Origin of the sequence: Nostoc sp. NMS2 (assembly GCF_017115105.1) — a bacterium.
In the GTDB taxonomy this organism is placed as follows: Bacteria; Cyanobacteriota; Cyanobacteriia; order Cyanobacteriales; family Nostocaceae; genus Nostoc.
This window is the reverse complement of sequence record NZ_JABXKH010000043.1, coordinates 1-57671: the sequence shown is the minus strand read 5'-3', so window position 1 is coordinate 57671 and position 57671 is coordinate 1. Positions and strand designations below refer to the sequence as shown.

Annotated in this window: 60 protein-coding genes and 1 pseudogene (1 of these 61 running past the window's edge); 29 read left to right on the top strand and 32 right to left on the bottom strand. The window is 41.2% G+C overall.

Annotated elements, in window-relative coordinates; all coding sequences use genetic code 11:
* Positions 1-1178, top strand: the 3' portion of a protein-coding gene (locus tag HWQ36_RS06820) for a catalase (RefSeq protein WP_292699526.1). The gene continues 316 nt to the left of window position 1, outside the view; the window shows 1178 of its 1494 coding nt (coding positions 317-1494); its start codon lies beyond the left edge, outside the window; it ends in the stop codon at positions 1176-1178.
* A gap of 868 nt (positions 1179-2046) precedes the next feature.
* Here the strand turns inward: HWQ36_RS06820 and HWQ36_RS06815 are convergent.
* The gene (locus HWQ36_RS06815; RefSeq protein ID WP_292699522.1) at positions 2047-2475 is read right to left on the bottom strand and encodes a hypothetical protein; all 429 of its coding nucleotides are present in this window, start codon (positions 2473-2475) and stop codon (positions 2047-2049) included.
* 365 nt (positions 2476-2840) lie between these two features.
* Between HWQ36_RS06815 and psbQ the strand changes: the two genes are divergently transcribed.
* From psbQ to hemJ, 4 genes are all read left to right on the top strand, one after another.
* Positions 2841-3296, top strand: a complete 456-nt coding sequence (psbQ, locus tag HWQ36_RS06810) for a photosystem II protein PsbQ (protein ID WP_292699554.1) — start codon at positions 2841-2843, stop codon at positions 3294-3296.
* Between the two features lie 134 nt (positions 3297-3430).
* A complete protein-coding gene (locus HWQ36_RS06805; RefSeq protein ID WP_292699519.1) occupies positions 3431-4525 on the top strand; it encodes an FAD-dependent oxidoreductase in 1095 nt (364 codons plus the stop codon).
* Positions 4526-4729: 204 nt separating this feature from the next.
* The gene (locus tag HWQ36_RS06800) at positions 4730-5581 is read left to right on the top strand and encodes an alpha/beta fold hydrolase (protein WP_292699515.1); all 852 of its coding nucleotides are present in this window, start codon (positions 4730-4732) and stop codon (positions 5579-5581) included.
* Positions 5582-5975: 394 nt separating this feature from the next.
* Positions 5976-6557 carry a protoporphyrinogen oxidase HemJ gene (hemJ, locus tag HWQ36_RS06795; RefSeq protein ID WP_292699512.1) on the top strand — a complete coding sequence of 194 codons (582 nt, stop codon included), beginning with the start codon at positions 5976-5978 and terminating at the stop codon, positions 6555-6557.
* Between the two features lie 34 nt (positions 6558-6591).
* On the opposite strand, the gene HWQ36_RS06790 is transcribed toward hemJ, so the two are convergent.
* A complete protein-coding gene (locus tag HWQ36_RS06790) occupies positions 6592-7500 on the bottom strand; it encodes a peptidoglycan-binding protein (protein WP_292699510.1) in 909 nt (302 codons plus the stop codon).
* Positions 7501-8034: 534 nt separating this feature from the next.
* Here HWQ36_RS06790 and HWQ36_RS06785 point away from each other — a divergent pair.
* The 3 genes from HWQ36_RS06785 to HWQ36_RS06775 all read left to right on the top strand — a co-directional run bounded on the left by HWQ36_RS06785 (position 8035) and on the right by HWQ36_RS06775 (position 8738).
* Positions 8035-8250 (top strand): leucine-rich repeat domain-containing protein, encoded by a 216-nt coding sequence (locus HWQ36_RS06785; protein ID WP_292699507.1) that lies wholly within the window; start codon positions 8035-8037, stop codon positions 8248-8250.
* A 16-nt stretch (positions 8251-8266) separates the two neighbouring features.
* Positions 8267-8455, top strand: a complete 189-nt coding sequence (locus HWQ36_RS06780) for a hypothetical protein (RefSeq protein ID WP_292699504.1) — start codon at positions 8267-8269, stop codon at positions 8453-8455.
* Positions 8456-8570: 115 nt separating this feature from the next.
* Complete coding sequence (locus HWQ36_RS06775; RefSeq protein ID WP_292699501.1) at positions 8571-8738, top strand: hypothetical protein; 168 nt, start codon at positions 8571-8573, stop codon at positions 8736-8738.
* 49 nt (positions 8739-8787) lie between these two features.
* Here the strand turns inward: HWQ36_RS06775 and HWQ36_RS06770 are convergent, their stop codons facing one another.
* The 6 genes from HWQ36_RS06770 to HWQ36_RS06745 all read right to left on the bottom strand — a co-directional run bounded on the left by HWQ36_RS06770 (position 8788) and on the right by HWQ36_RS06745 (position 14270).
* Positions 8788-9216: a type II toxin-antitoxin system VapC family toxin gene (locus HWQ36_RS06770; RefSeq protein ID WP_292699499.1), complete on the bottom strand. Its 429-nt coding sequence runs from the start codon at positions 9214-9216 to the stop codon at positions 8788-8790.
* On the bottom strand, positions 9213-9431 hold the full coding sequence (locus HWQ36_RS06765) for a transferase hexapeptide repeat containing protein (RefSeq protein ID WP_292699496.1): 219 nt from the start codon (positions 9429-9431) through the stop codon (positions 9213-9215). The genes HWQ36_RS06770 and HWQ36_RS06765 overlap by 4 nt, the downstream gene beginning before the upstream one ends.
* Before the next feature lie 74 nt (positions 9432-9505).
* The gene (locus HWQ36_RS06760; RefSeq protein WP_292699551.1) at positions 9506-11224 is read right to left on the bottom strand and encodes an NAD+ synthase; all 1719 of its coding nucleotides are present in this window, start codon (positions 11222-11224) and stop codon (positions 9506-9508) included.
* Between the two features lie 266 nt (positions 11225-11490).
* A complete protein-coding gene (locus HWQ36_RS06755) occupies positions 11491-12237 on the bottom strand; it encodes an NUDIX domain-containing protein (RefSeq protein WP_012411955.1) in 747 nt (248 codons plus the stop codon).
* A complete protein-coding gene (locus HWQ36_RS06750; RefSeq protein ID WP_292699489.1) occupies positions 12198-12797 on the bottom strand; it encodes a nicotinate-nucleotide adenylyltransferase in 600 nt (199 codons plus the stop codon). Before HWQ36_RS06750 ends, HWQ36_RS06755 begins: the two co-directional genes overlap by 40 nt.
* 57 nt (positions 12798-12854) lie before the next feature.
* The gene (locus HWQ36_RS06745; protein ID WP_292699488.1) at positions 12855-14270 is read right to left on the bottom strand and encodes a nicotinate phosphoribosyltransferase; all 1416 of its coding nucleotides are present in this window, start codon (positions 14268-14270) and stop codon (positions 12855-12857) included.
* 450 nt (positions 14271-14720) lie between these two features.
* Between HWQ36_RS06745 and HWQ36_RS06740 the strand changes: the two genes are divergently transcribed.
* From HWQ36_RS06740 to HWQ36_RS06715, 6 genes are all read left to right on the top strand, one after another.
* Positions 14721-14870 (top strand): hypothetical protein, encoded by a 150-nt coding sequence (locus tag HWQ36_RS06740; protein WP_292699486.1) that lies wholly within the window; start codon positions 14721-14723, stop codon positions 14868-14870.
* Between the two features lie 437 nt (positions 14871-15307).
* On the top strand, positions 15308-16054 hold the full coding sequence (locus HWQ36_RS06735) for an AraC family transcriptional regulator (RefSeq protein ID WP_292699483.1): 747 nt from the start codon (positions 15308-15310) through the stop codon (positions 16052-16054).
* A 102-nt stretch (positions 16055-16156) separates the two neighbouring features.
* Positions 16157-17485 (top strand): hypothetical protein, encoded by a 1329-nt coding sequence (locus HWQ36_RS06730; protein ID WP_292699480.1) that lies wholly within the window; start codon positions 16157-16159, stop codon positions 17483-17485.
* Positions 17486-17637: 152 nt separating this feature from the next.
* A complete protein-coding gene (locus HWQ36_RS06725; protein WP_292699478.1) occupies positions 17638-18189 on the top strand; it encodes a DUF6036 family nucleotidyltransferase in 552 nt (183 codons plus the stop codon).
* Positions 18186-18494 (top strand): hypothetical protein, encoded by a 309-nt coding sequence (locus tag HWQ36_RS06720; protein ID WP_292699475.1) that lies wholly within the window; start codon positions 18186-18188, stop codon positions 18492-18494. The genes HWQ36_RS06725 and HWQ36_RS06720 overlap by 4 nt, the downstream gene beginning before the upstream one ends.
* A 10-nt stretch (positions 18495-18504) precedes the next feature.
* Entirely contained in the window at positions 18505-18609 is a 105-nt protein-coding gene (locus tag HWQ36_RS06715; RefSeq protein WP_292699548.1) for a helix-turn-helix domain-containing protein, read from the top strand.
* 246 nt (positions 18610-18855) lie between these two features.
* On the opposite strand, the gene HWQ36_RS06710 is transcribed toward HWQ36_RS06715, so the two are convergent.
* The 3 genes from HWQ36_RS06710 to HWQ36_RS06700 form a co-directional block, all read right to left on the bottom strand.
* Positions 18856-20640, bottom strand: a complete 1785-nt coding sequence (locus HWQ36_RS06710; protein ID WP_292699472.1) for a tetratricopeptide repeat protein — start codon at positions 20638-20640, stop codon at positions 18856-18858.
* Positions 20630-21922, bottom strand: a complete 1293-nt coding sequence (locus HWQ36_RS06705) for an ATP-binding protein (protein WP_292699469.1) — start codon at positions 21920-21922, stop codon at positions 20630-20632. The genes HWQ36_RS06710 and HWQ36_RS06705 overlap by 11 nt, the downstream gene beginning before the upstream one ends.
* 500 nt (positions 21923-22422) lie before the next feature.
* A complete protein-coding gene (locus HWQ36_RS06700; protein ID WP_292699467.1) occupies positions 22423-22635 on the bottom strand; it encodes a hypothetical protein in 213 nt (70 codons plus the stop codon).
* A 176-nt stretch (positions 22636-22811) separates the two neighbouring features.
* Between HWQ36_RS06700 and HWQ36_RS06695 the strand changes: the two genes are divergently transcribed.
* Together HWQ36_RS06695 and HWQ36_RS06690 are read left to right on the top strand one after the other, a co-directional pair.
* Positions 22812-23180: a hypothetical protein gene (locus HWQ36_RS06695; RefSeq protein WP_292699465.1), complete on the top strand. Its 369-nt coding sequence runs from the start codon at positions 22812-22814 to the stop codon at positions 23178-23180.
* Positions 23181-23522: 342 nt separating this feature from the next.
* On the top strand, positions 23523-24065 hold the full coding sequence (locus tag HWQ36_RS06690) for a transposase (protein WP_292699463.1): 543 nt from the start codon (positions 23523-23525) through the stop codon (positions 24063-24065).
* A gap of 228 nt (positions 24066-24293) precedes the next feature.
* Here HWQ36_RS06690 and HWQ36_RS06685 read toward each other — a convergent pair whose 3' ends face one another.
* The gene (locus HWQ36_RS06685; protein ID WP_292699462.1) at positions 24294-25304 is read right to left on the bottom strand and encodes a caspase family protein; all 1011 of its coding nucleotides are present in this window, start codon (positions 25302-25304) and stop codon (positions 24294-24296) included.
* Between the two features lies 1 nt (position 25305).
* Complete coding sequence (locus tag HWQ36_RS06680) at positions 25306-25701, bottom strand: hypothetical protein (RefSeq protein WP_292699460.1); 396 nt, start codon at positions 25699-25701, stop codon at positions 25306-25308.
* 317 nt (positions 25702-26018) lie between these two features.
* Between HWQ36_RS06680 and HWQ36_RS06675 the strand changes: the two are divergent.
* Together HWQ36_RS06675 and HWQ36_RS06670 are read left to right on the top strand one after the other, a co-directional pair.
* Positions 26019-26255: pseudogene (locus HWQ36_RS06675) on the top strand (DUF3656 domain-containing protein); the annotation flags it as partial.
* A 147-nt stretch (positions 26256-26402) separates the two neighbouring features.
* A complete protein-coding gene (locus HWQ36_RS06670) occupies positions 26403-26930 on the top strand; it encodes a hypothetical protein (protein WP_292699456.1) in 528 nt (175 codons plus the stop codon).
* 134 nt (positions 26931-27064) lie between these two features.
* On the opposite strand, the gene HWQ36_RS06665 is transcribed toward HWQ36_RS06670, so the two are convergent.
* Positions 27065-28222 (bottom strand): extracellular solute-binding protein, encoded by a 1158-nt coding sequence (locus HWQ36_RS06665; RefSeq protein WP_292699453.1) that lies wholly within the window; start codon positions 28220-28222, stop codon positions 27065-27067.
* Between the two features lie 342 nt (positions 28223-28564).
* Here HWQ36_RS06665 and HWQ36_RS06660 point away from each other — a divergent pair, with 342 nt between their 5' ends.
* Positions 28565-28933 (top strand): hypothetical protein, encoded by a 369-nt coding sequence (locus HWQ36_RS06660; RefSeq protein ID WP_292699450.1) that lies wholly within the window; start codon positions 28565-28567, stop codon positions 28931-28933.
* A gap of 321 nt (positions 28934-29254) precedes the next feature.
* Positions 29255-29377 carry a hypothetical protein gene (locus tag HWQ36_RS06655; protein WP_292699448.1) on the top strand — a complete coding sequence of 41 codons (123 nt, stop codon included), beginning with the start codon at positions 29255-29257 and terminating at the stop codon, positions 29375-29377.
* Here the strand turns inward: HWQ36_RS06655 and cobT are convergent.
* The 3 genes from cobT to HWQ36_RS06640 form a co-directional block, all read right to left on the bottom strand.
* Positions 29374-30597, bottom strand: a complete 1224-nt coding sequence (cobT, locus tag HWQ36_RS06650; RefSeq protein ID WP_292699445.1) for a nicotinate mononucleotide-dependent phosphoribosyltransferase CobT — start codon at positions 30595-30597, stop codon at positions 29374-29376. The genes HWQ36_RS06655 and cobT overlap by 4 nt on opposite strands.
* Positions 30598-30705: 108 nt before the next feature.
* Positions 30706-31446: a DUF2232 domain-containing protein gene (locus HWQ36_RS06645; protein WP_292699441.1), complete on the bottom strand. Its 741-nt coding sequence runs from the start codon at positions 31444-31446 to the stop codon at positions 30706-30708.
* A gap of 6 nt (positions 31447-31452) precedes the next feature.
* Positions 31453-32154, bottom strand: coding sequence for a Crp/Fnr family transcriptional regulator (locus HWQ36_RS06640; protein ID WP_292699438.1), 702 nt, complete (start codon positions 32152-32154; stop codon positions 31453-31455).
* Between the two features lie 669 nt (positions 32155-32823).
* Here HWQ36_RS06640 and HWQ36_RS06635 point away from each other — a divergent pair.
* Positions 32824-36924, top strand: coding sequence for a hypothetical protein (locus HWQ36_RS06635; RefSeq protein WP_292699436.1), 4101 nt, complete (start codon positions 32824-32826; stop codon positions 36922-36924).
* 442 nt (positions 36925-37366) lie between these two features.
* Entirely contained in the window at positions 37367-38020 is a 654-nt protein-coding gene (locus HWQ36_RS06630) for a sugar transferase (RefSeq protein ID WP_292699433.1), read from the top strand.
* 46 nt (positions 38021-38066) lie between these two features.
* On the opposite strand, the gene HWQ36_RS06625 is transcribed toward HWQ36_RS06630, so the two are convergent.
* From HWQ36_RS06625 to HWQ36_RS06585, 9 genes are all read right to left on the bottom strand, one after another.
* A complete protein-coding gene (locus HWQ36_RS06625; protein WP_163928901.1) occupies positions 38067-38903 on the bottom strand; it encodes a carbohydrate ABC transporter permease in 837 nt (278 codons plus the stop codon).
* A 75-nt stretch (positions 38904-38978) separates the two neighbouring features.
* Positions 38979-39626: a hypothetical protein gene (locus HWQ36_RS06620; protein ID WP_292699427.1), complete on the bottom strand. Its 648-nt coding sequence runs from the start codon at positions 39624-39626 to the stop codon at positions 38979-38981.
* Positions 39623-39964: a hypothetical protein gene (locus HWQ36_RS06615; protein ID WP_292699425.1), complete on the bottom strand. Its 342-nt coding sequence runs from the start codon at positions 39962-39964 to the stop codon at positions 39623-39625. The genes HWQ36_RS06620 and HWQ36_RS06615 overlap by 4 nt, the downstream gene beginning before the upstream one ends.
* A 317-nt stretch (positions 39965-40281) precedes the next feature.
* Positions 40282-41292 (bottom strand): catalase family protein, encoded by a 1011-nt coding sequence (locus HWQ36_RS06610; protein WP_292699423.1) that lies wholly within the window; start codon positions 41290-41292, stop codon positions 40282-40284.
* Between the two features lie 38 nt (positions 41293-41330).
* Positions 41331-41906 (bottom strand): 5-formyltetrahydrofolate cyclo-ligase, encoded by a 576-nt coding sequence (locus HWQ36_RS06605; protein ID WP_292699420.1) that lies wholly within the window; start codon positions 41904-41906, stop codon positions 41331-41333.
* A 73-nt stretch (positions 41907-41979) separates the two neighbouring features.
* Positions 41980-42924, bottom strand: a complete 945-nt coding sequence (locus HWQ36_RS06600) for a GDP-L-fucose synthase (RefSeq protein WP_292699417.1) — start codon at positions 42922-42924, stop codon at positions 41980-41982.
* Between the two features lie 23 nt (positions 42925-42947).
* Positions 42948-44027, bottom strand: coding sequence for a GDP-mannose 4,6-dehydratase (gmd, locus tag HWQ36_RS06595; RefSeq protein WP_292699414.1), 1080 nt, complete (start codon positions 44025-44027; stop codon positions 42948-42950).
* Between the two features lie 362 nt (positions 44028-44389).
* Positions 44390-45148 (bottom strand): sugar transferase, encoded by a 759-nt coding sequence (locus HWQ36_RS06590; RefSeq protein WP_292699546.1) that lies wholly within the window; start codon positions 45146-45148, stop codon positions 44390-44392.
* Between the two features lie 98 nt (positions 45149-45246).
* Complete coding sequence (locus HWQ36_RS06585) at positions 45247-46401, bottom strand: glycosyltransferase (protein WP_292699411.1); 1155 nt, start codon at positions 46399-46401, stop codon at positions 45247-45249.
* A 315-nt stretch (positions 46402-46716) separates the two neighbouring features.
* On the opposite strand from HWQ36_RS06585, the gene HWQ36_RS06580 reads away from it, so the two are divergent.
* Entirely contained in the window at positions 46717-47655 is a 939-nt protein-coding gene (locus HWQ36_RS06580) for an NAD-dependent epimerase/dehydratase family protein (RefSeq protein WP_292699408.1), read from the top strand.
* A 209-nt stretch (positions 47656-47864) separates the two neighbouring features.
* Here HWQ36_RS06580 and HWQ36_RS06575 read toward each other — a convergent pair whose 3' ends face one another.
* Together HWQ36_RS06575 and HWQ36_RS06570 are read right to left on the bottom strand one after the other, a co-directional pair.
* Positions 47865-48590 carry a Uma2 family endonuclease gene (locus HWQ36_RS06575; protein WP_292699405.1) on the bottom strand — a complete coding sequence of 242 codons (726 nt, stop codon included), beginning with the start codon at positions 48588-48590 and terminating at the stop codon, positions 47865-47867.
* Positions 48591-48865: 275 nt separating this feature from the next.
* Complete coding sequence (locus HWQ36_RS06570) at positions 48866-51040, bottom strand: DEAD/DEAH box helicase (RefSeq protein WP_292699403.1); 2175 nt, start codon at positions 51038-51040, stop codon at positions 48866-48868.
* Between the two features lie 605 nt (positions 51041-51645).
* Between HWQ36_RS06570 and HWQ36_RS06565 the strand changes: the two genes are divergently transcribed.
* The 3 genes from HWQ36_RS06565 to HWQ36_RS06555 all read left to right on the top strand — a co-directional run bounded on the left by HWQ36_RS06565 (position 51646) and on the right by HWQ36_RS06555 (position 53335).
* Positions 51646-52083 (top strand): DoxX family protein, encoded by a 438-nt coding sequence (locus tag HWQ36_RS06565; protein WP_292699402.1) that lies wholly within the window; start codon positions 51646-51648, stop codon positions 52081-52083.
* Between the two features lie 23 nt (positions 52084-52106).
* Positions 52107-52673, top strand: coding sequence for a DUF2808 domain-containing protein (locus HWQ36_RS06560; RefSeq protein WP_292699400.1), 567 nt, complete (start codon positions 52107-52109; stop codon positions 52671-52673).
* A 71-nt stretch (positions 52674-52744) separates the two neighbouring features.
* Complete coding sequence (locus HWQ36_RS06555) at positions 52745-53335, top strand: Uma2 family endonuclease (RefSeq protein ID WP_292699398.1); 591 nt, start codon at positions 52745-52747, stop codon at positions 53333-53335.
* Positions 53336-53339: 4 nt separating this feature from the next.
* Here HWQ36_RS06555 and HWQ36_RS06550 read toward each other — a convergent pair whose 3' ends face one another.
* Positions 53340-53918 carry a Uma2 family endonuclease gene (locus tag HWQ36_RS06550; protein ID WP_292699396.1) on the bottom strand — a complete coding sequence of 193 codons (579 nt, stop codon included), beginning with the start codon at positions 53916-53918 and terminating at the stop codon, positions 53340-53342.
* A 117-nt stretch (positions 53919-54035) separates the two neighbouring features.
* On the opposite strand from HWQ36_RS06550, the gene HWQ36_RS06545 reads away from it, so the two are divergent.
* Together HWQ36_RS06545 and HWQ36_RS06540 are read left to right on the top strand one after the other, a co-directional pair.
* Positions 54036-55028, top strand: coding sequence for a DUF6745 domain-containing protein (locus tag HWQ36_RS06545; protein ID WP_292699394.1), 993 nt, complete (start codon positions 54036-54038; stop codon positions 55026-55028).
* 50 nt (positions 55029-55078) lie between these two features.
* Positions 55079-55318 carry a hypothetical protein gene (locus tag HWQ36_RS06540; RefSeq protein ID WP_292699392.1) on the top strand — a complete coding sequence of 80 codons (240 nt, stop codon included), beginning with the start codon at positions 55079-55081 and terminating at the stop codon, positions 55316-55318.
* 180 nt (positions 55319-55498) lie between these two features.
* On the opposite strand, the gene HWQ36_RS06535 is transcribed toward HWQ36_RS06540, so the two are convergent.
* The 3 genes from HWQ36_RS06535 to HWQ36_RS06525 all read right to left on the bottom strand — a co-directional run bounded on the left by HWQ36_RS06535 (position 55499) and on the right by HWQ36_RS06525 (position 57088).
* Positions 55499-55840 (bottom strand): XisI protein, encoded by a 342-nt coding sequence (locus HWQ36_RS06535; protein ID WP_292699390.1) that lies wholly within the window; start codon positions 55838-55840, stop codon positions 55499-55501.
* The gene (locus HWQ36_RS06530) at positions 55828-56244 is read right to left on the bottom strand and encodes a XisH family protein (protein ID WP_292699388.1); all 417 of its coding nucleotides are present in this window, start codon (positions 56242-56244) and stop codon (positions 55828-55830) included. Before HWQ36_RS06530 ends, HWQ36_RS06535 begins: the two co-directional genes overlap by 13 nt.
* Before the next feature lie 265 nt (positions 56245-56509).
* A complete protein-coding gene (locus HWQ36_RS06525; RefSeq protein ID WP_292699387.1) occupies positions 56510-57088 on the bottom strand; it encodes a Uma2 family endonuclease in 579 nt (192 codons plus the stop codon).
* A 157-nt stretch (positions 57089-57245) separates the two neighbouring features.
* On the opposite strand from HWQ36_RS06525, the gene HWQ36_RS06520 reads away from it, so the two are divergent.
* On the top strand, positions 57246-57491 hold the full coding sequence (locus HWQ36_RS06520) for a hypothetical protein (protein WP_292699385.1): 246 nt from the start codon (positions 57246-57248) through the stop codon (positions 57489-57491).
* Positions 57492-57671: the final 180 nt, after the last annotated feature.

The window sequence follows — 57671 nt, the reverse complement described above, 5'->3', positions numbered from 1 at the left end:
AACGTGACCCTAGAGGCTTTGCCATCAAGTTTTATACCGAAGAGGGGAACTGGGATATTGTCGGCAACAATACCCCTGTTTTCTTCATCCGCGACCCACTCAAGTTTCCTGATTTCATCCATACCCAAAAGCGCAATCCTCAAACCAATTGCAAAGACCAGAATGCGAAGTGGGATTTTTGGTCACTCAGTCCAGAATCGCTTCACCAGGTGACGATTCTGTTTTCAGATCGGGGAATTCCGAAAGACTATCGACACATGGATGGTTTTGGTAGCCACACCTTCAGTTTAATTAATGCTGAAGGCGATCGCGTTTGGTGTAAATTTCACTTTAAGAATCTGCAAGAGCATCAAACCTTGACAGAGGAAGAATCAGCCAAAATTAAGGGCGAAGATCCCGATCATGCGACTCACGATCTGTTTGAAGAGATCGCTAAAAAAGATTATCCCAAATGGCGGATGTGTATTCAAGTGATGACAGAAGAGCAAGCAGCAAAACATCCAGATAACCCCTTTGACTTGACGAAAGTTTGGAAACATTCAGAATATCCTTTAATTGAAGTCGGGATATTAGAGCTAAATCGGAACCCTGAGAATTATTTTGCCGAAGTAGAGCAAGCCGCCTTTAGCCCTAGTGCAGTGGTTCCTGGCGTTAGTTTCTCTCCAGACAAAATGCTTCAAGCTCGCCTCTTTTCTTACCCAGATGCTCAACGGTATCGCTTGGGTGGTAACTATCAGCAACTGCCTGTTAACCAGCCCAAATGTCCAGTGATGCATTATCAGCGAGATGGCTTTATGGCATCGGGGAACAACGGCGGTAGCGTTCCTAACTATGAACCGAATAGTGCTGAGGGTACGCCTAAAGAAAATCCAGCTTATGCAGAACCACCTAGTCATTTGGGCGATGTCACAGTCGATCGTTACAGTCATCGTGAAGGAAACGATGATTATACCCAAGCTGGCGATCTGTATCGGTTACTAACTCCTGAACAGCAAGAGCGTCTTGCTCATAATATCGTCGGTAGTCTCTCTCAAGCAAGGCAGGACATCCAAATGCGTCAACTTTGCCACTTCTTCCGGGCAGATGTTTCTTATGGTCGTCGTGTAGCTGAAGGATTGGGCATTTCAATCGATCCCTCAATGCTGGGTGCTACTGCTCAACCTGTAGGTAGCTGGTAGCCTTGTAGTTTCGCAGGGTTTGTTATGACGTAGGCTAACGCACCGAAAACCTGGATGGTGGGTTACGTATTTAAGCTAGATTTAGATCCCCGACTTCTTCAAGAAGTCGGGGATTTGATATGAGTTTGCATCCGCTTTAGAGGATGTTTTAAAAGTGGTCGGCTATAAATTTAAGCACTTCTAGATCCCCCCTAGCCCTTCAAAAGGGGGAAGAATCAAAGTCCCCCAATTTATCGGGGAGCAACTGCGGTCTTGGGGAGCCAGTGCGGTCTTGGGGTCTCCCCCGCCGCAGGATGCGCGAAGCGCTGTAGTGGAGCATCTGGCGTGGTTTCCCCCATGAGCAGGTGGCATGGATTTAGGGGGATCTAAAACGTTTTGCTACCGACCAAAGAACTTTTAAAACATCCTGTTAAATCAGGAAACGTGACATGATAATATTTAGTGTCCCGTACATTTTTGCTAAAATTTTAAAAAGAGATTTCCTAAAATAATCTTTTTCTCAGTTGAGTAAGTATTATCTATTTACTCTGCTACAAAGCAAATTCATTTGATTAGCTTACAAAAACAGGGGAGCTAGAATTTCAAAGTCCCTCTCCCAGATATGGGAGAGGGATTTAGGGTGAGGGCAAAAACTACGGTTCTCAACTTAGATGAGGTTTATTTACTATTTTATCTAACAGAATTCAGGAGTCAGGAGTCAGAATTAATTCTGAATTCTGTACTACTGGCGGATGAATAATCTGAAGTAGTGAGGCTCGTTAACGGAGTTCAAAGACTCGTTAACGGAGCTAAAATACTCGTTGACGGAGTTTAGAAGCTCATTAAGTAGAGAAATAAAAATATTTTGAGAGGTTTTCTCCTGTCCCCTTTAATCACTTGGTTTATTAAAAACTTCTAAAATCTGTCTACAAATTTGTTTGAGCTTATCCTCGATTTCACCAGAAGGCGAAGATGCGCCGACAACACTCCAGTTTTCTACCGTAGAAAGTCGCCACGCTTCGCCGCGATGATCGAATCCAGCTACCTCCACGCCGATCGCCCGGCGGGAATTATTGATGGGATCTTGATAAAATCGGATTTGAATTAAAATACTGCGGCTTCGCCAAGATTTGCTGATACCAGGAAAGTGAAAGCCAATATCTATAGAATCTGGATCGACTAACTCCCTGGTTTCCGGGTCATTTTTCCAGGGTTTAAGATCAGATTTGGCATCAGGAAACTCGAATTTGAACAAATTAACCACCGTAGCAATGTTGCTGGCGAGTTCAAAGTTCGTTGCCTGTTCAGCTGCATTCACTAAAAAACACTCCTATAATTGCGTCGGCATCTTCGGGGATGTGAAGATAGAAAAACCGCCAGAAGGCTTATATATATTGGTGTTTCAGCTTATCAAGACCTTTGAGATTTAGCAACTCTAAATCAGACTTCCCTAACAATTCTCGTTACTAACAAATCTGAAAAATAGCCTCTCGTTGGGACTGTCTAACACCTATTAAGTAATTGTACTTAAAAACTCCTCAAAAGCAGATGAAACTCTGCCCTTTATAAAAAATATCAGGATTGTCTGCAAAATCCTTGGCAGACAAGAACGATAAATTGCGCTAGCGACGATCTAAAATGACACTGTTAATCGGTAAACAAAAAGCAATTAAGTTCATTGTCATGGCGCGTCAACGCTCGATTTTTTCATTTGTTTTAGTATTATTGGCCACATTCCTCATGAGTTGTGGCGGCCCTAGTGTTGCGGTAGTACCTCCAACTTACACAGCAACTCAACTTGAAAGAATTCAGGCTTATGTTCCTGAAATTCAGGCTGTGCGCGATCGCTCAGATGAGTTGAAAACCCTGATCCAAAAAGGTGATTGGATCAATGTGCGTAACTTTATACACGGGCCCATAACAGAAGCAAGGCTGAACTTGACTTATGTCACTCCTAACCTTCTACCCAAAGACCAATCCGCAGCCCGCCAAATAACGCGAGATTTGTTTAACGACCTGGTTAAACTTGATAAAGCGACGAGTGCTAGCAATCCTCTAGTTGCCTTGAGTCAATCTAAAGCTGCTTTCACAGACCTTGACAAATTCCTCGATCTGCTTCCTAAAAAAGAAGAGGGTTAATAATTAGAGACGCGATGAATCGCGTCTGTACAAGAGTTAGGAGTTAGAGACGCGAAAAATCTGTGTCTGTACAGGAGTTAGGAATTTTAAGTTTTTAACTCCTAACTCCTAACTTCTCACTTCAATTACATGTCATGAATGTAGTCATTATCGGTTGTGGTGTAGTTGGGGCTACGATCGCTTATGAACTGAGTCAAGTAAAAGGGCTAAAAATCACAGTTTGCGATCGCCAACCACCAGCACAAGCTTCCACGGGCGCTGCACTTGGCGTTTTGATGGGCGCAATCAGCCATAAAATTAAGGGCAAAGCTTGGCAGATGCGACAAATTAGCATCCAACGCTATGAAACTTTGATTCCTGAATTAGAAGCTTTAACAGGTCGCAAAATCCCTTTTAACCGCCAGGGAATTCTCAGTCTGGGTTTGGAAGAGGAGAATTTAGCAGCATGGGAAAAACTTGTAGAAATTCGCCACTCTCAAGGCTGGCATTTAGAAATATGGGACACGGCTAAACTCCAGAATATCTGTCCTCAAGTGGATTGCGAAAAAATTACTGGCGCTGTCTATTCTCCCCAAGATCGTCAACTCGATCCAACTGCTCTCACATTAGCTTTAGTTGAGGCTGCCCAGCAAAACGGTGTAACTTTCAAATTTGGCGTGACTGTTTTGGATGCCCAAACCTCACCATCTGAATCTTCTCCCCAATTTTGCAATCAGCTTGAGACTACAGAAGGAAAAATAGCCGCAGATTGGTTTGTAATTGCAGCAGGACTAGGTTCAACACCACTGACTGCAAAATTAAATCAGATAATTGACATCCGCCCTGTACTAGGGCAAGCATTGCAAATGCGTGTAGGGCATCCATTAGGCAATCCCGACTTCCAGCCAGCGATAACGGGTAACGATGTCCATATTGTTCCTATAGGCGGCGGAGATTATTGGGTAGGGGCAACAGTGGAATTTCCCAGCAATGGAAATGAGATACCGCCAAACCAAGAACTGCTGGAATCTGTTAAAGAACAAGCGATCGCATTTTGCCCAGAATTAGCCACAGCAAAAATTATCCGCACTTGGTCGGGTTTACGTCCCCGTCCTGAAGGTCGTCCTGCCCCAGTGATTGGTAAGTTGCCAGGGTTTAGTAACATCCTCCTAGCTACCGGACATTATCGCAACGGCGTTTTACTAGCACCCGCTACAGCTTATGCGATTCGTGAGATGATTATTTCTTAGGGAATGGGGAGTGGGGAGATGAAGGGGATGAGGGAGCAGGGGAGGCAGGGGGAGCAGGGGAGGATAAGGGAGATGGGGAGCAGGGAGCAAGGGAGAAGAGTTTTCCCCCTGCCCCCCGCCCCTCTGCCTCTTTTCAATGCCCAATTCCCAATACTTCGACTTCGCTCAGTACAAGTGCCCAATGCCCAATATTAGGAATATAGCGTGTCAATAACAGAACATAAAATCAATGTAGATTCACTGGAATGGTTTTATCGAGAATCTTTACCAATCGGCAGAACTGACTTAGCGCCTGTGTTGTTGCTACATGGCTTGGTTTCACAAAGTTATAGCTGGCGTAACATTATACCTGCTCTAGCGAATCAAGGTACAAGAGCGATCGCACCAGATTGGATTGGTTACGGATTTTCTGCAAAACCAGAAAAACGAGATTTTGCTTATACTCCCGATGCTTTTATCACAGCTTTAGAAGGATTTGTCAAAGCTCTAGAACTTGACCATTTTTCTTTAGTTGTCCAAGGCTTTTTAGGTTCTGTAGGACTACAATATGCTTTGCGTCATCCAGAACAAATTGCCAATTTAGCTATTTTAAATACACCAATATCAACTGCTGCCAAATTACCCTGGAAAATTAAACAAATGGGTTTACCTTTGGTAGGTGAAGTAATGACTCAAGACCCCTTGTTAGTTGACCGAACGCTAGAAGGTGGTAGCCGTTATCGCATAGGAGATAATGAATTAGATATTTACCGAAAACCATTTTTGAAAAGTTCTTCATCTGGGCGGAGTCTGTTATCAAGTATTCGCAATTTACAGCTTGATTCAGCAATGACAGAAATTGAATCTGGTTTTAAAGAATGGCAACAGCCAATTCTAATTCAATGGGGGATGATTGACCCTTGGTTATCTGTAGACATTGCCCAAAATTTTACAGATTCAGCACCAAATACCGAATTAATAAAACTTAATAACGTTGGACATTATCCGCAAGAACATTACCACGAGGTGATTTTGGAAGACCTTTTACCCTTTGTGCGTCGTAAAGATGCTCATTGACAATATACCTTTGGCAAAAATCGATATTATAAAAATGAATGTCAGAATTCAGAATCAATTACTGGAGGATTTCAAATACCACGAAATGAAAGATTAAGTGGCAAAATTCAAATATTCTTTATTATTAAAACTCCATCCTTTCACGATTGGAGTATTCTGAATTCTGTTAGCGGATAGCTGGGGTTTAGCCCGTCCTGACTCCTGAATTCTGTTCCAATACTGCGTAGGTTTTGGTGCATAGTCATTCGAGATCCCCCTTAAAAAGGGGGAAAATTAAGACATTCTTAGCCCCCCTTTTTAAGGGGGGTTGGGGGGATCGACTCAAAACCTACACAGTATTGAATTCTGTTAGATAAAAATGGCTCACAACCACAAGTAAAGGAGATGAGTATTCATGGCTTATTCATGGTTTAAAGCATTCCATATAGTCGGATTTGTAGTTTGGTTCGCCGGTTTGTTCTACCTAGTACGCCTTTTTATCTATCACGTGGAAGCGAACCTTGAACCTGAACCAGCGCGAACGATATTGAAAAATCAATATCAAATTATGGAAAAGCGTCTCTACTATATCATCACGAATCCAGGAATGTACGTGACGATCGCAATGGCTATCGGTTTATTAACCACTGAACCGGATATTTTAAAAGAGGGCTGGTTACATATAAAACTGCTGTTTGTTGCTATTTTAATTGGCTATCATCATTACTGCGCTCGGCTGATGAAGAAGTTAGCAGTAGATGAATGTGGCTGGAATAGTCAGCAATTACGTGCTTTAAATGAAGCACCTACAGTTATGTTAGTAGCGATCGTTCTGCTGGCTGTATTTAAGAATAATCTACCTACAGATATCGCTGCTTGGGCTATTTTTGCCATGATTATTTTGATGGCAGTCACTATTCAACTTTACGCCAAAAAACGCAGGCAAGATAAAGAGAAGCTGACGGCACAGATAGGGCAACCACAAGAGCAAAGTTAGACAAAGTATGGTAGCACATCTGTGCTATCCTACCTCATCCTGGAAACGTTTTTAGTAAATCATCGCCAGCAATCACACTAGTGTAAAAAGTATATTTGCGATTAGCGACATAACGGCGGTCTTGTTTAACAATCGCCATAAACTCTCTATGTCCTTCACGGGTACGTCCCACTAGACAACCTGCGCTGGCAAGGCGAATATCATTCTGGGGAAAATCAAAGCCGTAGTGTTGATTCACATAAAAATCATCACCTGTATCAAGTTTGTCGCCAGTCCGTTTAAAATCTTGGTTGAAATCTCTACAAACAGTGATATCTCCAACTTGCACTAATGCTTCGTGAGGTTCTGCTGTGCCGTGAGTACCAACAGCCCAAGCTTTGTATTGTCCAAATTGAATCCTAGCAGCTCCTTTGGGATTCATCGGATTATAAGTGTAATACTTTCCTGGTTCTGTAGTTGCTTCCCAGTGGTCTACGATTTTAGGAACACCATTTACGACTTCAATCACAATCCGGCGATCGTTAAATTGATTGGGTGTATCACTGTTGAGAGTCCAGTCTCCATTCATCCCCTCTATATAAACAATGTTGTATTCTTTGGGATTGGTAAATACCTGATAACCTTTGGATACCATATATTTGACAATCTTACTAGCGATGTCATTGCCTAGTTTTAAAGGGGGTTTAGGAAGATCGTCTATTTTGGTTTCAATCAGTTCCTTGGCTGTGACTGCTCCTAAAAAGCCACTCTCTCCAGTCTTTGCTAATTCTTGAAATTTTTTGATAGATATCACAGAAACAGGGCCAAATATCCCATCGGCTGGAGATTCTAGCAAACCTAAGCCGATTAACAGTATCTGAATTTGACGAGACAATTCTGCGTCAGATGCGATCGCATCAAATGACCATTTCTCATCTTTTCCTAAGAAATCTTGTAGTTTCATTATGCACCTGCTTTTATTTACTTACTTCTAAGTATAAACATCATTTCAAAAATTGATGTTGTCTGAAACTATACTCTTGACTAGAAGATGATGTCACAATTTTTACTATTAATTTATGATTTAGCATACAAAAATTCACAGAAATGATCCTCAAGAAAAAACTATTTATTGGGAATATATATGAAATTTTTTCCGTAATATTTAGAAGATATACATAAAAATTCTGAGTATAAAGTTGTACTGGAATATGTGAAAAATATTCTTTGGCGGCTATATTGCACATTGCTTCAATGCAATACTTCATACAGGCTACATTAACGCGATGTGCGACTTATTCTTAAAACCCCGCTTCCATTCCTCTCCCCGAAACGGAGAGAGGCTTTGATTATTGCTCCCCTTCCCTTGTAGGGAAGGGGCTGGGGGTTAGGTCTGAGAGAAAGTTGCACACGGCGTTACATTATTAATTAGCTCAATTTCTCTGCTGCGCGTCCAAGCAGCAACTCGTCGTCAGGCATCGCCTCTGTAAAACCCCAAATGACTAACGAAGAACTGCTGCAAATTATTGAACAAGCTGTCAGAGACAAGGTGACAGAATTAGACCTTTCTAGGAAAGGCTTAACAACGTTGCCACCGGAATTTGGCCAACTCACCAACCTGCAATCCCTCGACCTCAGCAGTAATCAACTGAGCAGTCTGCCACCGGAATTTGTCCAACTAACCAACCTGCAATCCCTGGGAAGACGAAATTAAAGAATTAGATGAAGGGATGAGAGAAGTTGGTGCAGCTAATTTGCAGGGATTTCGTGAAGAAATTGACCAATACACCGAGATTCGCAACACGATCGCCGAACTCACCAACCTGCTAAAAGATATGAACACGCTCACCCCTGATATTCACAGCAAATCAGAGTTTGAGTCATTGCTGAATGCGATCGCACAGCGTTTAGATGAGTAAAAATAACCTATTGGTTAAGCTCAGAGGTTGAGTAATGTCTCCGATGGGCTAGACCTACGCCCTTTTAACTCGATAATTTGTGTTCTGAGATGCAAGCTTTAAGTTCAGAAGTAGAATGATGAGGGTTAAAGGTGCAACTTCGCGGGTTAAAAGTGCAATTTCGAGGATAAAAGGTGCAACTGCGAGGATAAAAGGTGCAATTTCGAGGGTTAAAGGTCAAGCGATCGCTCTTTTAACTCGACAACTCGTGTTCCAAGGTGCAATATTTGAGTTCAGAAGTTAAACAGTGAAGGTTGAAAGTAAATCTTTGGCTCTTTAATTCACTTTGGAGTTTACACTGTCCAATCCTGTGTCATCAAGTTTGGAACTTTGCTAAAGTCGCTAGTGTTGCGAGTCAATAATACTAAGCTCCGTGAAAGTGCAATCGAAGCTATTCTTAAATCCATCGTGGCTATGCGAACCCTTTGCGCTCGTAACCCTTCAAATATGGTTACTGCTCCAGCATCGAATGGTAAAATTGGTGCTGCCGAAAACCCCTGAATAATTTCCATTAGCAGAGTATATCCCCGAACGACATCACCAGGTGTTTGGGAACGAGTAATAAAGGTATGAGCGCCAATTACTTGCTCATGGAAACTAACAATAGAAAAAGCAAAATCTGTAGCCTGATGCTGGGCAATATGAGCAGCTAATGTTAAAAACTCTGTTCCTGAGCGTCTTTGAAGAAAACTGATATGGTCAGTGTCCAGTAGATATCTCACAGTTGTTCGCCAGTCTCTTCTGTAAATACGTCAGCGTGGCGTAATGACCGACCATACTCTAAAGCTTCCAAAAATGCTGGTTCATCAGAGATTGAGCCAATAACCGTTTCCAGCCAATTACTATAGGTAGGCGCATCAATGACTCGATGTTTGATATCTGCAACTGTTTGTTCAAGAGTCGCTAAACGTTGTTCAAGATTTGCTTCATCTAACATAATTTTCTTTGAGACTTTAGTCCCAATGATAATGCTTATCCGCACCTGAACAACGCGGATGAGCATCTTGTCCATTACAACAAACTAAGGTTAGGTGTAGCTGTGGTTTTAGCCTGGTAAGCCTTTTTAACACCAACCCAGTTACTAGCAATTGGCATTCGCCAACCGGTTCCAAAGGCGCGATCGGTGATTTTTAAACCGGGGGGTGCTTGTCGTCGTTTAAATTCAGCCCGCGCTACCATTTGGATTACTCTGTCTACAATCACCGCATCGTGACCGGCTGCAACAATTTGCACTGCTGATTGGTGGTTGTGAACCAGGCGTTGTAAAATATCGTCCAAAATTTCGTAAGGCGGTAGAGAGTCTTGATCCACTTGGCCTGGTTTGAGTTCGGCGCTGGGTGCTTTGGTCAAGACGTTTTGCGGGATGATTTCTTGATTGCGATTTAACCAATGACAAAGTGAATACACACGGGTTTTAGGAACATCTGCAATTACCGCTAACCCGCCATTCATATCGCCGTAGAGAGTACAGTAACCAACTGCCATTTCTGACTTGTTACCTGTAGATAAAAGCAGATAGCCAAATTTATTAGCGATCGCCATTAATAAATTACCCCGAATCCGAGATTGGATATTCTCTTCAGCCAGTCCAAATTCAGTACCCGCAAACAAATCGCCTAAAGTTTGATCGAAGCCTTGCATTAACTCCCCAATTGGTAAAAGATTAGTCTTAATCCCCAAATTTTCGGCTAATGCCACAGCATCACTAATGGAATGCTCCGAACTGTAAGGGGAAGGCATGAGAACACCAAGGACATTTTCTTTACCAAGTGCAGCAGTTGCGATCGCAGCTACTATTGCCGAGTCAATCCCGCCACTTAAACCCAACACTACTTTAGAAAAGCGACACTTCCGAGCATAATCTTGCACTCCCAAAACTAAAGCTTGCCAAATCTCCTCATCTTCTGATTGATAGGCAGGTGCTACAGAACCCAATAGTAAATCGCGTTGTACCTCGTCAAATTCAACTACCATTAAATCGGTATCAAAGCCACGGGCGCGACATATAACTTCACCTTGACGATTCAAGGCAAAACTATGACCATCAAAAATTAGATCGTCATTTCCACCAACCTGATTAGCGTAAATAATCGGTTGTTGAAAACGCACTGCACTATGTCTGAGCATTGTTTCTCTAAACTGTTGCTTGCCGACTGTGTAGGGCGAAGCAGACAAATTGACAATCAAATCTACACCCAGAATTGCTAAGTCAGCAATCGGATTGACTGCGTAACTCCGTTTGCCCCAAAAATCCTCATCGTTCCATAAATCTTCGCAAATAGTTACGCCAATATGGATATCATCTAGAGTGAAATAATTAGCTTGCAAGCCTGGCTCAAAATAGCGACGTTCGTCAAATACATCGTAAGTAGGCAAAAGTCGCTTGTAAAAAACTTGCTGTACCTTGCCATTCTCTAACAAAGCCATACTGTTAAATAAAGTTTTACCGCCACTAATATGTGCATTGAGGTTCGGTTCAACAGTTCCTACCAACACAGCTAAATTTGGTGGTAAATCTTGAGCCAAATTTTGTAAAGTGATGTCCATCGCTTCCACAAAACTAGGATTTAGTAATAAATCTCGTGGTGGATAGCCACATAAAGAAAGTTCTGGTGTTAGCAACAAACGCGCACCGCTAGATGCTGCGCGTTGTGCCGCCTCTAGAATTTTTTGGGCATTTAAAAGCAAATCACCAATTGTCGGATTAATTTGAGCGATCGCAATTTTCATATTATTTGTCACTAGTCACTTGTACTGAGCGAAGCCGAAGTATTGGTCATTTGTCATTTGTCAAGAGTCAAAATAAGTTACTCAGGACTTTGGATGCAAAGTAACGTGAGTTCGACAAGTCTTATTTGACCTCTCCCCCAGCCCCTCTCCGACGCGGAGAGGGGAGTAAAAAAAAGCTGAATTAATTTTTCGTTGCTCCTCCCTTTCCGTTTCGGAGAGGGAGGCTGGGAGGGAGAGGTTCATCGAACTTACGTTCAAGTGATTGGTTAAATAAACACCAAAGGTTTATCTTTTAAGGGAGCAAAAGCTTCCGCGTCAAACTTATACAAACTAGCCGGACGACCAGCACCGCGTGATACCTTAATTCCGGTATCGCATAAAAAACCTAACTTGAGTAGACGCGCCCGAAAATTAGAATAATCGGAAAAGTTATCACCTAACACTGTGGCGTATAACTGATATAAATCATTCAAGGTAAACATTTCTGGCAAGACTTCAAAAGCCACCGGGCTATACTCTAATTTATTACGTAACCGCCTGTGTCCATAAGCCAGAATTTCATTATGGTCAAAAGCTAATTGTGGCACTTGTTTTACCGGATACCAAGCGATGCCAGTCATGCGATCGGCAATTAATTCGGCTTCTTCAAATCGCACTAGGGCAAAGTAACTAACTGATAGATAACGCACACCATAACTATCAGTTGCTTCCCGTGGATCGCGATTTGGCCCGCCAAATGTATAGAGTTGTTCTAAATAGAGATTGTTGACCTTAATTTTCTCCGCCATAATGCGATAGGCGGCATCTTCTAAAGACTCTCCGGGACGCACTAAAGTACCGGGAAGACTCCAATGATTTAGAAATGGTTCTTGCTGTCGCATTACGAGTAGAACTAACAGCCGATTTTGTACAGTATCTACAGAAAAAATTACATTATCAACACCAACCTTGAAATCGGCCAAAGGTTGTTGGTTCAACGGAGTTGGTATCTTTTTTTGTGAACGTCCTGGCATTCGTACAAATGCTCTCGATTAATATAGGCAACTACAGGGGCTGTGAGGGCTTCAGAATCTCTATGTTCGCGGTATGCTGTTGAGGAAACATCTAGACCAGTCAGACTAGCGATCGCAATTTTCCCTCCCAGCTTTTGCACTACCTCTGAACTAGATTCATCTATGGCATATCCGGGTCGCGGTACAATCAGTAGTTGCACTTCCTGTAACAAATCTTCAATGCGATACCAACGTGGTAGCTGACTCAGTAAATCTGAACCAATAATCAACGTCAATTCAGCGTCTTCGCCCCAAATAACCTTAGCTTTTTCCACTGTTTCCAGCGTTCTAAAGCTACTTAATTCTTGTTCCAAAGCAATATTGTGCCGTGGCGCGTCTATATCCGCAATCAACAGCCGCAACATTGCCGCCCGATGTTCTAGAGGTGTTTGATGAGACTTAAACGGATTATCCGCGGCCCAAACCGCCACCCAATCATAACGTTCAGACAACCAACTCAGAATTTTTTGATGTCCAGCAGTTGGCGGATCTGCACTAGTACCAAACAAAGCAACTCTCATAATAATTCGTAATTCGTAGTTCGTAATTCGTAATTAAGACAGACTGAAAGAGTACTTTTATCTCTGTGTACTCAGCGCCTCTGCGGTTCGTTTCTTAGTTTCTTCAGTCAGCATCCGTAACCCCTCAGAAATTTCCACTTCTACGGCTACAGGATGATCCAAAAGCCGTGTTTGTTCTGGCAAACTGGCAACTGAAGCGGCGGTACGCTGACGAATTGTTGCTAAAGACTCTAACGGTTGCACTCGTTGACCTTCTTGCACTACCAATTGCAACAAAGGTTCTTCGTCCAAAGGACTTTCACCTAAGAGTCCCAATCTGTCTGCTTTTACCTTACCTCCCGTAAATGAGCGAAAAATCTGCTTGCGTCCTGGATAAGTAACCTTACCACTTGACTGCTTCATCACTGGGATACCATCAATGTCTACAAGTTTATAGACTCCATTTACAGGCGAACCTGTAACTAATCGGGTTCCTAATCCGTAACCATCAATTTCGGCTCCAGAAGCTTTTAATCTGGCAATTTCCCACTCATCCAAGTCGCCACTGGCAAAAATTGGCACACCGGGAAGGAGCGATCGCACCTGTTTTGATAAGGTAACTAAATCTCCTGAGTCTAATCTCACTCCTGTTAATTGCATTTCGCCGGAATTTACTTTTTGAGCCAAGCGCTGGGCAGCAGCAACGGTATCGTAAGTATCAATCAGCAACGGCGCACCCGGAAAATATCGATGAAATGCACTAAAAGCTTGTTCTTCAGTGCCTTCTATTGCTGATAACGCCATCACCAGGGCGTGTGCCATCGTACCACTTGGCTTTTGTCCCAGTTGTAGCGCTGCTAACACATTGGAGGTGGAATCTAACCCACCCGCTAAAGCTGCCCGCGCCGCCCACAAAGACCCTTGGGGACTAAATGCTCGTCTTGTGCCAAATTCTAAAAGTGTTGCTTCTTCCCCCGCTACATCCCGCAACCTTGCTGCTTTTGTGGCAATCAAAGTCTGGTAATTAATCGTATTTAAGAGGTAAGTTTCTACTAATTGCGCTTGCCAAAGGGGTGCTTCTACCCGTAAAAGTGGTTGATTGGCAAATACGGCTGTCCCTTCTGGTACTGCCCAAACATCACCGGTAAACTTTCCCTCTGCTAAAAGTGACCAAAAGCGATCGCTCGCATGAGCGAAAATTCCCGTTGCCTGTAATGCCGCAATTTGCGCGGAACTAAAGCGGATTTTGGCTAAATATTCCAATGCCTGCGTCAGCCCCATTGCAATTAAATAACCAAAACCCTCTGGCAATCTTCTAACAGACAACTCAAAGCTGGCCCGTCGTTGTTCGATGCCTTCGCCTGTGTAACAAGCTGCCATCGTCAATTGGTAAAGATCGGTCAGCAAGCTATAGTCATCCGCAGAAATGTTTAGTTCCTGGTTCTGCTGGCTTTGCTGTTTATATACATAGTCCAAATCTGGCAAAGTTGTCATGCAAGAGATTCCTTACAAGCTGCTTCTTTTATTTATGGTAATATTTACCATAAATAATGTCAACTACCGTTAAGGATATTTCAGGGATTGCTGTATAACAGTAGATTCATAGGTATATTTATACTAGCTTTATAAAATACTTAATATTTTTTAATAGTAAAAGCTAGCAATAATGTTAATCTTCAAGGCAACTAATGAAGGGAAACAATATCCTGTGAAAGAAAGTTTGTTTTGCTTTGCTCTTTTCCCAACTGGGGTTGGAGAAACAACTATGTTATAATTAGAATCGAAGCGAAAAGTTTGATTTTTGACAAGCTAAAGTATTGCGAAGTTATCTGAATAAACATTGCATATATTCTCAATATATTGAGAATTAGAGCCAGTCTTGAATATCAGTATTACAGTATAGGTAGCACAATTAAAGCGACTCGAAAAAGTGAGTTGAATATTATGGCTATTTCCAAAATCATTGCTACCATAACTGAGTATATTTCTGAAGCTGCAATGCGGATTTTTGGCCCTACGGATGATGCTTATCCTGCTAGTGGGGTACAACCTTTTACAGGTGAGCCTTATGATAAGCGTAAAGATGATAATTAGTAGGAGCTGATATAGCTTTTCCTAATCAAATGAGGTACTTCATAGCCCCCCATCGAAGAGCGGGGAGGGGGGTGGGGTTTTTGTACCTCACTCAACTGGGAACCGCTATATAGCATTTGAAAAATATTTATGAACAAAAAGATCCCTGACTTCTTGAAGAAGTCGGGGATCTGATTCTTTTGGTATTGAAGCCACTTGTGTTTAATCGCCATTGCTTTGATGGGAGGACGCGATCGCTAAATCTCAACTTTGAGTTATCGTGAGGTGTAATAATGATGTCTGCAAAACAACCTTTGGTGATTGACTATGTTGATTGGCCGAAGTTTCTGCCAAATCCGCCCCTCTCAACCAGTCTTCAATCGGGTTGGAGTAGCATTTAGCTTGCCCATTACCGCCAGCCATCGATAGATTTGCCTGAAGTATCCAACCCTCAGCACATGGTCATTATTCCACTGGGGCATCAAGCATTTGATTTGGAATTTGTCGCAGAGGGTCATTTGCAGACAGTCTCGTATCGAGAAAAAGACTATGCAAGTGGCTGTATTGATGTCGTTCCTGCTGATTTATCTTATGGAATCCGTTCTATTTCGACTGTTCAAACAATAGAGTGGATTCACTGCTATTTAGAGCCGACATTTCTGGTTCAGATTGCTCATGAGTCGGTGAACCCCGATCGCGTCGAACTTTTGCTGAGACGGAAAAAAGTCGATCCATTGATCGCACAGATTGGTCTAGCCCTCAAGTCAAGTTTAGAAGTGGATGGAGTTGGCAGTAGTTTCTATGCCGATTCAATGGCGACGGCACTGTCGGCGCATCTGCTGCGCCATTACTCCACCCGCAACCATAGTTTTCGAGAATATGAGGATGGGTTGTCTAAACAAAAGTTAAGACAAGCTGTTGAGTATATCCAGGCGCATTTGAGCGAGGATTTATCCTTAAGTGCGATCGCTAATGAACTTGGTATGAGTCGGTATTACTTTTGCCACCTATTCAAGCGATCGACTGGAATATCGCCCCATCAATACTTAATTCAACAACGAGTAGAATGGGCAAAACATTTGCTAAAGCGATCCGAACTAACCATTACAGTGATCGCATTGGAATGTGGCTTTGCAAATCAGAGTCATTTTGCCAAATGTTTTCGCAAACATACGGGGATGAATCCCAAAAAATTTTGCCAGTAATAGCAAGATTTTGCTCAAAATCGCCAGAAAATGTGCGATTTATTTTCAGAAATTCCTTAAAGTAATGCCAATAGTTTATTTTACTTAAAAGAGGTTTTTCTCATGACGACTACTCTTACCGATATGGGTTGGACTGGGACTAGCAGTGGCTTCTGGACTGATGGATCTAACAAGGTCACAGATAAAATCGGTGGCATTGTTGTAAACAAAGGAACCAAAGCTAATACTCTTTCTGGTAAAGACTCTATTACTGGGGCTGGAGGGGTTGATACTAGCAAAGCAGGGTTAACTGCGATCGCTCCTTTATATTTTGGCATCGAAAACTTTGGCGAACTAATTATGGGAGATGGCACAGACTCTATCATTGGGACAGCAACTGATGATGGGGACAAATTAACATCCGAATTTGTATATGGAATATACAACGAACAAGGCAGCAGCATCACCATGTCTGGTAATAAGAATTCTATTACCGGAACAGCAACAGGTGATGCAATCGGATTACCAGTCCCCTTCGGCATATTTGGAATCTACAACCGTAGTGGCACTATCACTATGGGAGATGGCAATCATAACTCTATTACTGGGATAGGGAAAGCAACTGTTGCTATCCCTGACCCTGGGAATGGCGATATTGGTTTTCTAGCTGGAGGTATCTTCAACAGGCAAGGTGGAACCATCGCCGTGGAAAATGGCAATAATAACTCTATCACTGGGATAGGTGGTTATTATAACGGCATCTACAACCGTGGCAGCATCACTATAGGCAATGGCAATAATAACTCTATTAGTGGAAAAGGTATCAGTGATGGAGCTTATGGCATTTACAACCAAAATTTCGCGCTTTTGGGTGCTCCTGTCAGCCCCGCGAGTATCACCATAGGAGATGGCAATAAAAACTCTATCACTGGAACAGCAGAAGGAATTCGTAGCATTGGCATCTTCAACGAATCTGGCTGCACCATCACTATGGGAGATGGCAATAAAAACTCTATCACTGGGACAGCAGAAGGAAGTGGTAGCATTGGCATCTTCAACGAATCTGGCAGCACCATCGCGATGGGAGGTGGCAATGACAGGCTCACAGGGATGGGTTCCATCGGCATCAAAAATTCTGGCACCATTGATATGGGATCTGGTAATGACGAAGCGATCGCTAATGGCGGTTTTGCTGGTAATGGCAGTGTGTTTCTAAGGGCTGGCAATGACTATCTCAAGGGCTTTGGTAGTGGTAATTTTGATGGAGGAGACGGTAAAGACACCCTGGAATTAACGTCAGGAAGTTATACAGTTGGACTATCGGGAACAACGGTGACTTTCACGGATAGTAGTAATATCATCATGACCACTTCTGGGTTTGAGAAACTCATAGCTGGCTGCACAACTTATAACTTCACCAGTTTGTCCAGTGGTCAAACCATCGTCGTCTAAGGGAGTCAAAGTAGTTAGAAGCAATTGTTATATTCTATCCGCACCTGCTCAAATGTTTCGTCCAGGGGGATACCTAAACCAAGCTCAAATTCCTCTATGAGTCCTATATAATTTAGGGGCAACCTCAGAAACGAGGTAATCAGGGCAAAAATATGCGCCCAAACGTTGACCCTCAGAAAATAGAACGACTTATGCAAGCCTTGGGTAGAGAAGCTCAGGGTTCAGGGTGCATTTACTTTACAGGTGGTGCTAGTGCCCTACTGATTGGATGGCGTAGTTCCACGGTTGATGTTGATATTCGTCTAGACCCCGAACCCCCAGGTATTTTTCAAGCAATTGCCAAACTCAAACAGGAATTGGATATCAATATTGAATTGGCTTCCCCACAGGATTTCTTACCTGCTCTTCCAGGGTGGCGTGATAGAAGCGTATTCATTGGCAAACAAGGTAAAATCTCGTTTTATCATTATGACTTCACAGCCCAAGCTCTTTCTAAAATATCCAGAGGATTCGACCGTGACATTAATGATGTTCAAGCCATGTATGAAAAGAGATTATTTTCTTGTATAGAGTTACGTGATTGCTTTGAAGCCATTGCATCCGAATTAATCCGATTCCCTTCCCTCGATTCCGATGTGCTTAGAAGTAGGATCGGGAACTTCATCGAGGGTGTTGAAAGTAAACCTTTTGAGGGTCAGTCATGAATCTCAATCAGTTGCCAGGATCAGAAATAATCTTACCTGGAATAGACGATCTTCGCAATGGTAAGACAGATACAGTTGGATCGTTGTTAGTTGCGATCGCAGCAACCCGCTTAACCGAAGCAGGCTTAGATATACCAAAAGGGCATCTAGCCCCAGAGCCAGAACTAACCTTGTATGCTCGTCTTCTTTTAGAACGGGAAGATGCCTACCCTTATTATAATGCTTTGCTGAGTAGCCTCAATAGCTTTTGTAATGCACTTGAACTTAGTCATAAAAAATTAAACTACGATCGCTCTCTGAGTTAACAAAGATAATATTACAGCGATCGCGCTGGAGTGTGGCTTTGCAAATCAAAGTCATTTTGCCAAATGTTTTCGCAAACATACAGGGATGAATCCCAAAAAATTTTGTAAGAAATAGCAAGATTTTGCTCAAAATCGCCAGAAAATGTGCGATTTAATTTCAGAAATTCCTTAAAGTAATGCCAATAGAAGCAATTTAAAAATTTGCACACCTGGAGCAGGAGAGCGTTTTCATCTGCTCTCAGACGGCAAACTTGCCTACAAAGCTACTTATTCTGATGCACAGGGGATTTTAGAAAAAGTAGAAAAGTGAAATTAAAGGCGATCGCTTGACTTTTAAGACAGCAAAAATTATATTCTTACTCTATGCAGTGCGATCGCACTCTCCATTATTCTGCATTGCTGCGGCAAGTTTTTCTAGATTTTGACGAATAGAGACACTACGGTGATGATTTACACCCCAGACTTGCTCACAAATATCTAAAGCTTGCAAATAAAGCGGTTCTGCTTCATCGTAACGTCCAGTTTCACGATAAATTTCTGCCAAATTATTCAGACTTTCAGCAACATTGGGATGATTTTCTCCCAATAGGTGCTTATCAAGTTCTAAGGCTTTTATACATAAAGATTCTGCTTCATTGTAGCGTCCTTGCTCCCTGTACATATAACCAAGAGCATAGATAGTATCTGCTAAAAGTGGATGCGCCTTTTGCAATAGACGCTGCTTTAGTTCCAAGGATTCTAAAAACAAAGATTCCGCTTGATCGTAGCGTCCTTGAGCGCGGTATATCAATCCTAAATTGTGCAAATCTGTTGCAACGTCGGGATTCTCTTCTCCCAAAAATCGCTTATCTAATTCTATTGCTTGTTGCGATAACGGTTCAGCTTCACTGTAACGTCCTTGATGATAATAAAGTAGCGCTAAATTATTCAGTATAAAAGCGAAAGAAAGATGATTTTCGCCAACCAAACGTTTTTCAAGTTCTAATGATTGCAGATACAGAGGTTCTGCTTCGTCATAACGTCCTTGTTCATCATATAATAATGCCAAATTGTTCAGACTGACGGCAACATCCGCATGGTTTTCTCCCCACAGACGTTTCCTCAGTTCCAAAGCTTGTTGATATAGAAGTTCCGCTTTACTATATTGTCCGGTAGATTTGTAAAGTCCAGCCAAATTATTCAGGCTAGTAGCAAAAGAAGGATGATTGTCTCCTAGCAGGCGTTTCCTCAGTTCTAAAGCTTGTTTATATAAGGGTTCAGCTTCATTGTAGTGTCCTATTGCACGATATATTCCGGCTAAATTGTTGAGACTATTAGCTAAATCTATCTGCAAACCTAATTCATTTTGTAGCTCACTCGCCTGTCGCCAATATTTAATTGCTAATTCCTGTTCTTCTTGATAATTTTGAGATTCACCTCGATCTAATCTGCTGCGGTAAATATCGCCCAATCTTGAGTATAAAGTAGCCAATGTGGGGTCTTTAGTTCCCCGTTCCTGTTCTATTTTCTCGATTAGTTTTTGTAAATCTTGAATAGGCAAGAAAAAGGGGTTATTTTCATTAGTATCTGTGCTGGCTAATTCTGTATCTCGAAAAACAAAGCGTATAGGTTCTAATTCTTTACCAGGAATAGAATTTGTCTTTTGAGATTCAAACCGAAATACACCATTACGCCAACTCCAAAAATCAGGCGCTTTTTTAATCAGGTTAACTAAAATTTGGTTAGTTACCCAAAGCACGATCGCAAAAGGAAATTCGCGCAATCCTTCCCTTGTCCACTGTAAGTAACCAAAAAATTTCTCCTGTTCTGATTGCTCTTTTCCCAATCTAATAAAATAAAGTTGTTCAGCACCCGTAACAGTAATCACCGCCAGGTTTTGCTGACGAAGATATTCTTCTTGTTGTACCAGTTGGTTAAGAGCAGCTTTCAGGCTCGGTTCCTGACGTGCTAAAGTTACTCGATATGGACAGAAAGCTGATTGTAGTTCGGCTTCATATTGAGCAATAATCTCATCACGAAAGCTAGCATCATCGCAAACTGCAATTAGTAAATTTAATCCTCGTTTTTGAGCTTCAATGGAAACAATTAAATCATCATACGCATCTTGATTTTCTCCTTCATCATCTAATAATTCTTCATTTAACATTAATAGCTCCCTGTCTTTTCAAGCTTTCGATAATAATTGGATGAACATCATACCAAGTTTCATCAGTGCGATACTCTAGAACATATAGCCCATGTAGCAAATCTAAAAACTCCGCTTGTTTGGGATCATTGGGCATAAATTGTTCATAAACACTCTGTAAAATATCTATATCAACCTTTCCTAAACGGATAGAAAAATCATTGCGGATTTTATTAATTGCTTGAAGAAGAATTTTATCATCAATGATAACTTCGGCTGAGGGATTTCGCCGGATCGTTCGCAAACATATACGGCAACATTCCTTAGAGATCCGAATTAACTCTCGCAATACGCCACCACTGTAAATCACGATTTTTTCAGCAGTTTCTGCCGCGATTAATTCATTGGGAATCCGCTTTTGTAAAACTTCACCAAGAATCTTTGTTGCTTCCAGGCGAGGTTGGGCATTAAAAAAGCGATTTTTACCTTTATCAAAGATTTTTAAGACAGGCATTGCCACAACCTGATCGTTGGTTTCAGTGGCAATTATGGTGCTGATAAATGTTTCCCGAAGGACTGCGATGGGGATAGTGTAAATAATTTGGAAGTTAGGTTGACAAAGAGCCTTAATGTTATCTCGATAAATTTCGTTAACTCTGCCTAAGTCAAGTTTATCTAAATCATCAATAATTACTAAAACGTTTTGTTTAGTTGCAGCTTGAATTAGAGCAGCTATTTCATTAATTCTGGCAACTAAATCTGACAACTTGCGTTCAAATTCTTGCTTAATTTCATCCCGAACGCTAGCATCAGCTTTTAATTTAGAGCTAATCAACTTTAAGAGGTCAAAACCTATACTAGCTTCTGCTTGCAAATTTAATTCTTCAGTGCGAGTGCGGGTAGCGAACCACTTATAAAGAGCTTCCTTAGTAGATTGCGGAATATCAACTCTGCGTGCTTCTGCCTCTGTCATTAAATTAACTGCGATCGCAAACAGTATATTAATATGATTAACAGCCGACATTTCAATTTTGTCAGCAATAGAAAACAGAACTACAAAATATTTATCTTGAATTTGTCGGCTAAATTCAGCTAACAAAGTAGACTTACCACATCCCCGATGTCCTGTAAAGACAATTTTGCCATCTCCATTAGGACTATCTTCCACTAATTGGTTCAGGTCTGCAATCAAATCATCACCATATTCGACTCTAAATCTTTCCATTTCGTTCCGTTCCATCAACGGAAATAGTTCGAGATTGCTGTATGCTTCTTGAAAGGAGTTTAATAAGTCTTGAGACATCGGATAGTGCCGTAAACGTGCTAACTATTCATATAATGGCTCATGATTTTTGAAGCACAAGTTTAGGTAATGTCTAGGATAGAGTATGCCTACATAACTTGTCAAATTCCATTAATAAATAACTACTAGGTGAGTGGTATGTTATGTCTTAAAAAGAGATGCCCTAATTCCCAAATTTCAACCTATCAATGAGTAACAGAGGTCAATAATCAATAAGACTGAATGATAGATTATACATTCGATAATTTAAACTGAATGATAGATTATACAGATAGTATCCTGAAAGCTACTTAACACATAAATAAAATAAAATTTTCAGTTAGAAAAATAAATTTTTAGTGTGCTTCGTCTCATCCCTCTCTAGCCGATGCGATGGTAGCTGTTGTTACTATTGGTTAGTAGCCTGTCAAAGAATAATTGACAAATACATACTTTGTAGAGACGGCGATTTATCGCGTCTCTCTAACGTGTCAATTTTTTAGACGCGATAAATCGCGTCTCTACATGAGATAAAGCTCCCCGACTTCAAAACCAGCTTTTGCGACTTTAAAACCAGCTTTTGCGACTTTAAAACTAGCTTTTGTGACTTTAAAACTAGCTTTTGCGACTTTAAAACTAGCTTTTGTGACTTTAAAACTAGCTTTTGTGACTTCAAAACCTGCTTTTGTGACTTTAAAACTAGCTTTTGTGACTTCAAAAACTGCTTTTCTCAACAAATTTCAGCAAATATACCCGCATCTATCTAGTTGGCTAATGCCATCCAATGCTTTTATAATTCTGTAACTTCACTGTGGCTGCTGCATCTGCCTATTGCGTATTCTGATGATATATAAATAACTCAGTGTATAAGTCAGGGTTATTTATAAATTAATCCAAACAGGAAAACTATATGACGCAACGGAAACGAAACTCCATGTCACTAACCAAAGCTGAACGACGGATTGAAGGAATGCAGACAATTAACCCTCAGTTAGACTTTAGTAATGGGTTTTCAATTGCTACTTACAACACTAAAGTAATTGAATTACGAGAAAAGTTAGCCGCTTATAATCAAGCACAAACAATAGTAGATAAGACACACAATGCATTAATAGAAGCAGAACGTGAGTTGAATACTTATTCTGAGCAAATGCTGTTGAATGTTGCATCTCGCTATGGCAAAAATAGTGATGAATATGAAATGGCTGGTGGAACACGCAGGTCAGACCGTAAAAAAGCACGTCCAGTGGTAAACCAAACAGTGACATCTGTGAAGTGATTGTTTGGACTCGCCGTTTCATTGGGTGCGTTGACCTTTATGACAACGCACCACCACCACCCTATATTCTACCGCTTAACTTCTGAAGCGTCTCTAGAGACTTTTGACATCCCAAAATCGAATGCTGAGTGCGATCACAAATGGGCTAAAGGTATTGTCAAACCTCAAATTAGACTTAATCGTAGGTTGGGTTAAGGAACGAAACTCAACATCTACTTTAGTTTATTAGATTGCGCTTCACTCATTTCTGAACTTACATCTCAACAGAAATAAATTGACGGTATCCTTTATACCAATACTTTGGTATAAAAAGCGAAATTCAACCATCATAAAATTAACACAATGCAATATCGCCGAGCCACAATCGAAGGTGGCACTTACTTTTTTACACTCGTAACATATAAAAGACAAAGACTATTATGCTTACCTACTAACGTATCTTTATTAAGAAATATTTTTTGGTATGTAATGCAACAACACCCATTCATAATTGATGCCTTTGTTTTATTACCAGATCATCTGCACTGTATTTGGACATTACTACAGGGCGATCGCAATTTTTCTACTCGTTGGCGTTTGATCAAAAGTTATTTTAGTCGCCAGTGCATTACTTTATCACAGGAAAACTTATCTACCTCTAGGCAAAATAAAAAAGAGCGAGGTATTTGGCAGCGTCGTTTTTGGGAACACTTGATTAGAGACGAGGTAGATTTTAAAAATCACCTTGAATATATTCACTACAATCCTGTCAAACATGGTTTAGTGAAAGCTCCAAAAGATTGGGAATATTCCAGTTTTCACCGTTCTGTTCGTCAGGGTATGTATGATATTACGTGGGGGGCTGGGCAAGCAATTGTATTTGACTCTGATATCGCTAAAGAGTAGGTATCACCTAAATTGTAGGTTGGGTTAAACGAAGTGAAACCCAACATCAGCGTTAGGTAGATGGGTAATGTTGGGTTTCGTTCTTCAACCCAACCTACGAATTACTACGAATTACTGATATCGCTAAAGAGTAGGTATCACCTAAATTGTAGGTTGGGTTAAACGAAGTGAAACCCAACATCAGCGTTAGGTAGATGGGTAATGTTGGGTTTTGTTCCTCAACCCAACCTACTTGGGAGTTGGAATTTGAGGAGGTTTACTTATAGGTGTATTTGTGACTGACTTAGATGCTTGTGGAATTGTTTGCTGAGGTAAATCAGGAATTGCAGAACTATTTCGCAACCGAGCAATTTCTTCCAAGGCTTCTATAGCTTCCATATCTTGACCTGATGCAGCAGCTAGTACCCTAATCCAGAGTTGTTTTGCTAAATCAAAGTCTCTCTTACTCTGAGCGCGATAAGCATCATTTTTCAACGTAGCGATATCCGCTAAAGTTGCATATCGTGGCACAAGTATTAAGTGGGATTTATTCACAGGTTCAGCAATCACATAAGGCGTTTGCCTTGTATTCTTATGCTGGCGAACCAGTTCAGGCACACGAAATCTGAGATATTGCTCCAAGCGTTCAACAGTAGCGCATCGACCTTGAATTCCTAACCCTTCTAGTAACGCAGTGGTAAAAGCACCTTGTTGTAAAGCTTCAATTTCATAAGAAAACTCTTGGGGAATACAAGAAAAAAAGCTGATAACTCCTTGTTGCCGTGCTTCTTCTGCGGTCTGTCGCCCAATTCCTTCACCTATTTTTTTACCTTCATTGCGACAAGCATCCAGAATCAAGACAACGTTATCAGCACCGCAGCGACGCAGACGTTCAGTGATAAAGTTAATCGCAATTGCCGTGTTTTCAATATCCTCTGGATCGCCATCACAGGGCATGAGATAATCACGGTCAGCGTATCTTATCCCATGACCACTGAAGAAAAACCAGAAATTATCCCCTGCTCCCATAAAAGGATTGTCAAATAACTGTCGCAAGACTCGCAGCAAGTTAGTGCGAGTTGGGCGAGTCGATTTTCCAGCAAGTTCAGGGGAGTCATCCGAGAAGAAGAATATCCGCTCAAATCCGGCTTCATGGCTCAGAAACTCTTGCATTAACAGTGCATCCCGCTTGGCATAGTTTAGCGGTTGCAGATAATCATACTGGTTAATTCCGATCGCGATCGCCCAATTTTTTGCCATTTCACTCTGGTTCTTGGCGCTTGAACTTCAGCTTAATCGCTCCTTTACTCCCAGCTTTTACACCACTGCCAATTAATTTAACTTCCCCATCTGCACTAATTTCTACCGACAGTTCAATTTCATCTAGCTGCATCTTGGAGTTGACTTTTGCTTGCTGTTCAGCTTGACTAAACAAACTTCCCACGAGTTTGAGAAAGTGAGTCATATTTTGCTCTAATGTTTGAGCGCTAACCTTAACGGCATCTCCTACCCCTTTGCTACCAATACTTTCCCTGATAGTTTCCTCTCCCCAACCGCGTGTATTAGTACTCCCGCTTTTAGCACCGTCAGGAATCGATATTTGCGGCATTTCATCCGTCACAATCCAAATGTGATCGTCTTGGGGTGTTTCTGACATATTACATTAAATATTTACCTTAAATCTTCCCACAAATACAGATACAACGGTAGAGATAGCGATTCCGACTACAAAGAAATCTCACAGAACATCTTAGACACCGCACTCAAATTATCTCAGATTGGATGCGATGTCTACGACGGGCTTTGCCTACGCTTTCTCTAAGTAGTCCAATCAAAAATCTGAATATCTGTAATCCAGTATTAAGTACAATTATTTGATAACTTTCAGTGCGTTTACAACCCCATGAGCAAACCCGCCGATGTCAGCACCAAACGCTTAATCAGCCTTGCACCTGATAACTGGGTAAAATGGGTAACACCAAACCCCTAGATACAGACCGTTTACAAGAACAATTTGGTCGTCTCGGCAACACATCTTTCTGTTTGGGAACGCTAACCAATCACCTCAGCACTTCCCTTATGCTGCCTGTAAGTGAGTTGAACCGGATGCGGCGGGAAATTGTGGTGCAGTTGGAAGAATTGCGAAGTCAACCCAAACGCGGGGAATTACGTTCTAATGTCTCTTTCCAAGACCTACTCCCCTCCTCATCCCCCGGTTGGTGAGCGAAGTCGAACCACATCCCCCTGTTAGCGTAGCGGTAGCGAGTCCGCCAGCGTCATTACGGATTACGTAAAGCCTGCGGCATAGATCCGCTTAGAGCGTAGCGGGGCGAAGCCCATTACGAATTAATATCAGTTATGCATATACCCAAATTGTGCGATCGCCAAACATCATTTTCATTACTACTAACCATTGCCCTTACCACTTTACTAGTCCCGCCCTCGCTAGCGCAAACCAGCCCCATACCGTCACCTTCGAGTGCGCCTTTAGAACTAGACTTATTGACCAAGCCAAAAGACTATGTAATCACAGCTAACACCATAAACCCAGAACAATTAACCGTTCCGAGTTTATGGTGGGCACAACAAAACTCTGAGAAAAAGCTATTGGATAATTGGATAGCATATCCAGCTTATGGCAAGGAACCTGCACGAGTAGACTTGATAGTGAATCAGCAAATTTGGAGCTTACTAGAGTATATAGAGCGCTACGACTTCGTAAATCGCTTGGGTAGTGCTGCACGGAACTTTGGTTACAATGTCCGGGTATTTAATTATCAAAAAGAACCCTTAGCAACCTACACTTGCAACTTTAGTACAAGTCCAGCTTTATGCAGTATCCAAACAAATGTTAAGAACAAGATAGGGTTACAGCGTTCTTGGTAGAAAAAAGGGAGTGGGGAGATGAGGAAGAGGCAGAGGGGAAGGGTGCAGAGAAAGATGTAAATTTTGTATTCTCTCCCTTGCCCTCTGCTCCCCTGCTTCTTCTCCATGCCCAATTCCCAATTCCCAATCCCCAATTAAACCTTCATTTTGGCGAACAAAGACTCGTATTGTTTTATTGCAGATGGCGCTAAGGGAAGCAAAAATTCACTTTTATCGAAAACGTTGCGATCGCTCTGTAACAAACTCCTTAATGCTTCTTGGATGTCAAAAGTGGCAATATTTGTAGAAAGTGGCGAATTACTTTTAGTCAGCACCGAAATTTGTTTAGCTGTACTTGGTTGCCAACAAAAATCAATCCATTTATCTGATAAAGTACCCTTAGTAATACCTGCGGGACGTACCCACAAGTCCGCCCACATTGCTGTTCCTGACTGGGGGATAACTGCGCCAAGTTGCGGATAACGTCCCAGAACTTGCAGTACATCGCTTGACCAACCAACCGCTAGCCAGGTGTCTCCCATAATTAGAGGTTCTAAGTAGTTAGTGGAACTGTAGAACTTCACTTGTTGGTTTAATGTCTGTAATTCCTTTTCTAAGTCTGCTACTTGGTCAAGATTCTCTGTATTGTAAGATTTTCCTAGCTTTTTTAAGACCAGACCAATAACTTCTCGTGGTTGATTAAGTAGGGAAATGCGTTGCTGCATTCCATCTCGCCACAAATCACTCCAATCTTTGGGTGTCCAACCCAATTCTCGCAACTTGTCACGGTTATAAACAATCACCGTACTACCCCACCGATAAGGCGCACCCCACACCTTCCCTTGAGTATCCAAGTTACCTTGGTCGTCGCGTGTTACTAATTTTTTCCACTTTTCATCTAAAGCAGACCACTGCTTGAATTGGTTTCCCTGTAACTCTTGGAGTGGTTGAATCAGTTTCTGCTCAATAGCTGCTTTTAGCCAGTAATCTCCCAATGTCACGAGGTCTGCATCAGCCGTTTTTTGACCTTGCCTAAAGGGTATAAAACGACTCCATCCTTGCTCATTGGTGGTTTTTGGTTTTTGCTGCCAATTTTGTAATTGCTGAAATAAATCCTCTATCTGCTCGACTGGGGCGAACTTTAACTGTACCTGTTGCTGCAAACCTTTGTGGAACTGATTCACCACCTGACCAGGTATAGAACCTTTTAATAACTGTACTTTTAGTTGCGTCTGGTTGTTTCCACCACAGCCAAAAAGCAGTTGTGAAAGTGCCAGTGTGCTTGTACCTAGCAAAAAAGACCGTCGATCCATTGATTTTGGATTTAAGATTTTTGATTATACCTAATATTAAGCAGAGATTCACCAGAGCCTGACTAGTTGAAAAATTATTGGAGTTTTCTCTTGCTAATACCGATAATTTTGAATATTTGACTCAAATCAGGGAATTGTTCGGCAAATTAGTACTTAGAGATTACTTTTTCTCCATAAATTTCCTTAGTGGTAGTTGTAGTCAAACTTTACTTATATTTAAAAATAATGACTTAAATGTCATATTTGTACCAAAAATTATCAATACTTAAATAATTCATAAGTATTGTTAAGGTTGGGAGTAAATTGAATAACATATAGAAAACGTACGGATAAAGGTATTAAATGGAGCTATTACAGCAGCAGATCCTAACTTTAAGCGAAAAACTTGATGCCCTCTGCCAAGTGATTGAGCAACTTGATGCTAAAGTCACTCAAGCTTTCTCAGAGTGTTCTACAGCAAATACACAAGCAAAGGACAATTATCAGGAAAATGGCTCGGCTGGAGGCTATCAACTCAGACGTATCACTTTAAATCCAGAAATGGAACATAAGGATGTATTAACAGATGCTATTTATCTAGATATGCATCGTCAAAGTGGAGATAACATAACACCAGAAATTCAAATACAACGACTGACAGCGCAATTAACGGCAGCATACAATCGCATTGCTGCCTTGGAAGAACAATTACTTAGAGAAAGAATTCATTAAATTTAACCTGAGTTCAACGAATTAAAAAATTGCTGGAGGTAGAGAAGGCAAGCCTTTAGGTTCAAAGTCAAGTAATGGCTTTGTAACCATATTAAGTATAAGCAACTAATTCAGCTATCAAGTTGATAAAAAACTTAAACACACTATTACATATATTTACGTAATAGTGTGATATATCTATTTGTAAGCTTTTAGTGCATTGCTCACTATGAAACAAAAAAAACAACCCTAATACTGGTGTAATTAGGGTATTGTATGCTTCAAAAACCAAGATTTTCTTATTAATCTGCGTTGCAGTATTAGATGTGCCTTTTGGTAATTTTGAGAGTTCTTCAGAATGCTGCCGTTCCCAGCCTCCGTTTACCAGAAGGGCCTCCGGTAAAAACCTCCGAATGGTTGCGGGGAGCGATCGCACCTGCTTATAACTGTAAGTACTGGAATTAATGAAATGCAGTACTTAGCCGTTCAAGTTGGGCTTCAATGGCTGCCAAAAGTTGGTGTTGCTGCCAATCTTGGCTAAGATGGGCGGCTATGCAAGCGGCTCCAGCACCCATACCTTCTTTGACAAAGCCCTGCTCATAAGCTCTCAGTTGGGGATAACGAGAATCAGCAAAGTTCAGATGAGTTGCTAATAGAGGAGGGGTTTCTCCACTCGGAGTTAAGTTGTTTTTTCCTAAGTTCAGGGCTAAGTCAACTGTAGCGCCAGTAGGATCTTCAGCCACCCAACGGGTTGTGCCTACAACTACTGCTTCTGGTTGCCATGATAAGGCGTAAGCTTGAGCGATCGCACTCATCAGAGCATAAACCGCCAACATTTGCGTCCCTCCAGCCATCATTACACCACAATTACGGCTAGCAGCGATCGCCATTCCAGCTACCACCACCTGCATGGGATCGCCCACGGCGGCGACAAGTTGTAAGGGATCTACGGAATTTTGGATTTGAGATACTTCGACTTCGCTCAGTACAAGTTTTGGATTTTGGATTCGAGATTGGAAATTTATCTCATCCTGCTCCCTGCCCCTCATTATCTTCTCTAGCCCTGCTTGCACTAGTGCCCACTTTTGCCCGTGGTTACAAATAGGGTGGCTACTGTTAACTTTTCCAGCAGCATCTATACCCAAACCAGTTAAGATTGCCAGGGCAGTTGTAGTACCTCCGACGACGCACTCACCGAGAATCACATAACTCTGTTGCATATTGGTAGCAAGGCGCTCTCCCCAAAGTAGCCCTTGTTCAAACAAGTGGTGTACCGTTGTAATTTCCATAGCAGCACCTCCACTTAAACACTTAGCAGGAGCGCCACCCAAATCAATTACTGGCACAGCAGGAGACTGGGGTAAACCAGCATTAAACAAATGAACTGGTATCTTTAGCGACTCAAATACGGCGCGAGAAATTAGTACAGGCGAAGCCCCAGCCGCCAATGGTGGTAGGGGATATTGAGCTTTATGTTCTGGACCGTAGTACAAAAACTCGGCATCAGCACAAGCGGTATATTTCCGATCCTCTGGAGTCCGACCGGCTGCTGAAATCCCTGGAATTAAACCAGTTTCAGTAAATCCTAAAACACATACAAATACGGGCAGACAACCACGATACCGTCGTAGCCATTCTTCACCTTGTTCTTTTTGGGTATAAATACGAATTTGGGAATTGGGCATGGGGCACTTGTACTGAGCGAAGCCGAAGTATTGGGAATTGGGTATTGGTGATTAGTTAGGGCTCATCATTTAACCAATGACAAATGACAAATGACAAATGACAAATGACTATCCTTCATAATCCATGAGAACTTGTACCCAGCGTGGTGGACGGGGAATGGGATTGCCCAGGCGGTCAAAAAGAAACCATGCTGCGAGGTGTACCACAAAAAGGTAGATAAAGTTGTTGAGTACAATTAGAGCGATCGCTCCTACTTGAATCAAAAATACGCTGGGACTCGCCAACAAACTCAGCTTCAAAAATACCCACTCAATAAACTCAGTCACTTGAGTAATCACATAAATCCATAGGTCTTCACCTGACAAAACAGACAGCAACCACAGTCTAAAAAAGACCCCCAAAGTACCTAACAGCGTACCCAAGGTGATAGAAACAATCCAGGGAACACGACGACGATACCATGTCGCTCCCAACAGCACGCCCATAAACCCGTAGGGCATGACAAACAGCAAACTCCGGGCTGGCCCCATCAGTACCGTCAGCAGTAACCCAGAGGTGAGTGCTGCCATCCATGCCGCACGCTTGCCCCAACGGAGATAAACTAGAGCGATGGGAACCGGAAAAAATATCCGCAAAACTGGGCCCAAAGGAAAGTAGAAATTAATAAACCAAATTAAGCTAGCAGTACTGGCTAAAAATGCCGTTTCTACCATCCTTAAGGGCGCATCAGCCTTAAGTTGAGGAGGCATTAACTGCTGTTCTTTGTCTAACCAATGATTGTGGGGAGTTGAAGATTCAGGTGATGGTTCTTCCTCCGGTTCATCTGGCAGAGAATCTGAAATACTCATAAGTTCTTAAACGATCATTCTTTCCAAGGCTGACAAATCGGGAATACAAATAGTGTCTTGATCCCGTTTAATCAAGCCTTTTTTTTCTAGCCTTGTCAATACTCGTGTCACAGTTTCCCGTGCCAGTCCGCTCAAACTACTCAATTCTCGATGAGGTAAATTGGGGATTTCGGTTCCTGTTTGCCCTTTTTTTCCCTGTCCTTCTGCCAAAAATAGCAACGTATCTGCCACTCTTGACTGGCTATCAGATTCCCGCAACCGCAATCGGCGATTTACTTGCCGCAAACGCCGTGCCATTAATTGCGCCAATCGAACTCCAGCCAAGGGTTCTATCTGAAGTAACTTGACAAAATCCTGAGCAGGCATACTGCCAATTACCGTTGGGGCCAAGGTAATCACATCTGTGGAGCGAGGAACTTCATCTAGCGCCGCCATTTCACCAAACAATTCTCCTTTACCAAGAATATTCAGCGTTACCTCTTTCCCTTCCAGATTGTAGGTGCGGATTTTGACCCATCCGTCCATAATAAAATACACAGAACCACCCCAGTCATTTTCTAGCAGAATTACCTGATTGGCTGGGTGAGTGCGGGTAACAAGATGGATGAGGGCTGATTCCACAGCAGGTTCTGGCAACCCTTGAAAAAAGGGAGCGGAGGCGATCATCCAGGAATTAGCCTGTGCTTGCAAGCTATATCGGTCTTCCATTACGACATTTTTATTGAAGCTGCTATGTACACACAACAAACAAGAGCGCCATTTCTAGCCTTAGTCATCAAAGCACAGCTCCCTTTAAAAGAGAAAACTAAACTATGCTACATAAGAATGCGACAAAAACTTTTTTCTAAATAATTTTTACCTATAGCGGTTGTATTGCTCAAGGGCTAGCTGCACTGCAAACTTGATTAGATGAAGTGCCACACCAACCGCTAGGCGATATGGTCAGGGCTTCCCAATTAATCACGAATAGCTAAGAGAACATCGTAGTCCTATTGTCTTGCATTCCCTGCAAGGGCGGGAGTCATGATTCTCAAGACCCAAATAAATCTTTCTTTTGCGACATATACCTATTAGCTTGATTTTCGCTTACGGCATTGATGTCAAGATGTACTATTATACCAGAAAAAGAGTTTGTTTCCTCATGTCCATTTTCAAAAATTGGTAACTAATCATGCAAAACAAAGCTTCTTAAACAAACGCTGACTGAAGATTGCCACGACTCCCAGTAATCCATAACATAATGACAGTCACAAGTCCAAGCAGAAGCTTTTGCCACTCAAAACTTCTCCTATGGGAGCTTACTTCCCCGCAGGGGTACGGTGACTGTAAATTAATTGTCACATTAGTTGACATACGTTTTTAGGTAAGGTAACAAAAGTGACTTCCAGTGCAGATGAAATTCAAAAGCTGATCGCAGACATTGACAACTTACTTGCCAGTGGTGGCAAGGGCTTGTCTAGATTTCTGCCTGGTCAGGCGCAGGAACCTAAAGAAGTTTTAGAACGAATTCGCAACTTCTTGGTTAGGCTCCAACAAAAAGAAGCATTAGATAGGGATATCCCAAATAATTCTTCCGAAGAACCGCGTTCGCCCTTGGCGTTGGCGGAGCCATCGCCTTTATTAACAAAATTTCTCGATCGAGGCTATAACCAGCATCCCCTAACGCCGCTCGAATCCAATCAGGAACAGAGTCCTGTTGCAGCCGGACAATTAAAGAGTGAATTTTCGAGTTTGATACAGCCATTGCGATCGGAATTAGAAGGGCTATTGCAAGAGCGAGCCGCTCTCATCCAAGAAATTAGGCAACTAGAGCAAAAGCGATTGCAAAATTACTCCTTAGCGCAACAGTTGACAAACCAGGATCAAATGATTACCGAGTTTTTACAGGTACTCATGAATCGGCTGGTGCCAAATATAACGCCACTGTTAGCACCATCGGGGGAAAATTCCGCCATTTCTTCAGGAGCAACTAATCACGCAACCTCTGCAACTCAACCTTCATTAGAATCAGCAGACCGTGTGGAGCAGTTAACCCAGCTAGCCAGGGAGTTAGATCAACGCCTGTTATCACTAGATGGGACTGTGAATGTAGTCTTTGAGGCACTACAGCGCAATATTAATACTTATTACGAATCACTGTCGCAAGCACTGGCAAGAATGCATAGCAAGGGAATGCAAGGCGAACAGTTGATGGCCGGCTTTCTCAACAATTTGACCCAGAATTTACAGCAACAATCCCCTATTTCCCCGCCATCTTTGCTGAGTGTAGAATCTGATATATCACCATCATTGCCTGACCCAGTTGCGATCGCTGCTACAGTTCCATCTCAACCCTTAGAGCAAATCCTCCCAGAAACTTCATCTCCACTGACAATTAATTCTGAGCAACAGGATACTATCCTCACAGAGGATCTAGATACAGTGCTGTTGCAGCTTGGTATCGACTCGTCTCAATCTTCCGAAAACCCGACCGAATTACCGCAAGATATTTCTGCATTAGTTGGTGATGAAGTAGACCAACTTTACGCCAGCTTATTTGGTAACGGTGATGTTAATAACCCAAGTCTTGATGTAGCGACAAATGACTTATCTGCTTCTACAGCCTCCCAATCAACGTTGAAAATCGCTGAGAGTCCATCTGTCCTTCAAAACGTTGATTCTGCGGTTGTGACACCAGATACAGGTATTTCAGCCCAAGAGACTTTAGTTGAAACCACAGATTCATTATCAAAGCCACAGGAAGAACTATTTTTTGAAAAGGATACTGGTCTAGATTCGCCTCTAAGTTTTTCTACACCACAAATAGACACTCAGCCAGCTAGTTTTTTTGAAAAGGATACTGGTCTAGATTCGCCTTTGAGTTTTTCTACACCACAAACAGATATTTCCCCTACACCACTTGATACTCAGCCAGCTAATGTTGATACAATTAATAACCTAACCGAGCTATTAACTGATGCAGGCGGTGAGCAAGAATTGCTGGAAGTATCATTATTTGTGGATAATGGCACAACTACAGCACCAATTACTCCAGAAGTAGCAGAAATTGCTTTGGCAAAGCCTACGGAAGGTATCGCTCCACCGGAAATATCGATCAACGATGAGCAGCCAGACCCTTTTTTAGATAACTACATTCCTGCTTCGCCACAAGAAAACTTGCTTTCTGTTGAGTCAAACCAGGCTCCAGTTGTATCTGATATTTCTTTAGATGAAGAACAGTTGCAGCAATTGGATCGGGATTTGGCTAATTTTGATCAGCAGCTAAATTCTGATTCACAGCCAGCCACCAATTTGGATATTTTCTCGGAAACAATTGATAAAACTCAAGACACAATCCCTACAACTTACCCTGAGCCGCAAACAGAAAATACCTCAACTGCGGCTTTATCAAGTTTGGCAGTTCCCCAGGTAGAAACTGAAGAAAAAAAGGAAGTCACAACTCCTATTCAAGACAGTTCTTTACCTGCAATTTTCAACTCCATCAACAATCCAGAAGTTTCGCTCAATCTTCTAGAACCAGTTTGGTATTTAGGAATTGATTTAGGGACAACAGGAATTTCTGCCGCATTATTAAATCGCTCGACTTTTGTTGTCCATCCTATCTACTGGTCAGCAGAAAATCAGCCGGGAACAAGTTCCTTCCAGGAATCATTTCGTTTACCAACAGAGGTTTACCTTCCCATAGCTTCTATACCCCAGGGTGAAAGTGAAAGTATAGAAGTCCATGAGCAGACAGCACCGGCGGCTGTTGCCCAAGATAAAGCACCCGATCGCTCGGCAACTCCTGCAACACCTAAATCAACAGCAGATTCGACAACAAATAACCTCTACTCGGCACAGTTAAAACCCTATTTACAAGTAGCCATTCCCTATAAGAGTGAACGGCAAAAATGGGAACCTGTTTTGCAATTAAATGAATTTTCGGCAGGGCCTTTAATTTGGGTTGTGCGATCGCTCTCTAAGCTACTATTAACCCTAAAATCTGAAAAAACTTGCACTACCCCTAGTTTAATGGCTGCTGCTGTTGGGATCAGCGAACAAGATTTTCCGCAGATTATCAATAATATTGCTGGTGTGATTTGCACCTGTCCATCTAGCTGGTCGGAACAATACCGCTTTAACGTGCGGGAAGCTTTACTGACTAGCAAACTCATTCAACATCCGCAGCAAGTCTTTTTTCTAGAAGAAGCGATCGCTAGTTTACTCCCAGAACTCAATGCTGCTAACGGTGAGCAAATAAAATTAAGCCAACGTCAAGGTTCTCATCCGGCAAAAACCAGCGAACATCCCATTGTTGGTAACACTCTGGTAATTAACATTGGGACAACTGCCACAGAAATGTTGCTGGTCGATGTCCCAGAAAGCTTGCTGCAATTGACATACAATGATTTTATGCTCCATAGTTTTGCTTATGCTGGCAAGGGAATTGAACAAGATATTATTTGTCAACTCCTATTACCACCTAAATCTCGGCAATCACGCAGAGAAACACCAAGCGATGCCTGCGGCGGGCTACGCCTACCCAAAACCACCAGCAGTAATCCCTGGCAATGGCAACCGTCAATTCCCGGTTTAGACCAAATGCGTTGGCAAAGCTTAGGTTTGGAAGAATTAGAACTACCTAGAGTCGGAGAACCAGATATTACCGCACGGATTCGTCTTCAGCAGCGTCTAGAAAGCTCTTTACTAGGACAGGCGGTATTAGATGCCGCACTAGCTCTGAAGCTGATTTTGCAGCACCAAGAATCTTTTACCCTAGAATTAGCCGATCAGCAGTGGATTTTGCAGCGACGAGACTTAGAAAGCCAGGTATTTATCCCCTTTGTGCGTCGCCTAAACCGAGAACTCAACAAATTATTGGTAGCTCGTGGTATCCCCACAGAATCCATTAATCAAGCAATCCTGACTGGTGGTGTGGCTTGTGTTGGGACAGTAAATCGTTGGTTAAGGCAGAAACTCCCCAGCACCAAGATTATTCAAGATTTATATCTCGGCGAAAATGGCGCTCCTAATTGCAGTCGGGTTGCTTATGGTTTGGCGATGCTGCCTTTACATCCCCAAATATTAGATATACCAAGGCAACAGTACACCGATTATTTCTTATTTACCGAATTGCTGCGGCTGCTACCAGATCGGCCCTTATCTTTCGGTGAAGTTATCCAGCTATTTGAGAGTCGCGGGATCAATACTCGTATTTGTCAGCAACGCCTGCTAGCTTTTTTAGAAGGTGAACTGCCTTCAGGATTGATCCCTTCAGTTATAGATTCAACTTGGCTAACCCATAGTTCACAAGAAAATCCTGACTATCAGGCGATCGCCACAGCACCACTTTTTGAAAAACAAGGGAGCCTCACCTATCGTCCCAATTCCCAACAACTGTTGTATTTGCGTCGCTATCTAGATGCTATCAAGGTTAGTAACCAGCAATCATTAGAGGAACCATATACAGTGAATTTCGCCTTAGAGGTTCATTCTTGAGACAAGTACATTCCCCTAGAAATAAGGATACTATTCAAAATTCAAAATGCTTATAACTATTAAATCTGAGCTTGCTCCAGAACAAAGGAATTTTGTCTCAAGCCTGATCAAGCTTGATTTTGTGTAGTTTCACAAAGAGCTAGTATTACGTCATAAGCATTTTGAATTTTACAAACTACTAGTACTTAAGTATGGTAATTTTTTGATGTGTACCATTAGCAATAGCTTTTTTTATTTGATGGATGAAAATATTGTAAATTTACAATCTATGACTTCAATTGGAAGATTCTGTAAACTTTGGGTTTCCGGTTTTTATATTGTTTGAATTTTGTGTATATTAACACTCAGTGGTAAAGACAAGAGCAGTAAAAACCGTCTATCAATCATCTCCACGTCTACACTACTAATGCCAAAACCCCTGTTATAAAATAAGTTAGACCTTGTGAATAATCTTTCTCTTTATTCAGTTAATTGTTCGCAACAGCCTTTACACCCTTCAACTTTAAGCGTAAGAAAACGGTTAATTGACATTGTTGGAGCCATTGTGGGGCTAATAATTACGTTTATGGTAGCAATTCCTGTGGCGATTGCTACCTTTATTCATGAGCCAAGTCCAATATTTTATTCTCAAATTCGCTGTGGTTTGAACGGAAAAACTTTTCGCATCTGGAAATTCCGCTCCATGATCGTAGATGCCGATAAAGTCAAGCATTTGGTTAAAAATCAAGCCAAAGGTCACATTTTTAAATCTGTTGACGATCCTCGCATTACTCCTGTAGGTAAATTTTTGCGGCGTAGCAGTTTAGATGAATTTCCTCAATTTTGGAATGTTCTGGTAGGGGACATGAGTTTAGTTGGTACTCGTCCACCCACTCCTGATGAAGTCAGCAATTACGATCCACATCACTGGGATAGATTACGAGTCAAACCAGGCATTACCGGAGAATGGCAGGCTAATGGTCGTTCGAGTATTACAGACTTTGAAACCATTGTCAAAATGGATATAGATTATCAACGTAAGTGGTCTGTAAGTTATGACCTGAGTCTGATTATTAAAACTATCTGGGTAGTTTTGAAAAAGACTGGTGCTTATTGAATTTGTCATTAGTTTTTCTTTGTGTTCCCTTATCTCTATTTCTTATTCAACCTTTGACACCACTACCAGTTTCTGTGGGTACAATGTAACGTTGTAAAAATAAAAATAGTAATAATACTGGGGCGATCGCAATTACTGAGCCAGCAGCTACCAACCGCCAGTCAAGAGAAAATGTCCCTGCTAGCTTTGCGACTCCCAAAGGAAGAGTGTATAAATTTTCGTCTTGGATGACAATTAAAGGCCACAAAAAGTCACTCCAAGCACCAATGAATACGAAAATAGCTAAAGTTACTAATGCTGGGCGAACTGCTGGTAACATCACATGCCACCACAAACCTAACTCCGAACTGCCATCCATTCGGGCGGCTTCTTCTATCTCTTTGGGGACACTCATGAAAGCTTGGCGTAACAGAAAAATACCAAAGGCAGAAGCCAAACTCGGAAAAATCATTCCTAAATAACTATTTCTTAAACCCAACTGGACTGTCAAAATATACAGGGGAATCATCACGATTTGAAAGGGAATCATAATCGTGGAGACAATCGCCACAAAAATCCAGTCTCGCCCCACAAACGACAATCTTGCCAAGGGATAGGCAGCTAAAGCGCAAAACAGTAGATTTAAGCCAACAGTCAGCACTGACACCAAAGTGCTGTTATACAGGTATTGTCCAAAAGGTAGAGAGTTCCACACACTAAAGAAGTTATCTAGTGTTGGTGACGCAGGCAATAGCTGTGGCGGCGACTGTAAGATATTTTCCGTCGGCGATTTCAAGGCTGTGCTAATTAGCCACAGTAAAGGAAAGAGCATCACCAGTGCGATCGCTCCTAATAGCGCATACATTAACAGATTTTGCGATCGTGATTTTTTCCAGTTCAGCATTTGATTAATAACTTTCCGAGTTTTGTAAATATTAATTTTTGACTAATAGATTTTTTTAATCCATTATTTAATAGCTCAATTTGAATTAATAAATGTCTCAAGACTCTTGGTAAGTAGCTGCCTTTCTTCATAGCTAAAACTTCTATAACATTCATTTAGAGGTAGATTATTGCCTGATGCTAATTTTAGATTAAAGCGATAAACTTTACCATCTTCACCATCACCTTCTTCTATTTGTAAACCTACAATTTGACTTAGCGGATACTCAATTACTTGAGTACTAAACCATTTGTAAGTAGTCATTTTTATCCTATTAGCTTCTCGATCAAAAGTGTAATTGCTAAATGGAACAACTGCTAGTATCAAAAAAGTAACTATACTAAATAAAATTGCCATACCAAAAGCTGTGAACAACACTTCTGTTGTAAAATCTGGAATAAAAAACACAGAAAAGATTAACAGTATTGCTATTGTCAAAGGAAATACTGCAAAAAACAAACTGAAAGTCCTCAAAAATACAAACTTAATTTGAAATATAAGTTTTGTAGAAGTTTGTTCAAAAATTTCTATATCTGGGCGAACAAAAGGCAAAGAAAATATAATCAATATCAAGCCAAACGCAATCAGAGAAAACATCCAACCAGTAAATTGAGAAAATACATTTTGTTCCATAAAAAAGAATTGATTGTTTTTTTTAAATTCAACAGCAATGTAAACACTCATGATAATTGCTGGTTATTTTGAAAAATATTTAAGGTATATCTAGCTCTAGTTTTAAGAATATTTAATTGGTCAACCTGTGACAATAATCTGTCCAAGGCTTCAGTTTCTTTATGTGACAAATCATTCTCAGAATTTTTAACTAATAATTCCTGTAACTGTATCTGAGTTTTGGGAGATAAATAACTTTCTGCCAAAGCTTGCAACTCATCTAGATTTAAACCAATCAATAATTCTGAATCTAAAGATAAGTTAGTTAGCTGTTGGTAAGTTTCTAAATCTAACAGTACTCCAACTTTTTTTCCTTCTGCATTAGTGACATACTGAACTGAGTCAGACATGGCTTTACTTGAGAATTTGGTTAATTTTATCGTAACTTATCATCAAAAATCTGGACAGAGGAATTCATCTAATTCTGTTGGTGTGATTCCAGATGTAATTCTGGCTGGTGCTAAGGTTCTAAATCTACGTTCATGAAATGTAATGCACCATACTATGTAAATGTAGAGACGTAAAGTTTTACGTCTCTACAATAAAGAGTTTTGGTTACACAACTCATAATCTTTATACATCAAATCAGCAACACCAAAAATGTATTGTATTTAATCAAGTAGGCTTATAGGCTATCATCCTACAGTTTTAAGCCAATTCACAGTAGTTAATCTTCAACCGCTACATAAGGTTGTGGTTCCCGTAAGCGTTGGGCAATTTGTTCTCGTCGATATTTTGCAAGTTCGCTGTAAAGCCTCTTACGAGAGAGATTCACGCTGCCAACAGGTTCATGTTCTAGTAGTGTATGCCAAGGTGAAAACAGCGAACCCTCATCTAAACGTTTGCGTTCTTCAAAGTCAAATTTCTGGCTAAAAATGCGAACAGTTGCAACTTTAACAAACGGTGAATCTGATTCTTGCCATTCTTTAACATGGTCTTCAATCGGCGTTTTTTCATCATCTACATAAAACTGAATGAAGAAGTCAAAAGACGCTTCTCGACCTTCTTCAGTCAAATATTTGACTATTGCTTCTCGGAGGTAATTTTCTGATTCGGGAAGTTTTTCGAGTGGTTGTTCAGGCTGTTGAGATTTGACAGACAATCTTACAATGCGATTCCCAAACTTAAATGGAGCCATGCTCCAATATTGAATCAAAAGTGGATTTCCTACTTTCTGGCTGCCAATTTTTTGCAAGATTGCAAAGGCGTAACCAAGTTCCTGCATTCGCTCTGGGCTAAGTTGTCCACTACCTGCTCTCGAAATATCGGCGTAATCACGAACGTCTTTGGTAAAGAAAGTAGGATAATTGTTGAGTATAAAATCTTGAGTTTTTTCTTCATCATCCAGCACTTTTTGCCCGTCTACATTCATCACCTTGATGGCGATACCGCGAACATCCGGCTGGCTATCGGAGTGGAATTTACCACGCTTTTCAGGCGAACCACCACTAGAGAAACGAATCCATGTAGGATAGGTTTGGGGTTTTTTGAACAAACCTATTCTCAAGTCTTCAGGAAGATTGGGTTCAATAATAAACTCTCCTGCAAGGAGTCCATGGCTTTTGCTATGAATTTGGCGGAGGTCTGGGCCTGTTTTTTGTTGAGCTTGGAGGCTACTTGCGATAATCTCGTCGATTATTGCTTCCTGCTCAGTGGTAGATGACGTTGGATTAGTCATAAAACATTTGATAATGTGTCTTCATTATCCTGAATCCTTCAACCTTTCCGAGTCAATCCGGTTTCCGTAAAAACAGCTTGTAGTGGTTTATCCCAAGCTTCAATAGGTATTTGGGACAAATAGGCGAAATCAAAGACAATTCCGATAGTCGGTTTTGTCTGCCACTGCGGTAAACTGAGCAAGCGATCGTAATATCCACCGCCATAACCAAGGCGATAGCCTTGATAGTCGCAAGCTACACTAGGGATGAGAATCAAATCCACATCGGTAGCATCTAATAGGGGAGCATCTGGGTGTGGTTCGGTAATGCCATAAGCGCCACTTTGGACAGAATCTTCAGGTGTCCAAATATGCCAATACAAGGATTTATTAATGCAGCGAGGAAATCCCCAACGGTATTTGGTGTTTGCAAATAGTTGACTGAGGTCAGGTTCTTGGCGAAAGCTGAAATAAGCGAGGATTGTTTTTGCTTGGGTAAATAAAGTAGAGTTTTGTAAATGAGAGCATAAGCGATCGCTTTTTTCTCTCCATTCTCCAACGGACATTGATTGACGTGTTTTGAGCAGAGTTCGGCGTAGTTCTGCTTTATTTAATTGATGATTAACTTTGTCCATGAAAATTTATAGCGTCAAACAAATAAGCTGGGCATTACCCAGCTTATAAGAGCCTACATTAATTAATACATTGTTATGCAGCGTGTTGACGATACCACTCAATGGTATTTTTTAACCCTTCCTCAAAGCCCACTTGAGCAGTGAAGTTAAAGGCTTGCTTTGCCCGTTCTGTATCCAAACAACGGCGGGGTTGACCATTAGGCTTGTCAGTTTGCCAAACAATTTCACCCTTAAACTCCATCAATTGGCAGATTAGAGTTATTAAATCAAGAATGGAGATTTCATAACCCGTTCCCAAGTTAACTGGTTCCGATTCGTTATAGAATTGAGTCCCCATCACAATCCCCCGTGCTGCATCTTCTGAATACAGAAACTCGCGGGTGGGACTACCATCACCCCAAACTGGGAGTTGCTTTTCTCCCTTAATTTGGGCTTCGTGAACTTTGCGAATTAACGCTGGAATAACGTGGGAACTTCCGGGGTCAAAGTTATCTTCTGGGCCATATAAATTTACTGGCAGTAGGTAAATTCCATTAAAACCGTACTGCTGGCGATAAGATTGCAACTGGACTAAAAGCGCTTTTTTCGCAATTCCGTAGGGAGCGTTGGTTTCTTCTGGGTAGCCATTCCAAAGATCGTCTTCTTTAAACGGCACTGGAGTAAATTTAGGATAGGCGCAGATAGTGCCAACACATACGAATTTTTCTACTCCAGCTTGATAGGCAGCGTGAATTAGGTGCGTACCCATGATCAAGTTATCGTAGAACAACTCTGCGGGTTTTTCACGGTTCAGACCGATGCCACCCACATGAGCTGCTAAGTGAATGATTATGTCTTGCTGGTCAACTGCGCGTTGGCTATTTTCCCAAACACGCAAATCGGAATCATGCGATCGCGGTATTGTAATCTTCTCACGATCAGCCCCTGCTTTACACAGTTGATCTATCACCTGACGACCTAGAAACCCCGACCCACCAGTGACGAGAATTCGTTGATTTTTTAGTTCTAAGGCGGTCATATTTTTATCCTCTGTGGTGCCAATCAGAAGTGCAAAGCGCCCAGTTCTTGACGAACCGTAGCAATATCATGTGGAAATTGCGAACCATTTCCATTGGGTGAAGTGTGACCCAATGCCTGTAGGTCTGCTTCTACCATTAAGGAAACTAATTCTTCAAAGGTTACTGATGTTTTCCAGCCCAACTTTTGGCGTGCTTTGGTAGAATCGCCAATCAATAAATCTACCTCAGATGGACGGAGGTAACGCTCATCAAACTCTACATAATCTTGCCAATTGAGATTTACGTAACTAAATGCTAATTCCAAAAACTCTCGCACTGAGTGGGTTTCACCAGTAGAAATTACATAATCGTCTGGCTGGTCTTGCTGCAACATCAACCACATTGCTTTTACGTAATCCTTCGCATAGCCCCAATCTCGCTTAGAGTCTAGATTACCCATGTAAATCTTTTTTTGCTTACCAGCAACTATACCAGCAACTGCTCTAGTAATTTTGCGGGTTACAAAGGTTTCACCACGTCTTGGTGACTCATGGTTAAAAAGTATGCCGTTACAAGCAAACAAATCGTAAGACTCACGATAATTTACAGTTTGCCAGTGGGCGTAAACTTTCGCACAGGCGTAAGGACTGCGGGGATAAAAGGGCGTTGTCTCACTTTGGGGTATTGCTTGTACTAAACCATACATTTCTGAAGAACCCGCCTGGTAAAATCGCACCTGAATTCCAGTCCGGTGTTGGTAGTCTCGAATTGCTTCCAACAGACGCAGCGTCCCCATTCCTACAGCATCCACTGTATATTCTGGTGAATCAAAGCTGACTCTGACATGGGATTGAGCGCCAAGGTTATAAATCTCTACTGGTTTGACTTCTTCTAAAATGCGTCGCAACGTTGTACCATCTGTCAAGTCACCATAGTGAAGAAACAACCGCACTCCCTCTTTGTGGGGGTCTTCGTAAATGTGGTCGATGCGGTCTGTATTGAAGGTAGAAGTCCGGCGAATGATGCCATGAACCTCATAACCTTGTTCCAGCAAAAACTCACTGAGATATGAACCATCTTGACCAGTGATACCAGTAATCAACGCTCGCTTGTGTTGCGTCATGCTCAATTATCCCTTATTGTCTTTGATTAAAAAGTTACAGGCAATTTGATACAACCTAGCAGCTAATTGCTAAATTGCCTAATGGGAAACCTACGAGTTCTTGTTATTATGAGACTTTTTCCGTAAATAAATATACTTAATAAAAAGTAAGCTAATACGTAAGCTTAACCTTAGATAGACCAAGATTGTTTCAGTATGTATATTTTTCTTTTACCAGATATACCAAGATTCTTTTTGTCTACGTTGTTTTTTTGTCAAAATTTCATATATATCTGGTTTTGTGAAGACTGAATAAAATAAATATTTAAAATTAGAGTTTTAGGGGCATTAGCTGCCCCACAGAATCGCCCCTAAGTATTGACTCAGTATGCCCCGTTATTTTTGGGTAGAATAACTACATCGACAGTTTTCAAGATGATCCATAAATCAAGCCAGAAATTCCTAAATTTCACATAATGCAGGTCTATTTGGACTCGCCGAGGGTAGGGAATGTCATTACGCCCGGATACCTGCCACAAACCAGTAATTCCTGGACGGATTGTTAAAATCTCATCAATGTGACAACCGTATTTTGGTAGTTCTTCTGCTACTAAGGGTCGGGGGCCGACTACACTCATGTCCCCTTTTAAAACGTTCCAGAACTGAGGAAATTCATCTAAGCTAGTAATTCGCAAAAATCGACCAATTTTGGTAATCCGGGGGTCTTGTTTCAGCTTAAAACTGCTTTCAAATTCTTGTCGCAATTCGGGCGATGTTTCCATCATTTGCATGAGGATTTCGTCGGCATTGCTTACCATTGTTCGGAATTTAATACAATTAAACGCTTTGTAATTTTTCCCTACCCGTTCCTGGATATAAAAAATTGGGCCTTCTGAGCTAAAGGCTATCAGTAAGGTCAAAATTAAGTAGACGGGGAAGAACAAAATTAATACCGACAGCGAAAACACGATATCGAACAGTCGTTTAGCAAACTCTCCGTTTAAACCCTGAAAAGGTAAACCTTTAGGTTTAACTTTTGGCGTCTTTGTTTTTTGACCGCGTTTTAAGAAAGTCCGCGTAGACGTTCTAGTGTCTTGCCTTACGCCTCGCTTGCCGGAGAGGAGTGAGCTCTGGGCAGTCATCATACTCCTTAATAATCCACACCACACATAGTCCCAATATTAAAGCCAAAATGATGTGCTTCTGGGGAAAATTGCCAAAAGCCTAAAAAAATCAGACGTTAACCAAGACCATCATTCCGAAAACGGTCTTTTTCGTTGCATTTGTTTACAAAATCTAGATAACGATCTGCAAAGATTTGCGGTGAAAACTGCCCGGCGTGCGATCGCATATACTCGGAATTGAACGAACCCTCATACACTTCAAATTTTTCTACTGCCTCCACTAAAGCCGCCTCTGTTTGCGTCTTGAAAAATATACCTGTCCCTGTATCCACACAAGAGCGGATATCTCGCACTGTCTCGAGCGCCCCTCCTGCACCGTAGGCGATTACTGGTGTACCGCAGGCTTGTGCTTCCACTAGGGCAATCCCAAAATCTTCACAAGCTGCATACACAAAGGCCTTAGCAGTAGACATATATTTTTTTACCACATTATCGGGTTGCCATCCCAGTATTTGGATATTAGAGTTTGCCATCTCGCGAATCTTGTTCATCTCATCTCCTGTACCAATGACTACTAATGGTCGTTTTAGTTGATTAAAAGCCTTGACAATCAACGATATTTGCTTGTAACTCACTAAGCGGGAAACTGTCAGATAGAAGTCCTCTTTCTCAGACAGAAATGGAAATTCCGCGATATTCACTGGTGGGTAAATGACTGTTGCTTCTCGCCGATAGCAACGCCAAATCCGCCTAGCTGTATGTTGCGAGTTAGCAATGAAGTAATCAACGCGATTGGCACTCAATACATCCCACTGGCGCAAACGATGTAATAAATATCGCGTCACCCACCCAGGTAAGCCACTACCCAGTTTGCTGTAGCGCAGATAATCAAAGGTCAAGTCCCAGGCATAGCGCATAGGGCTGTGACAGTAGCAAATATGCATCTGTTCGGGAGTGGTCAGGATTCCTTTGGCAACAGCGTGAGATGAAGACAGAATTACGTCATAATGCCGTAAATCAAGTTGTTCAATTGCTAAAGGCCACAAAGGCAAGTATTTTTGTATACCGTTGCGGGCATAGGGAAAGTTCTGGAGAAACGTCTTGCCAATCTGACGCTTATATAAATAACTTTCTCTATTGCTGGATTCAAAATCGATCAGAGCATACAAATCAGCATCAATGTGATTCAAAATTTCTCGAACAACGAGTTCGGAACCACCGGTGGCTTTGGGTGTTAGCCACTCATGAACCAGAGCATATTTCAAGGGCACAGCTAACTTGAATAAATGGAAGATACAAAGGCTAACTTGATGACGTTAACTGAAAAGTTTCCCCTTGTGATTAATTAACGGGAAGCGCACTAGATTAAACATAAGACGCAATTTTTCCTTAGAGGTTCCAGATGAATGATAACCTCAGATTGGGGAATGGGGAATGGGGAGTGGGGAATAGGGAATGGGGAATTGGGAATAACCAATAGTTATTCTTCCCCTGCAACGCCAGCCTCCCCTGCTTTTCCACTCCCCTACTCCCTACTCCCCACTCCCCACCCTCTGAACGACAACTGATATAGAAAAGGTGAATTTATGCGAATTCTAATTATGGGTGGTACTCGGTTCATTGGTGTCTATTTGACTCAATTACTAGTGGAACAAGGACACGAGGTGGTGCTGTTCAATCGTGGAAATCGGCCAGCACCTTCTTTACAGGGAGTAGGACAAATTATAGGCGATCGCACTGACCCTACCCAATTAAAAGCAAAATTATCACAAGAAAGCTTCGATGTCATTTTTGACAATAATGGACGGGAACTTACGGATACTCAACCACTGACAGAAATTTTTCAAGACCGAGTGCAACATTTTGTGTATATGAGTTCTGCGGGAGTGTATCTCAAATCCGATCAACTACCCCATGTCGAAGGAGATTTAGTAGATCCCAAAAGTCGCCACAAGGGTAAGCATGAAACAGAAGCTTATTTGACTCAATTGGGATTGCCTTTTACTTCCATTCGTCCTACTTATATTTACGGGCCTCGTAATTATAATGAGTTGGAAGGCTGGTTTTTTGACAGAATTGTGCGCGATCGCCCCGTTCCCATCCCCGGAAATGGGTTGCATATCACCCAACTAGGTCATGTAAAAGACTTGGCACTAGCAATGACTAAGGTTTTGGGCAATAAACAAGCCGTAGGAGAGATTTATAACATATCTGGCGATCGGTTTGTCACTTTTGATGGTTTAGCCCGTGCTAGCGCTGTAGCGGCTGGTAAATCGCCTGATGATGTTAAAATTGTCCATTACGACCCGAAAAAGTTTGATTTCGGCAAGCGCAAAGCTTTTCCGATGCGGGTGCAGCATTTCTTTGCTTCGGTGAATAAAGCCCAAACAGAATTAAACTGGTATCCTGAATATGATTTGATTTCTGGGTTACAAGACTCTTTAGAAAATGATTATTTGGCTAATGCAAAAGACAAAGCCGAAGTAGATTTTTCTGTAGATGAGGAGATTTTACAAGCGTTGTGAGTAAAAGTGTTTAGGGGCGCATCGTTGTGCAGTAGTGTCAACTTAGAGCCAGGGCCAATCGAATTTGCGGCTATACGGCAAAGTCTACCTCCTTGGACTAAGGACAAGACAAATTAAGGGTTTGAAACCCACGGAGGTGGGTTTTGTTTGTGTAGACGCGGTTTCTCACCGCCTGTTTCGCGTTAAGTTGACACCAAATGATCGCACCATTAAAATTCATCAGGGTTAACGCCTAACTCTCGCAGTTGTGCTGCTAATCTGTTAGCACGTTGACTTTCTCGTTCTAGCGGCGTGGGAAGCCAATTACCGGATGCATCATACCAACGTAGCCACAATCGCTCAATTCCTTGGTAAGAACCTTGCCAAAGTCCTAAGCCCAGTTCCAAACCTGGCATCCACACCCGTGGGGTACTCAAGTCCAATTCGCTGTAGCGGTCTGCGACTAATTGGAATATTTGGAGTTTGTCAGTGTAGCGGTCAAACACAATGTAGTAAGGAACTCGCAAAATCCGCTCATAAACTTCCCATTTGGTTGGCGGTTGGTTAATTTCTCGTAGAGTTTGTCCTAAGTCTTCTTTTTCAGTGCCAGGAGAAAGCAATTCTACCACTACAAAAGGAGCAACCCCTTCTTGCCAGATGACATAACTCAGACGTAAGTTTTGCTGTTCGTAGAGACGCGAAACTCCCACAGCAGCAAACCAGTCCGGGCGTTTATACGACAGTGTATGCCGGAGGTCATAGTAAAGGTTTAAATCAGTGCCAACAAATACCTCATCTACTGGATAGTTGGGTGGAAAGAACGTTTCGCGCAGAAGTTGGGGTTGAAAAATGTGAAATTCGTCAGGCAAACCAGAGTCCTCCGGGTATTCACTGGGAAGATCATACATGGTGGGTAGGGTTTCTTTTGGAGGGCGCGGAGGGTCTGTTTGGTACATAAGGGGAATCCTGACCGACTAATCTTAAGTTAACGGATAACGATAAAGGTTTGACCAAGGACTCTAGGAATTTGAAACCCAGGTCGGTGGGTAAAGTCTCGTATAGCCGCGTTTGCCCTTGGCGTGCCGGAGGCATCATTCCATTCGCCAGAGCATTTTGAGATGCTCCCTATTTATGAGAACTCCAAAAAATAAATTATCCAATTTCTGTACTTCACTACGATTTTCCCTCCCCCTGCCCTTAAAGCGATGGGATATTTTTTATTTGGAAGCCCCTATTCTCTCCACAGTTCCACTTGCTGCTTGAGTTCTCTCATATCTAAATAATCGCTAGCAAAAGCTTTTCGTAAAAGTGGATGAGGAATAAATTGATCGTATTTTTGAATTTCTGGTGCTTCTGAAGTACTGAGCAAATCTTCTGGGATAATTCTTTGCTCACACAATGAAGTAATTTCTTTATAAAGATGTTTATATTTATCCTTACCTAATTTAATTGTGAAATAATAGGGATTTAATCCGCCGATACTGATAATTTCCAATGATTCTCGACAGTAGGAATTGAGTAATCTTTCTAAGGTGCGATAAGCAACCGTACCCATCCAGGGAAAAATGCAGCATTTACCTTTTTCCAATTGCAAGATATTTTGTTTATCTAACCCAACCTGCTGCACCAATTGGCGAACTTGACGTAAACGTTGTAAAGCATTTTTTTGCAAATAGCTGTACTCGATACTTTCAAATAAAACCTGTTGCATTCGTTGTAAAACTTTGGTGTGAATCGTACCACCACTACCACGCCAATAAATACTAGCTTTACCCTCGGCTTGTTTCACAAAAATAGCCTTCTTTTTAAAGTCAACTTCTACAACTTCCCAACTTCTCCCAGCTAAAGCAAATTGATTGCCAACAGCAGGCGGCGTGACAATACTGCCAATTTCCGTTGTACCTTGCTTAACAATATATTCTTGCTGTTCAGCAAAGACAGCATAAAACTGAAATTTTCTCACAATCTTTTCTCCTGCCAAACCCAGGATTAATTTACCTTGTTCAGTATGCTGAATCTGACCAATATCAATTAAATATCGGAGTAATAATTGGAAATCTTCTTTGGAAATAGCAGCAAAAGGCGGCAAGCTAAAAATCTGTTTAGCTAAAGCATTAGGTGAAAGTTCTCCTGTTGCTGTTAAAATACTCATTGTCTGGTGATAAAGCAAACTCAAAGGATATTTAATCGGTCTGATTGGTTCAATCCATTGCTCCTCTAAATAAAGTTGAATAATAGCGATAGACTGCAACAACTGCCAGGGTATTTGCTCTGGGAGAGAAGCTTCTGACAATGGTTTCTCTTCAGCGCAGATAAAGCGCATATCGGCAGCTTCCCCTCTTCTACCACTACGTCCTAAGCGCTGTAAAAAGCTAGCTACAGACAAGGGTGATTCTAACTGAATCACCCGCTCTAAATGACCAATATCTATACCTAATTCTAAAGTCAGAGTGGCGGCAGTAACTGCTAGATTATTGGGTTCACGCATCGCATTTTCAGCAGCTTGCCGCAAGCTAGCAGATATACTCCCATGATGCACATGATATATATCTGGTAGTCCTTGTTCTTTGGCAATTTTTCGCAAAGATGCAATGACAGATTCAGTCCGCGTGCGATTATTAGCAAATATCAGACATTTGCGAGATTTGCTGAGATTGAAAATATATTGTTCATAATCTGTCGCCTCTGACTCATCTACTTCATCAGTAATATAAAAATGTTCTAAAGCTAGTTTTATTTGACGTTTTATCCCATCAGTTTGAGGTGTAATAACTGGCTTATCTGTTCCTGAACGCAACCAATCTTCAGCTATTGAGTAATCGCCAAGAGTTGCTGATAAACCAATACGGCGTGGTTGTCTTTGCGTTAACTTTGCTAAACGTTGTAATTGGCAAATAATTTGACAACCGCGTTCGGAACCCATAAAAGCGTGAATTTCATCAATAATGACAAATCTTAAGTCACCAAATAAGCGAAGGAGGTCGTTATTTTTGTTGATTAACAAACTTTCTAAAGATTCTGGTGTAATTTGGAGAATTCCTTGAGGGTTCTTTAAGAGTTTGTTTTTTCGACTTTGAGAAACATCACCGTGCCAGTGCCAAACCGGAATATCTGCTTCTTTGAGTAAGTCGTTGAGGCGCTCAAATTGATCGTTAATTAAAGCTTTGATTGGGCTAATGTATAATGCCCCTATAGTTGCAGCAGGGTTGGTATGTAATAAAGTCAAAATTGGCAGAAAGGCTGCTTCTGTTTTACCCGCAGCAGTTGCAGCAGTAACTAGTAAGTGAGCATCGGTGTCAAATATAACCTGACAAGCGGCAATTTGAACTGGTCGTAATTCAGTCCACTGGTGATGATAAATATATTCTTGGATGAAGGGTGCAAGTCTGCTAAAGGCATCGCTCATTTTTCTATGAATAATTGGATTAAAGAATCGGTCACGTATCTGTAAAATATTATGGTTAATTAGATAAATCTTTTAATTATAGGACTAGCCCTTAAAAATTTTGCTCAATAAATTCCTCCTTAAGCATTTTACTCTGTGTTCTCTGCGCCTCTGTGGTTCAATAAGAGACTTTTGAACCGCAGAGAGAAAAAAAGAGATTTTACCAGTCAGCTTGAAAGGATTAATTAAATAATTCGTAATTCGTAATTCGTAATTCGTAATAGAGCCTCCGGCACGCTCCGCGGTTTTCATGCCCAAAGGGCTGTACGTAATTAAGTTTTGTAATGGGGATTTAACCCCGACACAAAACTTGTCGGTTATAGAACCGGGGGACTTAAACCCACGGAACTAGTTACAGCGCTTCCGGCTATTATGCAATACAGTTTTTTTCCTTGCCCTCTCCTATCAAAGCTTTCAGATTTGGGAATGTACCTCATAGCTGCCGTAAGTGCTGTAAATAGTATTTTTAAAAATGTTGCCGATTTTCCCCCTGTTGACTCAAGACAGATTAACATCCATAAATCAAATTAAATTAATAGAGACAAGTATATAATGAGGCAAAAACCATGAATAAGTATAAGGAAATATTACGTATTGTCCTTGCTATATCGATTATTGTGGTTGGAGTGACACACTTTGTTATTCCAGAACCGTATGTCAAAATTATGCCACCGCAACTTCCTTACCCTTTAGGATTAGTTTATCTCAGTGGCTTTTATGAAATTTTGGGTGGTATCGGCTTATTAGTCCCGCCTGTAAGTCAAGCTGCTGCTTGGGGACTTATTGCTCTTTTTATTGCTGTTTACCCTGCCAATATTAATATGGCGGTTAATCATATTCAGCTAGAACATATACCCAATTCACCTTGGGTACACGTAATCAGGCTTCCCTTTCAAGCAGTTTTAATTGCTTGGGCTTGGTGGTATACGAAATCTTCTGATTGGGAAAAACAAGCTTCTATCATTCCTAAATCACTCATTCCCAAAGAATTAGAATTGGAATAAGTGCGTTTTTCTGTATCTGAATCATGCGTGTTACAACTTTTTTTGGAATAACACTATCCTTAGCAATCGGTATTGGGGGATTAACCCTTCCGGTAACGCAAGCGGTGCAGCTTAGAGATGGTACAGTCTACTTTGTCCAACCGCCGAAACTTGTGAATGCAACGACTACTTATAAAGATGTGAATGTTTGGGGCGGAACTTACTATTTCACTATCAACCTGCCGGAGAATGCTGGAGAATCCCTTCAGAAGGTAACGATCGCACAAAGGGAGGGAACAGAAAACATCCGCTATCATCTTAATGATACCCGCGCTTTTGTCGGAACGAGCGATCGCAAAGAATCTCGCCTAACACTAGGCCCAGTCACAGACGAACGCGAGACAAGAACCGTTACTGTGAATTTTTCTCCTCCTGTCACTCCGGGACAAACAGTGACAATCGCCCTTCGCCCTGTAAGTAATCCCAGCTTCTCTGGTGTCTACTTACTGGGTGTGACAGCGTTCCCGGTGGGTGAAAAATCCCACGGACAATTTCTCGGCTTTGGAAGGTTTCAATTTTACAGCAATAGAAGTAACTGGTGGTTTCCATAAGCAGCATGTTCGCTTGCAAAAATTTGGTAAATAGTAGAATTAGTGAACCTATAAGGAAGGAAAGTGTTTTTATGAGCATCCCACTAATAGACCAGTCTACAGAAGAAAAACTGGTAACTCTCAGTAATATTTCTTGGGAGCAATTTAAAGGTATCGAAACACAACTTCAGGAAAACCACAACGTCAGACTATCTTATTTGTCAGGAATTTTAGAAATTATGTCCCCAATTGGAGATAAACATGAAAAAGTGAAAAGTACTGTTGGCTTGCTACTAGAAGCTTACATGAAAGAGTTGGGCATCCGGTTTTACAGACGTGGTGGTTTCACTTTGGAAGAACCTGGCTATGCTTCTGGTACGCCAGATGAATCTTACAGCATTGGCACAGAAAAAGAAGTTCCTGACATTGTGATTGAAATTATCGTCACCAGTGGAACCATTAACAGGAAGGATTTATATAAACCTAAAAAAGTGCCTGAAGTCTGGTTTTGGAAATCTAACTCTATCAAAATATTCCGTTTTAGCGAACAGGAAGAGTACGAACAAGTAAACCGGAGTGGGTTTTTTCCAGATTTAGATTCAGCTTTGCTGCTCAATTATATCGCCATGCCTGACCAATACGATGCTGTTGTTGAATTTGAGCAGGCTATCCGAAATCAATAAATATTTATTCCCAAATTATTTGTAAATTTAAAATAAATCCTGGTAAAATATCCTCTCCTGATAATTCTTGGGGAGATGCTAATATTTCTACTGGTTTCCCAATCCGATAAATTTCTACCTGATGCATTTTCGGATTAATTAACCAACCTAATTTAACTCCGTTGTCAATATATTCCTGCATTTTGGCTTGCGTTTCTCGCAAACTATCGCTTGGTGACATTAACTCTAAAACAAAATCTGGTGCGATCGGCGGAAACTTTTCTTGTTCTTCGGGTGTGAGTGCATTCCATCTCTCTTTTCTTATCCAAGCTACATCAGGAGAACGGTTTGCACCATTGGGAAGTTTAAAGCAAGTCGAAGAATCAAAGCCAACTCCTAGTTGAGTTTGGCGATTCCAAATCACAAAATCTGCTGAGATTTCCGAGTTACGATTTCCAGTCTCTCCGCCTGTAGGTGGCATTATTAGTAGTTTTCCCTCCGCATTGCGTTCAAATTTGACTTCAGGGTTTTCCCGACAGAGTTGATAAAATTGGTTGTCGGTGAGTTGGATGATGGGGTTCAAGTTGACGGTGATAGCTGTCATGGGGATTATCTAGAAGATGGCATTTTTAAACCAGTAGAGTAGCTTTTTCTTAAATTCTACTAACCATGTCAAATAACCTGCTTTAATACAAAATAGCCACTGTATCGCATACCTGCTATGTCCGCCGACTATCTGACACCAGAACAACGTGCATTCATACCCCGATATCGAGAAAAATGGCAAGACATTGGACTATCCACGGAAGGCATCAACCAACAATATGCTATGGATGCAGTTCGAGCAATATATACTGCACTCGAACTCACGGAACCTGAAATAATTATCGTTGATAGCCCTAATGCTGCGTTCGAGTACATCTGGAATTTGTTCAAAGTTAATTCCTACACAGTCCTGGGTGATGCCATAGATAGTTTCTATTGGAGCAGAATCTACAGTAATTTGCAATCAGATTTGCTCGTGCGACTACCTGGTGATTTACAAACAAATTTACATTCTTTGTTTGAGAATCATCTGGCAAAAGAGTATGCCAATTTACTGCAAAAGCAGATGGAAATACAGTGGGAAGATGTTTTTGAAAAACACTTTAGTAAGCGAGATCGCAACTTTATTAAAAATATCTTCTCTTCGTGTCGAAAACCTGAAGCTTTAATCGCAGGATGCAGTTATTTTGATTTTTGTATTCATGGTTTAAACTACCAGCAATTTCAAAACAAAATATTAATTTTAGAAGATTTTGTTAAGAATTGCGGCTGGACTTTCTTTTTTCAGAATATCGCTATTATCTCCAAGCATTCGACCACAATCAGTATTGATAGCAACAACCATCTCCACGCCGAAGATACACCTGCTATAGCCTTTGCAGATGGATATAACTTGTATGCACACCACGGGAAACTAAAGCTAGAACGCACGCATAAACTAAATGATATCGGCTGGGTAAACTTATTAGAAAAAATGAAAACAGTCGAAATCGACTCCTGGGAAGAATACAAGTTATTACGTATCGTTAGAGAGCGAATTAATGTCCAGCCTATGCAGTTCCTTAAAGCGACAAATCCCAATACAGGGGAAGTGCGCGTTTCTAGAGTGTCTATGCGGTTTGCCTCTGCTATTGAGGCGGTACGCTGGGTAAACCAAGGCAAAACTTAGGAATCATGAGTGAGAATAAGCTGTTTAACATCTGTTAGCTTAAAATACCTATGACTAGTAAAGAAGAATTAAGAAGTGTTGCCTCAGAAATCCCATTATTTAATAATATTGAGCAAAAAGAAACATTTTTGTTTGTGATAGGGGCATTATTTTCGAGAGTTATTAGTTTGAAAAAAGCCGCAGAACTCATGGAAATGGAGCGTGATGTATTTATTGAAATATTAGATTTGATGGGACTGGAATTTTCCTACTTGACTGAACAAGATATCGCTATAGAGAAGGATTGGTAGGGTGTGTGAAGGTTGTTTTTAACTCTTCTCCATTAATCTTTTTATCGCGTCTGGAATTTCTCGATATTTTTCTAGATATCGCTCTTTGATGACATTTTTTCAGATTAGATGCTCTAATAAGCTGCTTTCAGGCGTGCTAGTAGCGACTACCAACGTAATAATTACCAGAGAAAATAATCTTTAAACTGTTGCAAACTCAGTATATTTCCGCACTTCTGGAGGCTGAAAAGCCAAGACAATATCACTAGGAGGAACACCTAAACGCATTAACTCGATTGCCATTCCTTCTTCAGTCAAATCTTCTTCAATGTAAATTCTTTCATTTTTGATGCGAATATAGACAGAAATTCCTTTAACTCTTTTCCCTTGTTTCCAACCAATATTGAACCACAAATATTGACTTCTCTCATCATCAAACATTAACACTTCATCTATATCAACAACAGTAACTTGCGAAGATATTTTTTGATACTCTGTTAATATTTGCTTGATCGTATTTTGATATTGAGTTAAATTATCCATTTCACAATCTCCTGTTTATTCATATCAACAACCAATAGTGAGACTTGATACTTTTCCAAAATAAATTTAATTGCAACTTTTTGAAAGAAATCCTCATAAATTATTTCACCTATTGCTAAATATAATTGCTTTTCAGGATATTCCAGAGAAAGGAAAGCTTTATAAATTAGATACTGACCTAATGTGGTTTCCAAATCACGCATAGGAGAGCGACTCAGAAAACTTTTAATTTCAATAACAATTTGTTTTCCTTCTCTACTAGCGGCAATGGTTTTTTCACCAGCAAGATCGGCAAACAGTTTAACTTCTTCATATTTAATCGGATAAGGATCGGCTGTAATTATCCAACCATCCTTAATTAAGGCATTTTTAACCGCATCATGGTATACATCTTTTGCTGGCATTTTCTCCGTGATATATAGAGAAAGTAGCTATGAGGGCTAGTTAATATAATTGTACTAAGGGCGGTTATATTTGTGATAATTCATTCTTTGAAAATCACTTAGCTATGAATGTCATCAAAGTGCGATCGCTCTTGAACACCATTTTTTCAGACTAGATGCAGGGTTCGTCTTTGTTTGGTGCGATCGCTTAATTATAAAAACTCATTGTCAGCAAAGCAATCTTTGAGTGTTGCGATCGCTTTTTGATGCTGTCATAAATTAATATTTATCTCCAGATTATTGCTAAATTTAAAGTAAATCCTGGTAAAATATCTTCACCTAATAATTCTTTTGGATGTTCTAATATTTCCACTGGTTGACCAAGACGGTAGATTTCTACCTGACGTAATTTTGAATTAATTAACCAACCTAATTTAACCCCGTTATCGATATATTCCTGCATTTTCTCTTGGGTTTCTTTCAAAGTATCGCTGGGTGACATTAACTCTAAAACGAAGTCTGGTGCAATATGTGGAAACTTTTCTTGCTCTTCAGGTGTAAGTGTATCCCATCGTTCTTTTCTAATCCAAGCGACATCAGGAGAACGGTTTGCACCATTAGGCAATTTAAAGCAAGTGGAAGAATCGAAGCAAATTCCTAGTTGAGTTTGACGATTCCAAATTCCAAACTCAACAGAAATTTCAAAATTACGATTTCCAGTCTCTCCGCCTGTGGGTGGCATGATTAGAAGTTCTCCCCTTGCATTGCGTTCAAATTTGATTTCAGGGTTTTCACGACACAACTGATAAAATTGATTGTCGGTGAGTTGGATGATGGGGTTTAAGTTGATGGCGATCGCTGTCATAGTAAATATATTGGGGATGACATCAAAATTTAATGAAGCTTGTTACCACAAACTAATTGTATCAAGACATCCTAACAATGAATTTCAGAGTCAAGCGTTGGCGTAGCCCAATCCAGGTATCGCTCTTTGATACCATTTTTGAAAATTAGATGCAGAGTTGACGGAAATTGCTTCAGGGTTTGCAGAAGTTACTTTAGGGTTCACAAAAGCTATTTTAGAGTTCGCGGAAGTTGCTTCAGGGTTCGCAAAAGCTATTTTAGAGTTCGCGGAAGTTGCTTCAGGGTTCGCAAAAGCTATTTTAGAGTTCGCGGAAGTTGCTTCAGGGTTCGCAAAAGCTATTTTAGAGTTCGCAAAAGCTACTTTAGAGTTTGCAAAAGCTATTTCAGAGTTCGTCTTTGTTTAGTGCGATCGCTTAATTATAAAAACTCATTGCCAGCAATGCAATCTCTGAAAACAGCGATCGCTCTTTAACACCATTTTCCCAGAAGTGGTTACAGGGTTGACGGAAGTGGTTACAGGGTTGACGTGAGTGGTTACAGGGTTGACGGAAGTGGTTACAGGGTTGACGGAAGTGGTTACAGGG

Bases quoted from the DNA above. Each gene is read 5' to 3' on its own strand.
- HWQ36_RS06560 (WP_292699400.1), top strand. From the start codon at position 52,107: ATGCGTGTTACAACTTTTTTTGGAATAACACTATCCTTAGCAATCGGT.
- hemJ (WP_292699512.1), top strand. From the start codon at position 5,976: ATGGCTTATTCATGGTTTAAAGCATTCCATATAGTCGGATTTGTAGTT.
- HWQ36_RS06600 (WP_292699417.1), bottom strand. From the start codon at position 42,924: ATGACCGCCTTAGAACTAAAAAATCAACGAATTCTCGTCACTGGTGGG.
- HWQ36_RS06785 (WP_292699507.1), top strand. From the start codon at position 8,035: ATGACTAACGAAGAACTGCTGCAAATTATTGAACAAGCTGTCAGAGAC.
- HWQ36_RS06535 (WP_292699390.1), bottom strand. From the start codon at position 55,840: ATGGATAATTTAACTCAATATCAAAATACGATCAAGCAAATATTAACA.
- HWQ36_RS06555 (WP_292699398.1), top strand. From the start codon at position 52,745: ATGAGCATCCCACTAATAGACCAGTCTACAGAAGAAAAACTGGTAACT.
- HWQ36_RS06610 (WP_292699423.1), bottom strand. From the start codon at position 41,292: ATGACTAATCCAACGTCATCTACCACTGAGCAGGAAGCAATAATCGAC.
- HWQ36_RS06545 (WP_292699394.1), top strand. From the start codon at position 54,036: ATGTCCGCCGACTATCTGACACCAGAACAACGTGCATTCATACCCCGA.
- HWQ36_RS06740 (WP_292699486.1), top strand. From the start codon at position 14,721: ATGGCTATTTCCAAAATCATTGCTACCATAACTGAGTATATTTCTGAA.
- HWQ36_RS06605 (WP_292699420.1), bottom strand. From the start codon at position 41,906: ATGGACAAAGTTAATCATCAATTAAATAAAGCAGAACTACGCCGAACT.
- HWQ36_RS06540 (WP_292699392.1), top strand. From the start codon at position 55,079: ATGACTAGTAAAGAAGAATTAAGAAGTGTTGCCTCAGAAATCCCATTA.
- cobT (WP_292699445.1), bottom strand. From the start codon at position 30,597: ATGCCCAATTCCCAAATTCGTATTTATACCCAAAAAGAACAAGGTGAA.
- HWQ36_RS06760 (WP_292699551.1), bottom strand. From the start codon at position 11,224: ATGAAAATTGCGATCGCTCAAATTAATCCGACAATTGGTGATTTGCTT.
- HWQ36_RS06690 (WP_292699463.1), top strand. From the start codon at position 23,523: ATGCAATATCGCCGAGCCACAATCGAAGGTGGCACTTACTTTTTTACA.
- gmd (WP_292699414.1), bottom strand. From the start codon at position 44,027: ATGACGCAACACAAGCGAGCGTTGATTACTGGTATCACTGGTCAAGAT.
- HWQ36_RS06640 (WP_292699438.1), bottom strand. From the start codon at position 32,154: ATGGAAGACCGATATAGCTTGCAAGCACAGGCTAATTCCTGGATGATC.
- HWQ36_RS06790 (WP_292699510.1), bottom strand. From the start codon at position 7,500: ATGAAACTACAAGATTTCTTAGGAAAAGATGAGAAATGGTCATTTGAT.
- HWQ36_RS06570 (WP_292699403.1), bottom strand. From the start codon at position 51,040: ATGAGCGATGCCTTTAGCAGACTTGCACCCTTCATCCAAGAATATATT.
- HWQ36_RS06750 (WP_292699489.1), bottom strand. From the start codon at position 12,797: ATGAGAGTTGCTTTGTTTGGTACTAGTGCAGATCCGCCAACTGCTGGA.
- HWQ36_RS06620 (WP_292699427.1), bottom strand. From the start codon at position 39,626: ATGAGTGTTTACATTGCTGTTGAATTTAAAAAAAACAATCAATTCTTT.
- HWQ36_RS06745 (WP_292699488.1), bottom strand. From the start codon at position 14,270: ATGACAACTTTGCCAGATTTGGACTATGTATATAAACAGCAAAGCCAG.
- HWQ36_RS06755 (WP_012411955.1), bottom strand. From the start codon at position 12,237: ATGCCAGGACGTTCACAAAAAAAGATACCAACTCCGTTGAACCAACAA.
- HWQ36_RS06645 (WP_292699441.1), bottom strand. From the start codon at position 31,446: ATGAGTATTTCAGATTCTCTGCCAGATGAACCGGAGGAAGAACCATCA.
- HWQ36_RS06530 (WP_292699388.1), bottom strand. From the start codon at position 56,244: ATGCCAGCAAAAGATGTATACCATGATGCGGTTAAAAATGCCTTAATT.
- HWQ36_RS06550 (WP_292699396.1), bottom strand. From the start codon at position 53,918: ATGACAGCTATCACCGTCAACTTGAACCCCATCATCCAACTCACCGAC.
- HWQ36_RS06720 (WP_292699475.1), top strand. From the start codon at position 18,186: ATGAATCTCAATCAGTTGCCAGGATCAGAAATAATCTTACCTGGAATA.
- HWQ36_RS06695 (WP_292699465.1), top strand. From the start codon at position 22,812: ATGACGCAACGGAAACGAAACTCCATGTCACTAACCAAAGCTGAACGA.
- HWQ36_RS06705 (WP_292699469.1), bottom strand. From the start codon at position 21,922: ATGTCTCAAGACTTATTAAACTCCTTTCAAGAAGCATACAGCAATCTC.
- HWQ36_RS06625 (WP_163928901.1), bottom strand. From the start codon at position 38,903: ATGCTGAACTGGAAAAAATCACGATCGCAAAATCTGTTAATGTATGCG.
- HWQ36_RS06805 (WP_292699519.1), top strand. From the start codon at position 3,431: ATGAATGTAGTCATTATCGGTTGTGGTGTAGTTGGGGCTACGATCGCT.
- HWQ36_RS06680 (WP_292699460.1), bottom strand. From the start codon at position 25,701: ATGTCAGAAACACCCCAAGACGATCACATTTGGATTGTGACGGATGAA.
- HWQ36_RS06725 (WP_292699478.1), top strand. From the start codon at position 17,638: ATGCGCCCAAACGTTGACCCTCAGAAAATAGAACGACTTATGCAAGCC.
- HWQ36_RS06665 (WP_292699453.1), bottom strand. From the start codon at position 28,222: ATGGATCGACGGTCTTTTTTGCTAGGTACAAGCACACTGGCACTTTCA.
- HWQ36_RS06615 (WP_292699425.1), bottom strand. From the start codon at position 39,964: ATGTCTGACTCAGTTCAGTATGTCACTAATGCAGAAGGAAAAAAAGTT.
- HWQ36_RS06575 (WP_292699405.1), bottom strand. From the start codon at position 48,590: ATGTACCAAACAGACCCTCCGCGCCCTCCAAAAGAAACCCTACCCACC.
- HWQ36_RS06565 (WP_292699402.1), top strand. From the start codon at position 51,646: ATGAATAAGTATAAGGAAATATTACGTATTGTCCTTGCTATATCGATT.
- HWQ36_RS06710 (WP_292699472.1), bottom strand. From the start codon at position 20,640: ATGTTAAATGAAGAATTATTAGATGATGAAGGAGAAAATCAAGATGCG.
- HWQ36_RS06735 (WP_292699483.1), top strand. From the start codon at position 15,308: ATGGTCATTATTCCACTGGGGCATCAAGCATTTGATTTGGAATTTGTC.
- HWQ36_RS06780 (WP_292699504.1), top strand. From the start codon at position 8,267: ATGAGAGAAGTTGGTGCAGCTAATTTGCAGGGATTTCGTGAAGAAATT.
- HWQ36_RS06670 (WP_292699456.1), top strand. From the start codon at position 26,403: ATGCATATACCCAAATTGTGCGATCGCCAAACATCATTTTCATTACTA.
- HWQ36_RS06525 (WP_292699387.1), bottom strand. From the start codon at position 57,088: ATGACAGCGATCGCCATCAACTTAAACCCCATCATCCAACTCACCGAC.
- HWQ36_RS06685 (WP_292699462.1), bottom strand. From the start codon at position 25,304: ATGGCAAAAAATTGGGCGATCGCGATCGGAATTAACCAGTATGATTAT.
- HWQ36_RS06590 (WP_292699546.1), bottom strand. From the start codon at position 45,148: ATGACTGCCCAGAGCTCACTCCTCTCCGGCAAGCGAGGCGTAAGGCAA.
- HWQ36_RS06765 (WP_292699496.1), bottom strand. From the start codon at position 9,431: ATGTTAGATGAAGCAAATCTTGAACAACGTTTAGCGACTCTTGAACAA.
- HWQ36_RS06580 (WP_292699408.1), top strand. From the start codon at position 46,717: ATGCGAATTCTAATTATGGGTGGTACTCGGTTCATTGGTGTCTATTTG.
- HWQ36_RS06660 (WP_292699450.1), top strand. From the start codon at position 28,565: ATGGAGCTATTACAGCAGCAGATCCTAACTTTAAGCGAAAAACTTGAT.
- HWQ36_RS06775 (WP_292699501.1), top strand. From the start codon at position 8,571: ATGATGAGGGTTAAAGGTGCAACTTCGCGGGTTAAAAGTGCAATTTCG.
- HWQ36_RS06730 (WP_292699480.1), top strand. From the start codon at position 16,157: ATGACGACTACTCTTACCGATATGGGTTGGACTGGGACTAGCAGTGGC.
- psbQ (WP_292699554.1), top strand. From the start codon at position 2,841: ATGGCGCGTCAACGCTCGATTTTTTCATTTGTTTTAGTATTATTGGCC.